This is a genomic window from Pseudomonas sp. SDI (genome assembly GCF_003105155.1).
Classification (GTDB): domain Bacteria; phylum Pseudomonadota; class Gammaproteobacteria; order Pseudomonadales; family Pseudomonadaceae; genus Aquipseudomonas.
The window spans coordinates 1-55,635 of the sequence record NZ_QETK01000006.1; the positions used below are offsets into that span (position 1 = coordinate 1).

Consider the following 55,635-nt stretch of genomic DNA (forward strand, 5'->3'; position numbering starts at 1 on the left):
AGTTGGCGCCACGCCGCAGCCTGGCCCCGGCGCCGCTCGCCGCGCCTGTCAGCACGCCTAACGAGCAGGCCGGGCAACTGCTGGCGCAGATCGCCCAGCAGGCCAACGCCGGTCAGCACCAACAAGCGCGGGCCGCGTGCGAGCAGTACCTGCAACGATTCGAACCGGCCGCGCCGGTGTATTACTGGCTCGGCCTGCTCAGCGACACTGCCGGCGACAGCAGCCAGGCACTGATGCACTACCGCAAGGCCCTGTACCTTGACCCGCAGCACGCCGAAGCGTTGCTGCACCTGGCCATGCTCCTCGCCGCCCAAGGCGACGAAGCCGGCGCGCGCCGCCTGCAAGAACGTGCGGCGCGCGCCGGGCGTAGCGAGCGGGAGCCCGAACGATGAACGGACAAGGTGAACTGGACGTGATCGCCAACGATATCGAGGCCATCGACGATTGCTGGAACCGCATCGGGATCCGCGGCGACAAGAGCTGCCCGCTGCTGGAAGCGCATATCCACTGCCGCAACTGCGATGTCTACGCCGCTGCGGCGACGCGCCTGCTCGATCGCTATGCGTTGGCCCAGGATGCGCACGTGCGCGACGACAGCGAGCAGGACGGCGAAGTGCGCGGCGGCCGCTCGCTGCTGCTGTTCCGGCTTGGCGAGGAGTGGTTGGCGCTGGCCACCCGTTGCCTGGTCGAAGTGGCTCCGCTGCAACCGGTGCATTCGTTGCCGCACCAGCGCTCGCGGGTATTGCAGGGCGTGGCCAACGTGCGTGGTGCACTGGTGCCGTGCCTGTCGCTGGGCGACCTGCTGGGCCTGGAAGTGACGGCGCAGCCGGCGACGGCGGCGCGGGTCATGCCGCGTATGCTGATCGTCGCGGCCAGTGGCGGTTCGGTGGTGCTCAAGGTCGACGAGGTCGACGGCATTCATGCCCTGGAGCCCAGGCAGTTGAACGGTGAGGGCGCCAACGAATCGCGCTTCACCGCCGCCGTGCTGCAGTGGCGCGGGCGCAGCGTGCGGGTGCTGGATGAACAAGAGGTGTTGTCTGCCGTGAACCGGAGCCTGTCATGACCCCCGAGCAAATGCGCGACGCTTCGTTGCTCGAACTGTTCAGCCTGGAGGCCGAGGCGCAGACTCAGGTGCTCAGTGCCGGCCTGCTGGCGCTAGAGCGCGATCCGACCCTGGCCGACCAGCTCGAAGCCTGCATGCGCGCCGCGCACTCGCTCAAGGGCGCGGCGCGGATTGTCGGGGTGGATGCCGGGGTCAGTGTGGCGCACGTCATGGAGGATTGCCTGGTAGAGGCGCAGGAGGGCCGCCTGCGCCTGCGCCCGGAACACATCGACGCGCTGCTGCAGGGCACCGACTTGCTGATGCGTATTGCCACACCGGGGGATGCCTCCACCGACGCGGCCGTGCAGGCGTTTCTGGTGCAGATGGCTGGCCTGCTCGACCCTGGCGCGGCACCGGCGGTGGTGCCGCCGGTTGTCGAGCCGCTGCCTGAACTGCTGATCGAGGTGCCGGCGCCGGTTGCCCCGGCGTCGCCGCCGGAGCCCGAGCCGGAAAGCCTTGCCGAGCCAGCGCTCGACGCCCAGGTCAAGCGCAAGAAACAACGCACCGAAGGCGGCGAACGGGTCCTGCGGGTGACCGCCGAGCGGCTCAACAGTCTGCTCGACCTGTCGAGCAAGTCGCTGGTCGAAACCCAGCGGCTCAAGCCGTACCTGGCCACCTTGCAGCGCCTCAAACGCGTGCATGGCCAGAGCATTCGCGCCCTCGACGAGCTGAAATTACAGCTGGACGTTAGCGGCCAGCCCCCCGAACTGCAGGACGCCCTGGCCCTGGCCCAACGCCTGCTCGGCGAAACCCAGCAGATGCTGTTGCAACAGGCCAGCGACCTCGACGAGTTTGGCTGGCAGGCCGCGCAACGGGCACAACTGTTGTATGACACCGCACTGGCCTGCCGGATGCGGCCGTTTGCCGACGTGCTCACCGGGCAGAGCCGGATGGTCCGCGATCTCGGGCGCTCGCTGGGCAAACAGGTGCGCCTGGACATCGAGGGCGACAAGACCCAGGTCGACCGCGACGTGCTGGAAAAACTCGAAGCACCGCTGACCCACCTGCTGCGCAATGCCGTCGACCATGGCATCGAATCCCCCGAACAACGCCTGCTGGCCGGTAAGCCGCTGGAAGGCCAGATCCGCCTGCGCGCTTCGCACCAGGCCGGCCTGCTGGTGCTGGAACTGAGCGACGACGGAGCCGGTGTCGACCTTGAGCGCTTGCGCCAGAGTATCGTCGCCCGCCAGCTGTCGCCGGCGGAAACCGTTGCGCAGATGAGTGACGAAGAACTGCTGACCTTCCTGTTCCTGCCGGGCTTCAGCCTGCGCGACAAGGTCACCGAAGTGTCCGGGCGCGGCGTCGGGCTGGACGCCGTGCAGCACATGGTGCGCCAGTTGCGCGGCTTCATCGAGCTGCGCCAGGTGAGTGGCCAGGGTAGCTGCTTCCATCTCGAAGTGCCGCTGACCCTATCGGTGGTGCGCAGCCTGGTGGTGGAGGTGGGGGGCGAAGCCTACGCCTTCCCGCTGGCACACATCGAACGGACCCTGGCGCTACCGGCCGAGGCCATCGTGCAGATCGAGGGGCGCCAGCACTTCTGGCACGAAGGTCGACATATCGGCCTGGTGGCAGCCAGCCAGTTGCTCAACCGGCCGATCAGCGAGACCGACGGCAAGAGCATCAATGTGGTGGTCATCCGTGAGCGCGAAAGCCTGTACGGGGTGGCTGTCGAACGCTTGATCGGCGAGCGCGTGCTGGTGGTGATGCCGCTGGATGCGCGACTGGGCAAGGTGCAGGACATTTCCGCCGGGGCGCTGCTCGACGACGGTTCGGTGGTGTTGATCGTCGACGTCGAAGACTTGCTGCGGTCGGTGGAGAAACTGCTCAGTACCGGCCGCCTGGAACGCATCGAGCGTGGCCAGCGGGTTTCCCGCGAAGTGGTGCGCAAGCGCGTCCTGGTGGTCGACGACTCGCTGACTGTGCGCGAACTGCAACGCAAGCTGCTGAGCAATCGCGGCTATGAAGTAGCGGTGGCGGTGGACGGCATGGATGGCTGGAATGCCCTGCGCAGCGAGGACTTCGACCTGCTGATCACCGACATCGACATGCCGCGCATGGACGGTATCGAACTGGTCACCCTGTTGCGCCGCGACAGCCGTCTGCAATCGCTACCGGTGATGGTGGTTTCCTACAAGGACCGCGAGGAAGATCGTCGGCGTGGACTGGATGCCGGAGCCGACTACTATTTGGCCAAGGCAAGTTTCCATGACGACGCCTTGCTAGAGGCCGTGGTTGAGTTGATCGGGGGAGCCCAGGGATGAAGATCGCCATCGTCAACGATATGCCCATCGCTGTGGAGGCCTTGCGCCGGGCGCTGGCGTTCGAGCCGGCGCACCAGGTGATCTGGGTCGCGGGCAACGGCGCCGACGCAGTGCAGCGCTGTGCCGAGCACACACCGGACCTGATCCTGATGGACCTGATCATGCCGGTAATGGATGGGGTCGAGGCCACACGGCGAATCATGGCCGATACCCCGTGCGCCATCGTGATTGTCACCGTCGACCGTCAACAGAACGTGCATCGGGTGTTCGAGGCCATGGGCCATGGTGCCCTGGATGTGGTCGACACGCCGGCGCTGGGCGCCGGCGATGCGCGCGAGGCGGCGGCGCCGCTGTTGCGCAAGATCCTCAATATTGGTTGGCTGATCGGCCAGCAGCGCTCGAACAAGGTGCAGCCGGTGGCGACGCCGCTGCGTCAGGCCGCGCAACGCCAGGCGCTGGTGGCCATTGGTTCGTCTGCGGGTGGGCCGGCGGCGCTGGAGGTTCTGCTCAAGGACCTGCCGCGGCAATTTCCGGCGGCCATCGTGCTGGTGCAGCATGTGGATCAGGTGTTTGCCGCCGGTATGGCCGAGTGGCTGAGCAGTGCTTCCGGGTTGTCGGTGCGCCTGGCGTGCCAGGGCGAGCCACCGCAACCGGGGCACGTGTTGCTGGCGGGCACCAATCACCATATTCGTCTGCTCAAGGACGGTACCTTGGCGTATACGGCCGAGCCGGTGAACGAGATCTACCGGCCGTCCATCGACGTGTTTTTCGAAAGTGTGGCGCGTTACTGGCAGGGCGACGCCGTCGGCGTGCTACTGACCGGTATGGGGCGCGATGGCGCGCAGGGGCTCAAGTTGATGCGTCAGCAGGGCTACCTGACCATTGCCCAGGATCAGCAGAGCAGTGCGGTGTATGGCATGCCCAAGGCGGCAGCGGCAATCGATGCTGCGGTGGAAATCCGCGCGTTGGAGCGGATCGCGCCACGACTCATGGAAATTTTCCCGAAATGACGATATGTATTGAGCCATGCCGGCTGGCCGGCAGTGACCAGGTGACAGCGCATGAATGATTTACCGATCGACGGATTTCCCGCGACCAATGAAAACTCGGCGATGGTGCTGCTGGTCGACGACCAGGCCATGATCGGCGAGGCGGTGCGGCGTGGCCTGGCCCTGGAAGAGAATATCGACTTCCACTTCTGTGCCGACCCGCACCAGGCGGTGGCGCAGGCCATTCGGATCAAGCCGACGGTGATTCTCCAGGACCTGATCATGCCTGGCCTCGATGGCCTGAGCCTGGTGCGCGAGTACCGGGCCAACCCGGCGACCCAGGATATTCCGATCATCGTGCTGTCGACCAAGGAAGACCCGCTGGTCAAGAGTGCGGCGTTTGCCGCCGGGGCCAACGATTATCTGGTCAAGCTGCCGGACAACATCGAGCTGGTGGCGCGGATCCGCTATCACTCGCGCTCCTACCTCACCTTGTTGCAGCGCGACGAGGCGTACCGGGCATTACGGGTCAGCCAGCAGCAGTTGCTCGATACCAATCTGGTGTTGCAGCGCTTGATGAACTCCGATGGTTTGACCGGGTTGTCCAACCGCCGGCACTTCGACGAGTACCTGGAACTGGAATGGCGGCGGGCGATGCGCGATCAGACGCAGGTGTCGTTGTTGATGATCGATGTGGATTACTTCAAAGCCTACAACGACAGCTTCGGTCATCTGGAGGGCGATGAGGCACTGCGCAAGGTGGCCGAGGCGATTCGCGGGTGCTGCAGCCGGCCGAGCGATCTGCCGGCGCGCTATGGTGGCGAGGAGTTTGCGCTGGTGCTGCCGAATACGTCGCCGGGTGGGGCGCGGCTGGTGGCAGAAAAGCTGCGCCAGACCGTGGCCGCGATGAAGATCCCGCACTGCACGCCGGGCGAGGGCGCGCACCTGACCGTGAGCATTGGCCTGGCGACGCAGACGCCGGCGATTGGCAGCCATTGTCGGAACTTGATTTCGGCGGCCGACAAGGGCCTGTACCAGGCCAAGGACAATGGTCGGAACCAGGTCGGGATTGCCTGATCGAAGGGCCTTACGGCCGAGCCCGCCGCCACGGCAGTGCCACTGCGCGCTGCTGTGGCGGCGGGTGCCTCCGGCGATAGCTTCACACTGGTCCGACAGACTCCCCGCACCCAGCACACTCGGTTATACTCTCCGGCTTTTCACAGAATACGCACGAGAGCTGCCCGACCATGGAAATCAACCCGATCCTGAATACCATCAAGGACCTGACCGAGCGTTCCGAATCTATTCGGGGGTATCTTTGACTACGATCAAAAGCATGAGCGCCTGATCGAAGTCAACCGCGAGCTGGAAGACCCGGCTGTCTGGAACAAACCCGAATACGCCCAGGAACTGGGTCGCGAACGCGCCGCCCTGGCGCAGATCGTCGACACCCTGGACGAACTGAGCAGCGGCCTGACCGACGCCCGCGAACTGCTTGACATGGCCGTCGAAGAACATGACGAAAGCGCCGTCAACGACGTGGTCGAAATGCTCCAGGGCCTGGAAGCGTCCCTCGGCCAGCTCGAATTCCGTCGCATGTTCAGCGGCGAAATGGACATGAACAACGCTTACCTGGATATCCAGGCCGGCTCCGGCGGCACCGAAGCCCAGGACTGGGCCAACATCCTCCTGCGCATGTACCTGCGCTGGGCCGACAAGCGCGGCTTCGACGCCACCATCATGGAACTGTCGGCCGGCGAAGTCGCCGGGATCAAAGGCGCCACCGTGCACATCAAGGGCGAATACGCCTTCGGCTGGCTGCGCACCGAGATCGGCGTCCACCGCCTGGTCCGCAAGAGCCCGTTCGACTCCGGCAACCGTCGCCACACCTCGTTCTCGGCGGTGTTCGTGTCCCCCGAGATCGACGACAAGGTCGAAATCGAGATCAACCCGTCCGACCTGCGGATCGATACCTATCGTTCCTCCGGTGCCGGCGGTCAGCACGTCAACACCACCGACTCGGCCGTACGGATCACTCACGTACCGACCAACACCGTGGTCAGCTGCCAGAACGAACGCTCCCAGCACGCGAACAAGGACACCGCCATGAAAATGCTGCGGGCCAAGTTGTACGAGCTGGAAATGCAGAAGCGCAATGCCGCTTCGCAGGCGCTGGAAGACAGCAAGTCCGATATCGGCTGGGGTCACCAGATCCGTTCCTACGTGCTCGACGCCTCGCGGATCAAGGACCTGCGCACCAACATCGAACGCAGCGATTGCGACAAGGTGCTCGACGGCGATATCGACGAATACCTCGAAGCCAGCCTCAAGCAGGGGCTGTAACGCAACACCCGGCGGCGGCAACGGCGCGCTCCTGAGGGAGCGGGCCTTGCCCGCGATCCCTTGCCGACGGCAAGGGGGCAATGAACCCCTGATGGAAAATCTGACGACATGAGCGACCTCAAACTCGACCCGCAAGACCTGCAACAGGAAGAAAACACCCTGATCGCCCTGCGCAAGGAGAAACTTGCCGCCGAGCGCGCCAAGGGTCAGGCCTTCCCCAACGACTTCCGCCGCGACGCCTTCTGCAACGACCTGCAGAAACAGTACGTCGACAAGACCAAGGAAGAGCTGGAAGCTGCAGCGATCCCGGTCAAGGTTGCCGGTCGCATCATGCTCAACCGTGGCTCGTTCATGGTGATCCAGGACATGACCGGGCGCATCCAGGTCTACGTCAACCGTAAAACCCTGCCGGAAGAAACCCTGGCCGCAGTGAAAACCTGGGACCTGGGCGACATCATTGCCGCCGAAGGCACCCTGGCCCGTTCCGGCAAAGGCGACCTGTACGTCGAAATGACCAACGTGCGCCTGCTGACCAAGTCGCTGCGCCCACTGCCGGACAAGCACCACGGCCTGACCGACACCGAACAGCGCTACCGCCAGCGCTACGTCGACCTGATGGTCAACGAAGACGTGCGCGAAACCTTCCGCGTGCGTTCGCAAGTCATCGCCCATATCCGCAGCTTCCTGATGAAGCGTGACTTCCTCGAAGTGGAAACGCCGATGCTGCAGACCATTCCGGGCGGTGCTGCGGCCAAGCCGTTCGAAACCCACCACAATGCGCTGGACATGCAGATGTACCTGCGTATCGCCCCGGAGCTGTACCTCAAGCGCCTGGTGGTCGGTGGTTTCGAGAAGGTCTTCGAGATCAACCGCAACTTCCGTAACGAAGGTGTTTCGACCCGGCACAACCCCGAGTTCACCATGCTCGAGTTCTACCAGGCCTACGCCGACTACGAAGACAACATGGACCTCACCGAAGAGCTGTTCCGCGAGCTGGCGCAGCTGGTCCTGGGCAGCACCGACGTGCCGTACGGCGACAAGGTGTTCCACTTCGGCGAGCCGTTCATCCGGCTGTCGGTGTTCGACTCGATTCTCAAGTACAACCCGCACATCACTGCCGCCGATCTGCAGGACATCGACAAGGCCCGCGACATCGCCAAGCAGGCCGGTGCCAAGGTGCTCGGCTTCGAAGGCTTGGGCAAGCTGCAGGTGATGATTTTCGAAGAGCTGGTCGAGCACAAGCTGGAGCAGCCGCACTTCATCACCCAGTACCCGTTCGAAGTGTCGCCGCTGGCGCGCCGCAACGACGACAACCCGAACGTCACCGACCGCTTCGAGCTGTTCATCGGCGGCCGCGAAATCGCCAACGCCTACTCCGAGCTCAACGATGCCGAAGACCAGGCCGAGCGCTTCATGGCCCAGGTGGCCGACAAGGACGCCGGTGACGACGAAGCCATGCACTACGACGCCGACTTCGTTCGCGCACTGGAGTACGGCATGCCGCCAACCGCCGGTGAAGGCATCGGCATCGACCGTCTGGTGATGCTGCTGACCAACTCCCCGTCGATCCGCGACGTGATCCTGTTCCCGCACATGCGCCCACAAGCCTGAGTGCATTGAACAAGCCGCCTTTCGGGGCGGCTTTTTCATGCCTGCGCCCCGTGTTTTCCCGTTTTGACCCGATTTCTGGAGTAGATGCGTAGTGACCCCTGCAATGGCTCAACAAGGTGCTGCCGGCGTAGCCACAGCGGTAGCGGAAAGTGTTCAGTATCAGGGCCGCAAGGCCAGTCGACAGGGTAGCGAGCAACGCCGTCAGGACATTCTCGATGCCGCCATGCGCATCATCGTCCGCGATGGCGTGCGCGGCGTGCGCCACCGTGCGGTGGCCGCCGAGGCCGGGGTGCCGCTGTCGGCCACCACCTATTATTTCAACGATATCCAGGACCTGCTCAGCGACACCTTCGCCCAGTACGTCGAACGCAGCGCCGCCTACATGGCCCGGCTGTGGGAGAACAGCGAGGTGATCCTGCGCCAGTTGCTGGCGCAGGACGATGGCACCCCGCAATCGCGCGCCTGGCTGGCCGACGAGGTGGCGAAGATGACCGCCGACTATGTGCGTCGTCAGTTGAGCAACCGCCGCGACTTCCTCATGGCCGAGCAGGCCTTCCGTCAAGAGGCATTGCTGTGCCCACGGCTGGCCGAACTGGTGCGCCTGCACGAGCAGATTCTCATGCGTGGCACCTGCCAACTGCTGCAGGTCGTTGGTTCGCGCCAGCCGCAGCAAGATGCCATAGTGTTGACGGCCATTATCGAGCAGATGGAATATCAGGGCCTGCTAGAGGCTGCGGCGCCGCAGACCGATGCGCAGATGCTCGCTATCCTTACCCGTTACCTGCATCTGGTGCTGGCTTCGGTGTAGGTCGCGACTCACTTTCCAAGGAGAACCGGATGAACGCCTGGCGTGTGCTGTTGGCCCTGACCTTCCTGCTGTTGGGCGGTTGCCTGGTGACCTTCAATGAGCCGATCCCAGCCAACGAGGCGGCGCCCAAGGCCCTGCTCGGCAAATGGAGCAGCAAGGACGCCTGGGGCGAGCCGCTGACCCTGCAGATCAGCCGCAGTGGTGGCAATGCCTACAAGGCCGTGGCCAGCGGCAAGCACCGCAAGGCCGAAGACTATGCCTTTACCGTCGCCCGCCACGGCAACCGCTGGTACCTGTCGGCCGGGGTGCCGAAGCGCCTGGGCGGCAATTTCCTGATTGGCGGCTTCGAAGTGATCGATGGCAAGGAACTGGTGGTCTACAACCTCGACGTCGAGCAGATCAACCAGGCCTTGAAGAACAAGGAACTGAGCGGGCGCAGCATCGAGGTGCCCGAGGACAACGGCAGCGGCGTGCTGATCGACAGCCCGTCGGCGCGCGTGCTGGCCTACCTCGACGACCCGGCCAATTCCGACCTGTTCGTCGAAGTCGCGCGATTCCAGCGCGCCGGCAAATAACTGCAACTTACCGAACCCGTAGAACAAGGAGCTTGGGGTGGACGAGTACCAGCAGACGATCCGTACCCTGTCAGATCGCATAGTCCTGGCACAAACACCCATCCGCGTGCTCGATGCGGTGAAGTGGGACGACTCGATTCGCCAGGGTTTCCTCAAGGCCAAGGGCAAGGAAATGCCGGCGGTGGACCGCAGCTACTACCAGCGACGGCCGCTGTCGTTCGATTCCAGCGCGGTCAAGCTCGAGTTCCAGAACATCGAGCGCGACATCACCCGCCAACTCGGCCAGTTCAACCCGGTTGGACAGATCATGCGGCGCATGTGCAAGGAGTACCGCATGGTCGTGCGCATGCTCGAAGCGCGCGGCACCGAGGACTTCGGGCTGATTTCGCAGGAGCTCTACGGCGCCGCCTCCGACGCCTTCCATGCCGGCGACCCAACCCTGGCCGACCTTGGCCTGATGCTTTCCGACTACCTGAACAACATCGACGGCCGTGGCGACCTCAAGGACGAACCGAAGAACCTCACCGCCAAACAGGCCGTGGAGCTGCTCCAGGGCCGGCTGAACAAGGTGTTCGGCGAGGCCGAGGAAACCATCCGGGTGTTCGAGTCCGACGGCATCGTTGCCGATGCGGCGGCCGGCGCCGACTACATCAAGATCCGCGCCGATGCCATGTTCAACAGCCGCGATGTGCGCGCGCTGGAGGTGCATGAAGGGCTGGTGCATGTCGGTACTACCCTGAACGGCCTCAATCAGCCGATCTGCACCTTCCTGGCCAAGGGCCCGCCGTCGTCGACGGTGACCCAGGAAGGCCTGGCGATCCTGATGGAAGTGATTGCCTTCGCCTCTTACCCGAGCCGCCTGCGCAAGCTCACCAACCGCACGCGGGCGATCCACATGGTCGAGGAGGGCGCCGACTTCATGCAGGTCTACGAATTCTTCCGCGCCCAGGGCTTCGAGATGGCCGAGAGCTACGGCAACGCCAGTCGGGTATTCCGTGGCTCGGTGCCCAATGGCCTGCCGTTTACCAAAGACTTGTCCTACCTCAAGGGCTTCATCATGGTTTACAACTACATTCAGTTGGCCGTGAGAAAGGGCAAGCTTGAACAGATTCCCTTGCTGTTCTGCGGCAAGACCACCCTGGAAGACATGCGTACCCTGCGTCAACTGGTCGACGAAGGCCTGGTGGAGCCACCCAAATACCTGCCGGAGCAGTTCCGCGACCTGAACGCGCTGTCGGCCTGGATGTGTTTCTCCAACTTCCTCAATCACCTGAGCCTGGACCGGATTGAAGCCGACTATTCGAACATTCTCTGAGCACGGGCGGCGCTGGCTGGGCCTTGGCCTGTTGCTGGCGAGCCTGGGCGGCTGCAGTTCGCTGTTGTTCTACCCCGAGCCTGGGCAGCCGTTCACCCCAGAGAAAGCCAAGCTTGCCTACCGCGACGTGACCCTCACGGCCGCCGACGGCACCCGCCTGCATGGTTGGTGGTTGCCAGCCAAGGACGGCGTTGAGGTCAAGGGTACGGTGCTGCACCTGCATGGCAATGGCGGCAACCTGGCCTGGCACCTGGGCGCTAGCTGGTGGTTGCCAGAGCAGGGCTACCAGGTGTTGTTGCTCGACTATCGCGGTTACGGCCTGTCGCAAGGCAAGCCGTCGTTGCCGGCGGTGTACCAGGACATCGACGCCGCCATGGGCTGGCTGCAGCAGGCCCCGGAGGTTGCCGGCAAACCGCTGGTGCTGCTGGGGCAGAGCCTGGGTGGGGCGTTGGCGATTCATTACCTGGGCGAGCACCCCGAGCAGCGTCGGCGCTTCCAGGCGCTGGTGTTCGATGGGGTACCGGCCAGCTACCGCGAGGTTGGGCAGTTTGCCCTGAGCACGTCGTGGTTGCTGTGGGCGTTTCAGGTGCCGCTGTCATGGCTGGTGCCGGATGGCGACAGTGCCATACGTTCAATTGATCAATTGAACACGCCACCGAAGCTGTTCTTTCATAGCATCGACGACCCGATCGTGCCGCTGGTCAATGGCCTGCAGCTGTATCAGGCGGCGCCGCCGCCACGGGTGCTGCAACTGACCCGAGGTGGGCATGTGCAGACGTTTGCCGACCCGACCTGGCGCCAGGTGATGCTGCGGTTCCTGGATGACCCCGAACATTTCAACGGGCTGCGGCGTTTGGCCGAGGTCCCTAATTACCCTGACGAGAAGTCGCAATGAGTGAAGAACGCAACGCCATCCCGCTGATCATTACCGGCATCTGCAGCATCATCGGCACGGTGGGCTGCCTGTGGTACTACGGTTACCTGCATTTCGCCAAGCCCGAGGATGCCTTGCTGCTGTCGGACTTCACCATGCTCAAGACCATTCCGGGGGAAGACTACAAGGTCTCGCTGAGCCCGGCGCCGCAGGTGGCGCAGTGCATCGATGGCGTGCTGGTGTTGTTCGACACCTCGCAGAAGGGCTTGACCGGTGTGCTGGTGGACAACAAGAAGCAGGCGGTACGTTGCATGGGCCAGGAAACCCCGCAGCAGGTTCAGTAAGCCTTCATAAAAGCATCGCGGGACGAGCCCGCTCCCACGCAAAAGCGACTGTGCTCTTCTGTGGGAGCGGGCTCGTCCCGCGATGAGGCCCTTCAGTCAATCAGTTCAATTGACTAACTGAACGCGGCGCCACCGGCTGGTTGTCGTTGGAAATGGTCACTTCCACCCGACGGTTCTGCGCGCGACCCGAGTTGCTGCTGTTGTCGGCAACCGGATACTCCTTGCCATAGCCTTGCGCCACGATCCGTGCCGGATCTACCCCAGCCCGTACCAGGGCAGCACGCACCGAGTTGGCCCGCCGCTCGGACAGCGACTGGTTGTAGTTCGCCGAGCCCTTGCTGTCGGTGTAGCCCTCGACGATCACCTTGCGGTCAGGATTCTCGTTGAGGAACTGCGCCAGCTTGGTGATGTTCGGGAAGGCGCTGCTTTTCAGGTTGGCCTTGTCGAAATCGAACAGTACATCGCCAAAGGTCACCAGGGTGCCGCGTTCGGTCTGCTTGGCGTTGAGGCTGTCCTGCAGTTGTTTGATCTGCGCGTCGCGGGCGTCCAGGCGGGCCTGGGCGCGTTGCGCAGCGGCATTTTTCAGGTTGTTTTCAGCGGTACGCAGGGCGATGGTCTGTTTCGCCACCTCGACACGCTGGTTGGTCAGGTAGGCCAGTTGGTCGATCTTCTTCTCGTTTTCCTTGTCCATGTAGGCCTTGTCGGCCTTGTTCAGCCAGTCCTGGGCATCCTTGGTTTCAAGGGCCGCCACTTTGCTCGACTGCGGGTCGCTTTGCAGGGCGGAGAAGTTGCTCCGGGCCGATTCCAGGTTGGCGTTCGGTTGCGAAGAGCAAGCGGCCAGGCCAACGCTCAGGGCCAGGAGGGCGGGGATCATCACGTGTTTACGCATAGTGGTTCATCCTTTGATCGATTACGAATGCACGGTGGGCGGGCGGCGGCTTACTGCACGCTGCGCATGCCTTCCTCACGCAGGTCCTGAACCCCCTGGCGGGCGTCCTGCACGGCTTTCTGGGCTTTGGCGGCCTGGGCCGTGCGTTCGGCGACGCGGGCATCCCATTCGGCTTGTTCGGCCAGGGTACGGGCTTCGTCATACTTCTTGTCGTGCATGGCAATTTCGGCCTGCTTGAACTTGTCCTGAGCCGATTTCATCTGCACGGCGGCAAACTCGGTACCGCCCGCAGTGACGGCGGAATTCACTGCCGATTGCGCCAGGGCGTATTGCTCGCTGGGCGGGTTGCCGGCACAGCCGGCCAGAACCAGGCTGCTGCCCAGTGCCAGCGCGGCCAGCTTGAGCCCGCGCAGGTGGCTGAACGAGGTGTGTGCGGTGCGGGTCTTCATAGTGGTCAACTCCATTGGATCACTCCTGATGAACGACGAATGCCGTAGCAGTCCATCGGCGGGCCCGACCGCCACGAGGAAGACAGTTACCCGTGGCGGAAGGGTTTTGCCGTAATGGCTATTGGCTGTGACCGAAGCGATTTTTGAATAGTTCAGAAAAAATTCGTGCGGGGTGGAGCTTTTTACTGACTGATCGGTCAGTGAGTTTTTTCGGGAACTATCGGGTGCGCGCAGGTGTATCGGGGAGGCTCCCTCAGGGGGGAATTCAGCGGGGTTTTACTGGCTGACAGGTCAGTGCGTGGATTCATCCTTGCGCGTACTCATGTCGCGCAAGTAGCGCCGGGAAAGCGCGAGAAAGCGCGGCGTCGCGCCAATGTCCTCATACAGCGGATCGCCTTCCTCGTCGGTGGCGATCACCTGCTGGCCCTTGATGTACGGAAAGCTTGCCTCCAGCTCTTCCAGCGCCGCCCCGAGCAGCTCCCCGAGCAGTTCTTCCGGCTGGCGTTTCGGATACATCTCCGCCAGTGCGGCAAGGCGCGCCGCGGCTTCCACGTCCAGATGCAGCACATGGCCGGTCGCCGTCAGGCGGCCTTTGGCGCTGTGCTCCCAGTGTTCGGCCAGTTCGCGAATTTTCATGATGACCTCGTTCAAAGCCCACGGGCATGTCTTGAGCTTAGCCCGCCTGCTCGCCGTGGTCTGCCTTGAAAGCACCAGCGGTAGTGGGGCACTCTGGACCCAGAGCGGTTTTCCCGAATGCTGGAGATAAGGCTGATGACCGATATCGATGTGCGCTTGCGTGAAGATGTTCATCTGTTGGGCGAGTTGTTGGGCGATACCGTGCGCGAACAGCACGGCGAAGCATTTTTGCAGAAGATCGAAGCCATCCGCCGCAGTGCCAAGGCCGATCGCAGCGGCAGCGCCGAGCAACTGAGCTCCAGCCTCGCCGACCTCGACGAGAACGAACTGCTGCCGGTGGCACGAGCGTTCAACCAGTTTCTCAACCTGGCGAACATCGCCGAGCAGTACCAGCTGATTCGCCGTCGCGAGGCCGGCCAGCCGGAACCCTTCGAATCGCGGGTGCTGCCCGAACTGCTGGCCCGGCTCAAGGCCGCCGGCCACAGCGACGACGCTCTGGCCCGGCAACTGGGCAAGCTGAGCATCGAGCTGGTGCTCACCGCCCACCCCACCGAGGTGGCGCGGCGCACCCTGATCCAGAAGTACGACGCCATCGCCGAACAGCTCGCCGCCCAGGATCACCGCGACCTGATCCCGGCCGAGCGCGAACAGATCCGCGAACGCCTGCAACGGCTGATCGCCGAAGCCTGGCACACCGAAGAAATCCGCCGCACCCGGCCGACCCCGGTCGACGAAGCCAAGTGGGGCTTCGCGGTGATCGAACATTCGCTGTGGCAGGCCATCCCGCATCACCTGCGCAAGGTCGACAAGGCCCTGCACGCCGCCACCGGCCTGCGCCTGCCGCTGGAGGCCGCGCCGATCCGCTTCGCTTCATGGATGGGCGGCGACCGTGACGGCAACCCGAACGTCACCGCCAAGGTCACCCGCGAAGTGCTGCTGCTGGCGCGCTGGATGGCCGCCGACCTGTTCCTGCGCGACATCGATGCGCTGGCCGCCGAGCTGTCCATGCAGCAGGCCAGCGAGGCCTTGCGGGCCAAGGTCGGTGGGTCTGCCGAGCCGTATCGGGCGCTGCTCAAGGCACTGCGCGAGCGCCTGCGCGTTACCCGCGCCTGGGCCCAGGCATCCCTGGCCAGCGCCCAGGCGCCTGGCGCCGAGGTGCTGCAGGACAACCGCGAGCTGTTCGAGCCGCTGCTGCTCTGTTTCGAATCGCTGCACGCCTGTGGCATGGGCGTGATTGCCGACGGGCCGTTGCTCGACTGCCTGCGCCGGGCGGTGACCTTCGGCCTGTTCCTGGTCCGCCTGGACGTGCGCCAGGACGCCGCCCGGCACGCCGCCGCGCTCGGCGAAATCACCGAGTACCTCGGCCTCGGGCGCTATGAGGACTGGGACGAAGAGGCGCGCATCGCGTTCCTCCAACGCGAACTGAACAACCGTCGTCCGCTGTTGCCGAGTCACTTCCAGCCACAGGCCGACACCGCCGAGGTGCTGGCCACCTGCCGCGAAATCGCCGCCGCACCGGCCGCCTCGCTGGGCTCCTACGTGATCTCCATGGCCGGCGCCGCTTCCGACGTGCTGGCGGTACAATTGCTGCTCAAAGAGGCCGGGGTGTTGCGGCCGATGCGCGTGGTGCCGCTGTTCGAAACCCTTGCCGACCTCGACAACGCCGGCCCGGTGATGGCGCGCCTGCTCGGCCTGCCGGGCTATCGCGCCGGGCTGCATGGCCCGCAGGAAGTGATGATTGACTATTCCGACTCGGCCAAGGACGCCGGCACCACGGCGGCAGCCTGGGCCCAGTACCGCGCGCAGGAAACCCTGGTGCGCATCTGTCGTGAGCAGCAGGTTGAGCTGTTGTTGTTCCATGGCCGTGGCGGCACCGTCGGCCGTGGCGGCGGCCCGGCCCACGCGGCGATCCTCTCGCAGCCGCCGGGCTCGGTGGCCGGGCGGTTCCGCACCACCGAACAGGGCGAGATGATCCGCTTCAAGTTCGGCCTGCCGGACATCGCCGAGCAGAACCTCAACCTGTACCTGGCCGCAGTGCTCGAAGCGACCCTGCTGCCACCACCGCCACCGCAGCCGGCCTGGCGTGCGCTGATGGACCAGTTGGCGGCCGACGGGGTCAAGGCCTACCGTGGCGTGGTGCGCGAGAATCCCGCGTTCGTCGAGTACTTCCGCCAGTCCACTCCGGAACAGGAACTGGGCCGTCTGCCGCTGGGCAGCCGCCCGGCCAAGCGGCGTGCCGGTGGCATCGAAAGCCTGCGGGCGATCCCGTGGATCTTCGGCTGGACCCAGACCCGCCTGATGCTGCCGGCCTGGCTCGGTTGGGAAGCCGCGTTGAACAATGCGCTGGCGCGCGGGCAGGGGCCATTGCTGGCCGAGATGCGTGAGCAGTGGCCGTTCTTCCGGACCCGCATCGACATGCTTGAGATGGTGTTGGCCAAGGCCGACGCGGAGATCGCCCGCTCCTACGACGAACGTCTAGTGCAACCGCAACTGCGACCTTTAGGTGCGCATCTGCGCGACCTATTGTCGCAGGCGTGCCAGGTGGTGCTGGGGCTGACCGGGCAGCCGGTGCTACTCGCGCACAGCCCCGAGACCCTCGAATTCATCCGCTTGCGCAACACCTACCTCGATCCGCTACATCTATTGCAGGCCGAACTGCTGGCCCGCTCGCGCGGCCGCGAAGCCGCTCTGGACAGCCCTCTGGAGCAAGCATTGCTGGTGACTGTGGCCGGTATCGCGGCCGGGTTGCGCAACACCGGTTGAGGTCGGCAAGGGCGGGGCGGTGCGGGTTGGCTCCGCCTCCAGCAACGCTGGGCGAAGGTCTCCACGAATAGGGTTGCGCCCGGCGCAACCCTGTCCCCAAAGCAGCCCCGACCATGGCTTTTTCCAACTTTCGCCCGCTTGTGTGGTCTGGGGCGGCTGTGTATCTTGAGCAGCCTTTTGACCAATTTATGGTCATAACCCGATTTTTGGGATTGGCCCGACGTGGCGAATCCATTGATTTGCTTACAAAAAAATGAGGAGCACAAGATGCGCGTAATTCTGCTGGGAGCTCCCGGGGCCGGTAAAGGTACTCAGGCAAAGTTCATCACCGAGAAATTCGGTATTCCGCAGATCTCCACTGGCGACATGCTGCGTGCTGCGGTCAAGGCTGGCACCCCGCTGGGTCTGGAAGCCAAGGCGATCATGGATGCCGGCAAGCTGGTCTCCGACGAACTGATCATCAACCTGGTCAAGGACCGCATCGCCCAGGCCGACTGCGCGAACGGCTTCCTGTTCGACGGTTTCCCACGCACCATTCCTCAGGCCGAAGCCCTGGTGACGGCCGGCGTCGAGCTGGACGCCGTGGTTGAAATCGCCGTTGCCGACGAAGAAATCGTGCAGCGTATCGCCGGCCGCCGCGTTCACGAAGCCTCGGGCCGCGTCTACCACGTGGTCTACAACCCGCCGAAGGTTGAAGGTAAAGACGACCTCACCGGTGAAGACCTGGTGCAGCGTAAAGACGACACCGAAGAAACCGTGCGTCATCGTCTGTCGGTCTACCACGAGCAGACCAAGCCGCTGGTGGACTTCTACCAGAAGCTGTCGGCTGCCAACGGCGGCAAGCCGAAGTACAGCCACATCGAAGGTGTCGGTTCGGTTGATGCGATCACCACCAAGGTGCTTGCCGCGCTGAGCTGATCCGTCCCTCGGGATGTGCAGAACAACGGCCCGCTTGCGGGCCGTTGTTGTTTATAATGGCGCTCTTTTTTCTCTCGCCTGGAAGCCCCGATGACCACCTTGCTGGCCCTCGATACCGCCACCGAAGCCTGCTCCGTTGCCTTGCTCCATGATGGCAAGGTGCTTAGCCATTACGAGGTGATCCCGCGCCTGCATGCGCAGAAGCTGTTGCCGATGATCCAGACCCTGCTCGGCGACGCTGGCATCGCCCTGTCGGCGCTCGATGCCATCGCCTTCGGTCGTGGTCCCGGGGCGTTCACCGGCGTGCGGATCGCCATCGGCGTGGTCCAGGGCCTGGCCTTTGCGCTGGAGCGGCCGGTGCTGCCGGTGTCGAACCTGGCCGTGCTGGCCCAGCGCGCCTTGCGCGAGCACGGCGCGCGGCAGGTGGCCGCGGCCATCGATGCGCGGATGGACGAGGTGTACTGGGGCTGCTACCAGGAAAGCGCCGGCGAGATGCGCCTGCTCGGTAGCGAAGTGGTACTGCCGCCGGAGCAGGTGATTGTCCCCGCCCAAATCAGTGGCGAGCTGTTTGGCGCGGGCACCGGCTGGGCCTATGCCGAGCGCCTGCCGGTGAACGTCGCCGGCATCGATGCTGGCATGCTGCCGCACGCCCTCGACCTGCTGAACCTGGCCCAGTTCGCCTGGGCTCGCGGTGAAGCCATCGCGGCCGATCAGGCCCAGCCTGTCTACCTGCGCGACAACGTTGCGACGCCAAAAAGCCGCTGATTGCCTTTGGTCGGTTATCGCCAATCAAAGTAAAACGTTTTGCCCGATCTGTGGTCCAGTTATCAGTCGGGCATTTGCGAAAGGCCTCAGGTGCCGCTAAATTGCCATCATTGGTTCCGAGTACCTTTCCATGCGTATCGACGGCTTTTCTTCCCAGTCCTATCCGATCAAGCGCCCCCTGCGTAAGCCGGCGGTGCGTGACGAGGCGGTGGACGACGAAGACGCGCTGCCGGGCGAGTACGAGGTCCAGGGGCAACCGGCCGGCGCCAGCCGCACAGGCGGCCTGCCAGCCCGACCGCAAGACATGATCTTCCCCCGCGCCCGCGACAAGCGCACCAAGCATGCGCTTACCGCCTACCTGACCACGGCCGGCTTTGTCGACTGGGACATGGAAGTACTGGGGCTAGACCTGTACATTTGAGGGATGAGTTTTCCATCCCTTCCATATTTTGTAGGTTGTCCGTCCTGGAGTGAGAACGCCTGGCGCGATTACCTGTATCCCTCCGACGCCAAAACCAGCGATTTCCTCGGCCTCTACAGCCAGGTGTTCAACGCCGTGGAAGGTAACACCACCTTCTATGCGCGCCCGGCGCCGGCCACCCTCGAACGCTGGGCCCAACTGATGCCGGCGCATTTTCGCTTTACCGCCAAGTTCCCCGGCGACATCAGCCACGCTGGCGACCTACGCGAGCAGCTCACGGCGGCCCACACCTTTGTCGAACTGCTCAAACCGCTGGGCGCACGCGTGGCGCCGTTCTGGTTGCAGTTGCCGGCAATGTTCGGCCCGGCGCGGCTCGGCGAGTTGCTGAGCTTTATCGATGAGATCGGTGTGCCAGTGGCGGTCGAGGTGCGCAATCAGGCGTTCTTTGCCAAAGGCGAGGAAGAGCGCTTGCTCAACCGGCTGTTGCACGAACGCTGCATCGAGCGTATCTGTCTCGACCCGCGCGCGCTGTTCAGTTGCACCTCGCGTGACCCCGGGGTGCTTCACGCACAGTCGAAAAAACCGCGGGTACCGCCGCGACCGACAGCCTTCAGCCAGCACCCGCAGGTGCGTTTCATCGGCCACCCGGAACTTGAAGCCAACGAGCCGTTTCTACAGCCATGGCTGGACAAGGTGGCGGGCTGGATCGAGGAAGGTCGCAGCCCCTATGTTTTTCTGCACACTGCCGACAACCGCCTGGCGGCGGCTCTGGCGCAGCGTTTTCATCAGCGCTTGATGGAGCGTTTGCCGGGGTTGCCGGCCTTGCCTGAACTGGACAGGGCACCACCGGCCGAACAACTCGGCCTGCTCTGAGCGCGTGTTGCCAGATGCCCTGCTGCGCTGACCATGGATGTGCAAACCCTGCCCGCCGAAGCCTATGCCGAAGTCGGCGCCGACGAGCTGTTCGCGTCAGGGCTGCGCAGTGTCGAAATCATCTCAAGCGGGCAGGGGTTTCTGGCCAGTTCTGCCGTCAGGCGGCGATGCGTACGTTGTTCAGGACCACCGGGCGCGCCCATTGCAGGTCGAACTCCAGCGCGGTCTGCTGCTTGACCAGGGTCTGCTGGTCGAACGGCTCCGGCTTGGGGTCGAGCAGGTCGGTTTCGAACTCGGCAATCGGCAAGTGCAGCGCATACGGGGTGGGCGCGGCCCCCGGCGTTGGCAGCGGCTGGCCCTGGTTCATCACCACTGGGCGCACCCAGGTGTTGCTGATGTCCAGTTGGCGTTGTTGCTCGATCAGTTCGGCGGCGCTGAACGGCGGGGCCGGTTTGTCCAGCAGTTCCAGCTCGAACTCGGCGATTGGCAGGAACAGTGGCTCGGGTGGCGCGACTTCGGTGTCGTGCACCTCGCAGACGCGCTGGTGGTGGATCTGCGCCAGGGCCTGGCTGCCACCGATCGGTTCCCCGCTGGGGGCAACGTCGGCCAGTGCCGGGAACATCATCTCGGACGCTACGGCTTCGCCTTGCTGCTCCGCCAACGCCTGGGCGTAGAACGCCTGCCACAGGTGGCTGGCGCCGCCGTGGGTCTGCACGTTGTGCCGGCTGAAGTCGCCGACAGGCGACAGGTAACCGGTGGAGAGTTGAAGAATGTCAGTCATAACCGTCGAATGCTGTCCGGGTCTGGCAAAATGGCGATCACTTCGGTTATCGGCAGCCGCCGACGATCATTTAATTTTTTTGAGCGTGGACAGCCATGGTGGAACAAGAGGCGCAAGGCGGAATTCGGATCGAGGCGCTGACTGCCGATTTTCAGGCACAGGCCGAGCACTGGGCGGTGCGCCTGGGCCTGCCGTTGCAGGACGAGACGGCGGCCTTTGCCGTGCAACTGGGGGCCGACGGTTTGCAGATCCAGCAGCTCGGGCCGCAGGCGCCGGGGCCGGTGCGGGTCGACTTTGTCGAAGGCGCGGCAGCGCATCGGCGAGTGTTCGGCGGCGGCAGCGGGCAGATGATCGCCAAGGCTGTGGGCATCGCCCAGGGCGTGCGGCCACGGGTGCTGGATGCCACGGCCGGGCTCGGCAAAGACGCCTTTGTACTGGCCAGCCTGGGCTGCGAGATGCAGTTGATCGAGCGCCAACCGCTGGTTGCCGCGCTGCTTGAAGACGGCCTGGCGCGGGCGGCCCGCGATGCCGAGGTGGGCCCGATCGTGGCCCGCATGCACCTGCTCAGCGGCAATTCGATCGAGCGCATGCGCCACTGGGACGGCGAGGCGCCGCAGGTGATCTACCTCGACCCGATGTTCCCGCACCGCGACAAGAGTGCGCTGGTGAAGAAGGAAATGCGCGTGTTCCGCCCGCTGGTGGGCGATGACCTCGACGCCCCGGCGCTGCTCGAAGCGGCGCTGGCACTGGCCAGCCACCGGGTGGTGGTCAAGCGCCCGCGCAAGGCGCCGATTATCGATGGGCCCAAGCCCAGCCACAGCCTCGAAGGCAAGTCGAGCCGCTACGACATCTACCCGAAAAAGGCCCTGAAGGCCTGATCAGCGGCGGTAGGCGCTGAGGAACATGGCGACCACCTCGCGCACATGGGCCTCGGCGGCTTCGGCGTCCAGCGCGGGCGCGTAGCCGAGCAGCAGGCGATAGTTCGGCGCGCCCTTGAGCAGGCAGAAGAAATGCTCGGCGGCTTTCGCCGGCTGTTCGATACGCAGCAGGCCGTGCTGGTCAACCCGGGTCAGCAGGGTTTCCATTTCGCGCAGGACCCGCAACGGGCCCGCTTCGAAGAAAATCTGGCTGAGCTTGGGGTCCTGGCTGCCGAGGGTCATGATCAGCCGGGTCAGTTTCACCGACTGGTCGTTGCTGATCAGCGCCTGGAAGCCCAGGCCGATGTTCAGCAGCACCTGTTCCAGCGGTACGCCATCGGGCAACTCGAAGATCAGCTCTGGTAACTGCGCGGTGCAGGTGGCCGACACGGCGGCGGTGAACAGCGTCTCCTTGTCGGTGAAGTGGCTGTAGACCGTGAGCTTTGAAACACCGGCCGCTGTCGCGACTGCATCCATGCTGGTGCTGGCATAGCCATGGGTCAGGAACAGGGCCTTGGCGGCGTCGAGGATGGCCTGGCGCTTGGCCAGATCCTTTGGCCGGCCGGGGCCAGTGGAAACAGCAGGATCGTTGGGCATGGGATCAGGGGTGGTTGGTAATGGGGTATAGGGTACACCCATGGGGCAGCGTGGGGGAGACTCGGTGTCGGACAGATCAGCCCGCCGTGCTTCACCAAGCGCCAGGCTGCATGAGGTCATTACAGGATGGTCGAAGGGGGGGAAGACGCTGCAATCGTTCTACAGTTTTTTGTAGGAGGTTTCCGAGCAGGCTGGTTAGTTGAAGCGCGTCACATTTTTCTAGAGACGGTAGTGATTACATCGCAAAAGCTTCCGCAGCGCACCAGCGAATAAATGCGCTGCGTAAGCCTCATACGTTGGATCTCGTACTGTATATAGAATGGAGCACAACTAATGATAACGGCTGACTATGTAAGAGCCACCCTCACCAAACAGTGGGATGGCAATGTCATTCAGAACCCGAATATGGTGAGCAACGAGTTCAGTTATACAGATCAGAGCAAGGATGATGCTGCGCTAACACTCCGGCTTGTGGACAGTCAGAGGATCAATGATTTGAAAGAGTATTTGAGTGCGTACGACTTCACTAATGTCAGTACAAATGACTTGAGGAACATTGGAGATCGTCTCTATGAAAATGGACTCATTGACGACCACGTGCGCGGGATGCTCGCGAGCGGTAGAGGTGCGTTCGATATCAATGGTCATCAGACGCACATGGATGAAAAATTCAATGCGATTGCGCTGTTTTATGAGGACCTGCAGGGGACGATGGAAAGCTTGAGTGATGATCCTACAACCTGTGGAGATGTATTGAATATTTCGAAAAAAACCAATCAGGTCCTTAACGCGATGGCCTATTTTTCGAAGTCGACGCGAAGTGATCTGTCTGTCAGGGAGACAGCGTAACTTGAATGGCACCCGCCGCGGTGCCGCGCGGCGGGGCATTTGGTTATCAGTGGCCGTAGGTGACGGTACCGGTATAGAGCGATGCAGCGTTCGAACTGCCACGTTGACGAATTCGGTAAGTGCCGAGCTCACCGACTTTGTAGTAAGAGGTGGCGGTGTTGGTTGGGCCTGCTACCCTTTTCCAGTGTCCTTCAGCTAACTGATCGATATACATATCGGGTGGCGATCCTGCGCCCGACGCCTTGACAGTTAGTTCGATCAGCGTATTCAAACATGTCGAGCCTATTGTGAATGGGCCATACGCTGTGGTATCGGCTACCTGGGTCGATCCACTGTAGGTATTCCTGATGTTCGTACAGGCCGAGGCCTGGGCCGACAGCAGCAGCGAAGCCACGATCGACGACAGCAGCCAGTGAGTGCGCCGACGGGCGCGGGGACAGGTGGTTTGGCTGACAATACGGGTCATAGGGAGCTTTCCTTTTAAGGTTTCAGGGATGCCTCCATGGCACCCTGGACCTTACTGAAACCCACCCCCCCTGTATGTCGGAGCTTTCCGAGCGTGAGAAAAATCTCCCCATGAATTGGTCGGCCCGCCGTTCTCCCTCGCTGCGATCCTCCCGTTTCCCATCAGGCCAAGAACCCTTCTCATCGCCCGTCTTCCCGCCACCGCTTCGCTGATTTAATATACCCATCAGTATAAATATTCGAAGTGCCATTCGCGAAAGGTCATTCATCATGTTGCGCCATGCCTTGCCCCTCGCTTTGCCCCTCACCCTGGGCCTGTTGCTGACTGCCTGCGGGCAGGAAAGCGCCGCCCCCGTCGCCATCCGCCCGGCCATGGTGGTGCAGCCGCAACCGGCTACCGCCGCCGTCGACAGCTACCCCGGCGAGGTGCGTGCGCGCTTCGAGCCGGAGCTGGCGTTCCGTATCGGCGGCAAAGTCAGCCGGCGGCTGGTCGAGGAGGGGCAGCGGGTCAAGGCCAACCAGGCCCTGGCCGAGCTGGACCCGCAAGACGTGCGTCTGCAACTGGAGGCCAGCCGTGCCCAGGTGGCCGCTGCCGAAGCCAACCTGAGCCTGGTGAAGGCCGAACGCGATCGCTACAAGACCCTGCTCGACAAGCAGATGGTCAGCCACTCCGCCTACGACAACGCCGAGAACCTCTATCGCGCCGGCCTCGCGCGCCTCAAGCAGGTGCGCGCCGAGTTCGACGTGGCCGGCAACCAGACCGAATACGCGGTGCTGCGGGCCACCCAGGACGGTGTCGTGGCCAAGCGCCAGGTGGAAGTCGGCCAGGTGGTCGCCGCCGGGCAGACGGTGTTCACCGTGGCCACCGACGGCGAGCGCGAAGTGCTGATCAGCCTGCCAGAGCAGAACTTCGGTCGCTTCAAGGTCGGCCAGCCGGTGCAGGTCGAGCTGTGGTCGCAGCCCGATGCGCGCTTCGCCGGGCGCATCCGCGAACTGTCGCCGGCCGCCGACCCGCGCTCGCGCACCTTCGCAGCGCGCATTGCCTTCAACGCTGGCAAGGTGCCGGCGGAGCTGGGGCAAAGCGCGCGGGTGTTCATTGCCCACGCCGAGCAGGTGCCCCTGGCGGTGCCGCTGTCGGCGCTCAGCGCCGAGAACGGCCAGACCTACGTCTGGCGGGTCGATGCCAACAACACCCTCAAGCGCACCCCGGTGCGGGTGGGTGCCTACGGCGAAAAAACCGTGCCGGTACTCGAAGGGCTGAATGCGTCGGACTGGGTAGTGGCTGCTGGCGGCCATGTGCTGCACGAAGGCGAACAGGTACGGCCGGTGGACCAGTCCAATCGCGTGGTGAATCTGGCGGCTAACAAGGAGTAAGTCCCGATGGGTTTCAACCTTTCCGCCTGGGCGCTGCGCAATCGCCAGATCGTACTGTTCCTGATGATCCTGCTGGCCGTGGTCGGCGCACTGTCCTACACCAAACTGGGCCAGAGCGAAGACCCGCCATTCACCTTCAAGGCCATGGTTATCCGCGTGAACTGGCCGGGCGCCAGTGCCGAGGAAGTCTCGCGGCAGGTCACCGAGCGCATCGAAAAAAAGCTGATGGAGACCGGCGAGTACGAACGGATCGTCTCGTTTTCCCGGCCGGGTGAATCCCAGGTCACCTTCATGGCCCGCGATTCGCTGCATTCCAAGGACATTCCCGAGCTCTGGTACCAGATCCGCAAGAAGGTCGCGGACATCCGCCACACCCTACCGCCGGGGGTTCAGGGGCCATTCTTCAATGACGAGTTCGGCACTACCTTCGGCAATATCTATGCGCTGACCGGCGCCGGCTTCGATTACGCGGTGCTCAAGGACTACGCCGACCGCATCCAGATCCAGTTGCAGCGGGTCAAGGATGTCGGCAAGGTCGAGCTGATCGGCCTGCAGGACGAAAAGATCTGGATCGAGCTGTCCAACCTCAAGCTGGCGACCCTCGGCCTGCCCCTGGCCGCAGTCCAGAAGGCCCTGGAAGAGCAGAACGCGGTGAGCACCGCAGGCTTCTTCGAAACCCCCAGCGAACGCCTGCAACTGCGGGTGAGCGGGCGCTTCGAAACGGTCGAGCAGATCGAGCAGTTCCCGATCCGGGTTGGCGACCGTACCTTCCACATCGGCGATGTGGCCAAGGTGTACCGTGGCTTCAACGATCCACCGGCACCGCGCATGCGCTTCATGGGCGAAGATGCCATCGGCCTGGCCGTGTCTATGAAGCCGGGCGGCGACATCCTGGTGCTGGGCAAGGCCCTGGAGACCGAGTTCGCCCGGGTCGGGCATAACCTGCCAGCGGGCATGGAACTGCGCAAGGTGTCCGACCAGCCGGCCGCGGTGAAGACCGGTGTCGGCGAGTTCGTCCAGGTGCTGGTCGAGGCGCTGGCTATCGTCCTGCTGGTGAGTTTCTTCTCGCTGGGCATGCGCACCGGGCTGGTGGTCGCCCTGGCGATTCCGCTGGTGCTGGCGATGACCTTCGCCACCATGTATTACCTGGGCATCGGCCTGCACAAGATTTCCCTCGGTGCCCTGGTACTGGCGCTGGGCCTGCTGGTGGACGACGCGATCATTGCCGTGGAAATGATGGCGATCAAGATGGAGCAGGGTTTCGACCGCTTCAAGGCGGCCAGCTACGCCTGGACCAGCACGGCCTTCCCGATGCTCACCGGTACCCTGATTACTGCGGCCGGCTTCCTGCCGATTGCCACTGCGCAGTCGGGTACCGGTGAGTACACCCGCTCGATCTTCCAGGTGGTGACCATCGCCTTGCTCGCCTCGTGGATTGCCGCGGTGGTGTTCGTGCCGTACCTGGGCGAGCGGCTGCTACCCGACCTGGCCAAGCTGCACGCGCAAAAGCACGGCAGCCACGACGGTGCGCCGGACCCTTACAGCACGCCGTTCTACCAGCGCGTGCGGCGTCTGGTGGGCTGGTGCGTGGAGCGACGCAAGACCGTGATCGTGCTGACCCTGGCGCTGTTCATCGGCAGCATCGCGCTGTTCCGCTTTGTGCCGCAGCAGTTCTTCCCGGCCTCCGGACGGCTGGAACTGATGGTCGACCTGAAGCTGGCCGAAGGTGCGTCGCTGAGCAACACCGCCGAGCAGGTCAAGCGCCTCGAAGCACTGCTCAAGGAGCGCGCCGGCATCGACAACTATGTGGCATACGTCGGCACCGGTTCACCGCGTTTCTACCTGCCGCTGGACCAGCAGTTGCCGGCGGCGAGCTTTGCCCAGTTCGTGGTGCTGGCCAAGAGCATCGAGGAGCGCGAAGCGCTGCGCAGTTGGCTGATCGGCACGCTCAACGAGCAGTTCCCCACGCTGCGCTCGCGGGTCACGCGTCTGGAGAACGGCCCGCCGGTCGGCTACCCGGTGCAGTTCCGGGTCACCGGCGAGCACATCGAGCAGGTGCGGGCGTTGGCGCGCAAGGTCGCCGCCAAGGTGCGCGAGAACCCGCATGTGGCCAACGTGCACCTGGACTGGGAAGAGCCGAGCAAGGTGGTCTACTTGAATATCGACCAGGAGCGCGCACGAGCCCTTGGGGTAAGTACGGCGAACCTGTCGAGCTTCCTGCAAAGCTCGCTGACCGGGTCGAGTGTCAGCCAGTACCGCGAGGACAACGAACTGATCGAGATCCTCCTGCGTGGCACGCCGAAGGAGCGCACCGAGCTGTCGGCGCTGCCGAGCCTGGCGGTGCCGACTGACAATGGCCAGAGCGTGGCCTTGGCGCAGATCGCGACACTGGAATATGGCTTCGAGGAAGGCATTATCTGGCACCGCAACCGTCTGCCGAACGTGACCGTGCGTGCGGACATCTACGGCAAGGAGCAACCGGCGACCCTGGTGCAGCAGATCCTGCCGACGCTGGAGCCGGTGCGTGCCGAGTTGCCGGAGGGTTACCTGCTGGAGGTGGGCGGGACGGTGGAGGATGCCACGCGCGGACAGAAGTCGGTGAATGCCGGGGTGCCACTGTTCATCGTGGTGGTGCTGACCTTGCTGATGCTGCAGTTGCGCAGCTTCTCGCGCACGGTGATGGTGTTCCTCACGGCGCCGCTGGGGTTGATCGGGGTGACTTTGTTCCTGCTGGTGTTCCGCCAGCCATTCGGCTTTGTGGCGATGCTGGGGACGATTGCTCTGTCGGGGATGATCATGCGCAACTCGGTGATCCTGGTCGATCAGATCGAGCAGGATATCGCCGCCGGGCTGGACCGTTGGCAGGCGATCATCGAGGCCACGGTACGGCGCTTCCGGCCGATCGTGCTGACTGCGTTGGCGGCGGTGCTGGCAATGATTCCGCTGTCGCGCAGTGTGTTCTTCGGGCCAATGGCGGTGGCGATCATGGGCGGCTTGATCGTGGCGACGGCGCTGACGCTGCTGTTCTTGCCGGCGCTGTATGCGGCCTGGTTCAGGGTGAAGAAAGAGTGAGATGGGTTTGCCGGCCTCATTGCGCAATGAGGTCGGCAGGCGCGTGACCTGTCATTTATGCCAGTAGCGCTATCCGATCAGCTCGATACAGTGCTTGGCAAACCCCGTCGCCATGAGGTGAGCCAGCATGAGCAAACGATTCTGTTCCTACACCTATGATTCGATCGATCGCGTGGCAGAACAAACGTTGCCCTTGAACTCGCCACTGCTGAAGTTCTATCAGGATGCGCGCTTGGGCACTGAGTTAGAAGCGGGGCGGCAGCGTCGCTTTTTCCATGGCGAAGGGCTGACCCTGGCGCACCGCGAGCAATATGGCGAACGTCTGGATACAGCCTTGCTGGCCGCCGTCACGCACGGTACGCCGACGGTGTTGCTGACGAAAACCGGCCTGTATCCACAGGTCTTTTCCCCGTATGGCGTGCCCGGCCCACTGTTCAGTCGCGCGGGTTTCAACGGCGAGCAGCCCGACCCGGTAACTGGCCATTATCCGCTGGGTAATGGCTACCGGTGTTTCAATCCGATGCTTATGCGCTTCAACAGCCCGGACAGCTGGAGCCCCTTTGGCAAGGGGGGGATGAATGCCTATGCGTATGGGCGCGGCGATCCGGTCAATTACGCTGACCCGTCAGGGCACTCGCCGGTTGGCAAATTTGTTGGCAAGTACCTTAGGGAAATTGTTTCTAGAACAATAAAAAAGTCAGGTTCAGGCAAGGTAAAAAAACAGGAAGTCAGATGGCGCAAGCTCAATGAGCCAGCTTCTTTGAAAGTGCAGAGTGCACAGAAGTTGCAGGGCACACAGTTCGAGGAACTGCGTAATGATTTCCCGGCGCTTTCTTCTTCTGCCAGAAAGCTGGTGCCGAGCGAGAGAGTTTATCCATTCCTCACCGGCCCGCAGGTCAACAATTATCCGCGATCCCTGCCGTCCATTCCGCCCCACGAGCTGGTTAAGCTGGCGGCGGATCAGCCGTTCGACATAACGGACTTTGCTTCGTTTCACGCCGCTTCGAAAAACTACAAGTCCGAGATCTTCTTCGATGGGGTTTTCGGTGTGGACACGTTCTCACGGCTAAAAGCAGGAACGAATCTCACGCTTGCCCAGCGAAATACCCGGCTGCAAATGCAGATGGATATCGAGAGTGCCCGGATCCGCGATGCACTGCCCCCGCCGGCGATGCCATAGCATCAATGATTACATTGCGCAGGGTTTGCCGGACGCCTCGCGGGACAAGCCCCGCGAGGCGTCATCAGGCGTTTACAGTGCGCCAAATACCTTCTTGGCCAGGCTGGTAGCTGCCGCAGCCGGGTTCTCGCGAATTGCCGCTTCCTGCTTGCCGATCATCTCGAACAGGCCATTGAGCGCCTGCTCGGTCACGTAACCCTCGACGTTGGCATTCTTCGCATCCAGCACCCCGAGGCTCGCCGCTTGACCGGCAAAGCTGTTGTACTGCTGGGCCAGGCCGACCTTGTCGGTGGCCTGCTTGACGATCGGCAGGAACTTCGCCCGAATCTGCTCACGGCTGGACTTGCTCAGGTACGCCGTCGCCGACTCGTTGCCGCCGCTGAGAATGCCCTTGGCATCTTCCACCGTCATCTTTTTCACCGCATCCACCAGCAACGCCTGCGCCTGCGGCACTGCCGCCTCCGCCGCCTGGTTCATGCTGGCTTCAAGCTGCTCGACCTGAGCGCCCATGCCGAACTTCTTCATGGCCTTGGCCGCCTTGCCGAGGTTACCTGGCAACTCGATCCGCACATCCGGGTTGGCACTGAAACCACCTGGCACACCCAATTGCTTAACGGCAATTTGCGCGCCTTGGGTCAGCGCGTCTTTCAAACCGCCGGTGGCATCTTTTTGCGACAAATCGCTGAGCGACAGTGCCAGGGCGCTGGCCGACAGCAGCAGGCCGGCACACAGGCCGGTGAAGGTTAGAGCGGGACGAAACATGGCAGCTTCCTTATCGGGAGTGAAGGCAAACAATCAACGAACGGCGTCGACCTTGATCCGCAGCGGTTGAACATCGCTGCCATCGAGCTGTACACCGTGGTGTTCGGTGTTGATGAACAGCAGTTTGCCGTCCAGCTCGATGCGCGCGCTCACCGCATAACGGTGGCCCGGCTTGATTTGCGCCGGGTCGTAGGCAAGGTGGAAGGCCAGCGGCACCTGGCCTTTGACCGGGCCGTTCTGGCTGGCCAGGGTCACCGCCGGGGCGTCCATCAGCGAGACGTCCTGCAGGCTTACGCTGAGCGTCGCCGACGGCGGCAGGGCAATGCGTTGCAGGTAGAACACTTCACCGTCGAGGCTGGCCTTGGGCGGAGCAGCGGTGGTGCAGGCAGCCAGCAGGGCGCCCAGCACGGAACCGCAAATGGCCAGGGTCAATTTCTTCATTACGTTCTCCTTAACACGAGCGCCGCCAGGACGACGCCCGTTTTCACATGAGCAGTGGGTAGTGGGTAAAGGCCAGTATGGCCTATGCGGGCGTATCGCCATGCTCGTCGTTGCGGTGCAGCGCCACCTGCCGGATCGACAGGCGCACCTCCGCCGAGAGCACGCGCTTGGCCGCGCCTTCGGCCAGCTCGCTGAGCTTTTCATGGTAGCCGAGCTTGCCGGCCGCATCCGGGCGCAGGACGCCCTGCTCGATCTGGGTCTGGATGAAATGACGGAACAGGCTCTTGTCGAAGAATTCCGGTGCATTCAGCCCATGCAGGATCGACAGGCGCTGGGCCATGACCACGCAGAGGTCTTCCAGCTCTTCGGCGCTCAGCGTGTGCTGGCCGCTGTTGAGCAGCAAGGCAGTGGCCATGTAGAAACGCTGCAGGGTCTGGGTAATGGCGCGGGCCAGCAGGGTCAGCAGCACGAACTGCCGCGAGCTCGGTGCCGGGCGCAGGTACACGCCGTTCTCGAAACGCAGCAGGCCTTGTTCGACGAAGGCCTCCAGCCACTGGTCGATGACCCCGTCGAGGTCTTCCGGCGCCCAACGCAGGAACAGCTCCGATTGCAGGTACGGGTACAGCGCGCGGGTGTATTGCAGGATCTGTTCGCGGCTCATCCGCGAGCTGCTCTGGAAGAAGCTCGCCAGCAACGCCGGCAGGGCGAAGATGTGCAGGACGTTGTTGCGGTAATAGGTCATCAGGACCGCATTCTGCTCGTCCAGGTAGAGGATCCGCCCGAGGGCGTCCTGTTGCTCGGCGAGCAGGTCCATGCCGCGCACGTGGCTGATCAGCGCCAGGCCGTCGCCCTCGGGCAGGGTGGTGTGCGGCGAGTACGGCACCTTGCGCAGCAGCGCCAGGTACAGGTTCAGCACCCGCGCCAGGGCGCGTTCGTCGAGGGCCAGGCGGGTGGTCGAGAGCAGCGCCAGGGCCACCAGGTTGACCGGGTTGATCGCGGCCGCCTCGTTGAGGTGCTGGGCCACCTTTTCGCCCAGGCGCGAGGTGGTTTCGTTGAGCCAGGCCGGGCGGTACTGCGCGCCATGCTCCTGCTCGCGCCAGCCAGGTTGCTGCTGGTCGAGGAACTGGCCGAGACGGATCGGCTCGCCGAAGTTCACCGCGACCTGGCCGAAGCGCTGCTTGAGCGCACCGATGACCTTGAAGATGTCGAAGATCGACTCCTTCTTCTTGCTGGCGCCGCGCAGTTCGCCGAGGTAGGTACGGCCTTCGAGCACGCGCTCATAGCCGATGTACACCGGCACGAAGACGATCGGCGTACGCGAGGAGCGCAGGTAGCTGCGCAGGGTGATCGCGAGCATGCCGGTTTTCGGTTGCAGCATGCGCCCGGTGCGCGAACGCCCGCCCTCGACGAAGTACTCCACCGGGAAACCCTTGGTGAACAGCGTGTGCAGGTATTCGTTGAACACCGCGGTGTACAGCGGGTTGCCCTTGAACGTGCGGCGCATGAAAAACGCCCCGCCACGGCGCAGCAGGCCGCCGATCACCGGCATGTTGAGGTTGATCCCGGCGGCGATGTGCGGCGGGGTCAGGCCGTTGCGGAACAGCAGGTAGGACAGCAGCAGGTAATCGATGTGGCTGCGGTGGCACGGCACATAGATCACCTCGTGCCCGGGGGCGATGGCCTGCACGTGCTCGATGTGGTTGACCTTGATGCCGTCGTAGATCTTGTTCCAGAACCAGCTCAGCACCACTTCGAGGAAGCGGATGGCGGTGTAGGTGTAGTCCGAGGCGATCTCGTTGCCATAGCGCAGCGCGGTGGCTTCGGCCTTGGCCAGCGGGATCTTCTCGCGTTCGGCCTCGTCGGCAATCGCCTGGCGCACCAGTGGGTCGTGGACCAGGCCCTTGACCAGGTTGCGTCGGTGCGAGATGTCCGGGCCGATCACGGCGGTTTTCAGGTTGCGAAAGTGTACCCGCAGCAGGCGCTGGGCCATGCGCACGGTGCGTTCATGCCCCTTGTTGTGATCGACCAGCTCGCGCAGGTGAATCGGCGCCGAGAACTGCACGCGGGTCTTGCGCCCCAGCATCAGGATGGTCAGCAGCCGACGCAGGCGCCCGGTGACCGCCCAACTGTCGGCAAACAGCAGCTTCCACGGGCTCGATTCGCTGGCTGGCGACTGGCCCCAGAACACGCTCACGGGGATGATCTGCGCATCCTGCTCCGGGTGCTGGCTGACTGCGTTGACCAGCCGCGCCAGGCTTGGCGGTGCGCCGCGCTTGTCCTGGCGGCCGAACCAGTCGGGTTCGGGGGTCAGGTAGAAGAACGCGGCCGGCTCCATCAGTGTGCCGACGGAAACGGGCAGTACCGGACGTGGCAGCCCTGCCTTGGTGCACTCACGGTCGAGGACTGCCAGGTCGGTGAGCGACGGCGATTGCAGGGCGTAGAACACCGGCCGGCTACGGTCCAGGTTCAGGGTGAAGGACGACTGGTTAATGGTCTCGGAGCGAACCCACAGGTACAACAGGCGGCGCAGGCCGCCGAAAATCAGGCGGCGCAGAGGTGAACGGGTCATACAGTGTGTGCTCTGGATAATAAATTCGAGTACTTGCTCGGTAGGTTAGTGTGCCGTATCCGCGCAAGTTCAGCAAAAACCGGCCCGGTCATAAAAAATATTTCCTGGCTGTCTTATACTCGGTCCGCCACTTGCAGGCGTATTCGGCAAGCGGCGTAAACGGAGGGCCGGAGTGCCCTGCGTGAACAAGGCGATTCCAAAATAAAAACCCGGAGTAGTTCAGATGTCGTCTCGTGAGACTGGAAGTGTTAAGTGGTTCAATGACGCCAAAGGTTATGGCTTCATTCAACGTGAAGGCGGGGCGGATGTCTTCGTTCACTACCGCGCGATCCGCGGTGAGGGGCATCGCACCCTGATCGAAGGGCAACAGGTCGAATACAACCTCACCCAGGGCCAAAAAGGCCTGCAGGCTGAAGACGTTGTAGGGCTCTAAAGCTGCAAGCTTGAAGCTTCAAGCTGCAAGAAGACCGTGCGCTCTTGCAGTTTGAAGCTAGCAACCTCCTTGTAGCTTGCAGCGGCTTAGTGCGTACGCCAGGTGATTTCTTCCTCACCGTCGGCGCTGATGCGGATCCAGCGATCGGCATCGTCTTCACCTTCTTCCTCGACCCAGGTGCCTGGTGCGCAACGCACTTCGACGTTGAGCGCAGCAAAGGCCGCGCGGGCGCAGGCGATGTCGTCGTCCCACGGGGTCTTGTCACTTTCCAGGTACAGGCTGTTCCATTTCCCTACAGCTTTCGGTAACCAGGTAACAGCAATGCCGCCGGCAAGGCACTTCCAGGTCTGGCCCTTCTGTGTCCATTCGCTGCACGGACCGAGGGCGGCACCGAGCCAGGTGGCGATCTGCTTATGATCGACGTCGGCGTCCTTCAGGTAGATCTCGATATCGGGTTGGCGCATGGGGTTCTCCAGGTGCGGCTCAGTCTTGCAGCACAAAATAATCGTAACGCATCGATACGGTCACCTCGAAAGGCTCCGCCTGTTCGATGACGCACCTGCGTTTTTCCGCACTGGCGCGCCAGCCGTGCGGGGTCATCGCCAGCAGGTTGGCGCGGTCGACCGGGGAGGCCAGGCTCAGGGCGAAGCTCAGGGTTTCGCTGTGCGCGTGGAGCATGCCCGCCGGGACCAGGGCCAGGTGTTTGTCGTCGGCGTAGTCGCGCACTTCGTCGTAGAGCTGCTCGCGCAGTTCCATCAGATGGCCGCTGGTCGGTCCGACGCGCATCAGGCCGCCGCCGGTGCTGAGCAGGCGCTTGGCTTCCTGCCAGTCGAGCGGGCTGAAGACGCTGGCGAGGAACTGGCAACTGGCGTCGGCCAGCGGCACGCGGGCCATGCTCGCCACCAGCCAGCTCAGTGCCGGGTTGCGCCGGCAGGCACGCTTGACCGCCTCGCGGGAGATGTCCAGGGCATAGCCGTCGGCCTGCGGCAGGGCCTCGGCGATCTGCGCGGTGTAGTAACCCTCGCCGCAGCCAATGTCGAGCCAGCGGCCCGGCGCGCGCTCGGCCGCCAGTTCCGCCAGGCGCCGGGCCACCGGGGCATAATGCCCGGCATTGAGGAAGTCGCGGCGGGCCTCGACCATGGCCTGGTTGTCGCCGGGGTCGCGGCTGTTCTTGTGTTGCACTGGCAGCAGGTTCAGGTAACCCTGGCGGGCACGGTCGAAACGGTGCCCGGCGAGGCAGGCGACACCGTTATCGGCCGCGCTCAGCGCGGCGCTGCAGATCGGGCAGATGAGCATCAGGCAAGCAGCCGGGTCAGGGTCTGGTAGTAGATCTCGGTCAGCACGTCGAGGTCGCTGGCCAGGATCCGCTCGTTGACCTGGTGAATGGTCGCGTTCACCGGGCCCAGCTCGACGACCTGGGTGCCGAGGGTGGCGATGAAGCGCCCGTCCGAGGTGCCACCACTGGTCGAGGCCTGGGTTTCGCGGCCGGTGACGGCTTTGATGCTGGCCGAGACGGCGTCCAGCAGGGCGCCCGGCTCGGTCAGGAACGGCAGGCCGGACAGCGCCCAGTCGATGCTCCAGTCCAACTGGTGCTTGTCGAGGATCGCCGCGACGCGGGCTTGCAGGCCTTCGACGGTGGATTCGGTGGAGAAGCGGAAGTTGAACAGCGCGGTCAGCTCGCCGGGTACCACGTTGGTGGCGCCGGTGCCGGCGTTCAGGTTGGAGATCTGGAAGCTGGTGGGCGGGAAGAACGCATTGCCTTCGTCCCAGTGTTCGGCTGCCAGCTCCGCCAGGGCCGGCGCGGCCAGGTGGATCGGGTTTTTCGCCAGGTGCGGGTAGGCCACGTGGCCTTGCTTGCCGCGAACCGTCAGCTTGGCGCCGAGCGAGCCGCGGCGGCCGTTCTTGACCACATCGCCGACCAGGGTGGTGCTCGACGGCTCACCGACGATGCACCAGTCCAGGCGCTCCTTGCGCGCTGCCAGGCGTTCGACCACGGCCTTGGTGCCGTGGTGGGCCGGGCCTTCTTCGTCGCTGGTGATCAGGAAGGCGACCTTGCCCTTGTGGTGCGGGTAGTCGGCGACGAAGCGCTCGGTGGCGACCACCATGGCCGCCAGACTGCCTTTCATGTCGGCGGCACCACGCCCGCAGAGCATGCCGTCGGCGTCGATCAGCGCGTCGAACGGGTCGTTCTGCCAGGCGTGCACCGGGCCGGTGGGCACCACGTCGGTGTGCCCGGCGAAGCACAGTACCGGACCGTCCTGGGTACCGTGGGTGGCCCAGAAGTTGTCGACGTCTTCGATGCGCATCGGTTCGAGGCTGAAGCCAGCATCGCCCAGGCGCTGCATCATCTGTTTCTGGCAGTCGAAGTCGAGCGGGGTCACCGAAGGGCGGCGGATCAGGTCGCAGGCCAGTTCAAGGGTAGGCGAGAGGTCGGCTGGGGCCGTCATGAAAGACTCCGGGGGACAAGGCTGGGGTACGGGTGAGGGGGCGTTATCTTATAGCAAAAAGTACCCTGTAGGCGCTGGCTTGCCTGCGATCTGCTGCGAAGCAGCAGCAAAAACAGCCAATTGGCAGTGCCAGAAACAACGTGGTTGCAGCTTTTACGAGCGCTTCGCACTCGCTCGCAGGCAAGCCAGCTACAGGGGCCAGCTTGCCTGCAACGGGGCTCAGGCGGCAGGTGTCTCTTCAGGTGCCGGCTGAGGCTTGGGCAGCGACGACAGCAGTGCCATCACCAGCGCCGCCAGGTACGGCAACGACTGCACCAGCAGCATGGCCACCCAGAAGCGCATGTCGTTGCTCGGCAGACCCTGTACCAGGTAGATCCCGGCCGCAGCGCCCCACAGCAGCAGCATGATGAACAGCTCCTCCCGCGCTTCCGACAGGGCCACCAGCACGCCGTGGCTGTCGGCATTCTTCGGGGTGCGGAAGAACGGAATGCTGCTGGTGAAGAAGCCGTACAGCACGGCCTTGGCAATCGTGTGCGACAGCGCCAGCCCGGCCAGCGCCGCGGCAAACGCGTCCTTCATGTTCACCCCCACCGCGCGCCGGTAGAGGAAGACGATCTTGCCGACCTTGAACACGAACAGCGCCAGTGGCGGGATGGCGAAGATCAGCAGCGGCGGGTCGACCCGCTGCGGCACGATGATCATCGCCGCCGACCACAACAGCGCACCGACGGTGAAGAAGATGTTCATGCCATCGGCAATCCACGGCAGCCAGCCGGCCAGGAAGTGGTAGCGCTGGCCACGGGTCAGCTCCGAATCCTTGCCGCGCAACAGGCTGGCGGCATGCCGCTTGATGATCTGGATCGCGCCATAGGCCCAGCGGAAGCGCTGCTTCTTGAAGTCGATGAAGGTATCGGGCATCAGGCCCTTGCCGTAGCTCTCATGCGAGTAGGCCGCCGAGTAACCTTTCTCGAATACCCGCAGGCCCAGCTCGGCGTCTTCGCAGATACACCAGTCGGCCCAGCCCAGCTCTTCGAGCACCGAACGGCGGGTCATGGTCATGGTGCCGTGCTGGATGATCGCGTCGCGGTCGTTGCGGGTAACCATGCCGATATGGAAGAAGCCCTTGTACTCCGAGTAGCAGAGCTTCTTGAAGGTGCTTTCGTGCTGGTCGCGGTAATCCTGCGGCGACTGCACCACGGCGATTTTCGGGTCGGCGAAGTGCGGCACCATGTGCTTGAGCCAGTTGCGGTCGACGCAGTAGTCCGAGTCGATCACCGCAATCACCTCGGCATCCTTGGCCGTGTGCGGAATCAGGTAGTTCAGCGCGCCGCCCTTGAAACCGGCCAGGGGCGAGACGTGGAAGAACTTGAAGCGCTCGCCGAGCATCTCGCAATGCGCCTTGATCGGCTCCCAGACGGCCGGGTCCTTGGTGTTGTTGTCGATGATCAGGACTTCGTAGTCCGGATAATCCAGGGCAGCTAGGGCGTTGAGGGTCTGTTTGACCATCTCCGGCGGCTCGTTGTAGCACGGCACATGCACCGAGACTTTCGGTCGGTAGGCGCTGTCGGCCTGTACCGGCAGGAACAGCCGTCGACGCTTGTGCGTCCACACCGCCTCGGCCAGTTCGTGGGCCTCGGTAAGCAAGACGATGAACACCCCGAGTGCACCGAGGGCGAGCAAAAAGCCCACGGTCAGGCTGAACCAGGTGCTGTATTGCTGGCTGTAGTCGTAGCCGATCCAGACCAGCACCGAACCGCAGAGGAACGCGGTGAAGGTCAGGAAGGTCCGCCCGCGCTGACGCAGCGCCGAGCCGTCGATCAGCAGCAGGGTCAGCGAGAGCATCGCCAGCACCACCGAGCCGACTGCCAGCACCCGCCATTGCGGGATCGCCACCACCGGGCCTTCGAAGTTGAACTTCTGCTGCCGGGCCGCGTTGAACACGCCCCAGTAAGCGCCCACCGAGCCTTCGTCGCTGGCCTTCCACGGCTGGTCGTAGGCTTCGATCACGAAGTAGTTGTAGCCCTGGCGGTTGAGCTTGTTGACCAGCGTGCGCAGGTAGATTGCCTGGTCCGCCTGGGTGGCGTCGGCACCGCCGCGCATGCGGCCGTTGCTCGGCCAGCCGACCTCGGACAGCAGCAGCGGTTTACGCGGGAACAGGTGTTTCATGTCGCGGGCGCGGTCGAGCACGAACTGCCCGGCATCCTTCATCGGGATGAACTCCCAGTACGGCAGGATGTGCGCGGCGATCAGGTCGACGTGCTTGCCCAGTTCCGGGTGTTCCTTCCAGATGTGCCACTGCTCACTGGTGGTGACCGGCACCTTGACCGCCGCGCGCACGCGGTCGAGGTACTGGATCAGCGCCTCGGGGGTGATTTCCTTGCGGAACAGCGCTTCGTTACCGACCATCACCCGCACCACGCTGCGCGAGGTGTTGGCCAGTTCGATGGCTTTCTGGATTTCGCGCTCGTTGCGCTCCTGGTCGGGGCTGATCCACACGCCCAGGGTGACGCGCAGGCCGAACTCTTCGGCCAGCCTTGGAATCTCCGCCTGGGTGCCTTCGACGGTATAGATGCGGATGCTGTCGGTCAGTTTGCTCAACTGCTCGAGGTCCTGGCGGATCTCGTCCTCGGTTGGGTACTGGCCCTTTTGTGGGCTCTCGCCGAGGCGGAACGGCGAATAGGAGAAACCGGAGATCTGTTCCGGCCAGTTGGGGGCGGAGACCGGGCGGTTGATGAGCGCCCAGAACCCGGTGAATAGCGCGGCAATTGCCATGACTATCACCAGGTTGATACCAAATTTACGCGATGACATAGACGTTTCGGGTTCCGAAAGGGTTGCTCGGGACATTAAAGCAGGATTACAACGGCCATTACTAATGTGGATAGACCGCGCGCGGTCTGTTACGTGCTGTCATCGGGCGCCGAGCGGCCTATAATGCGCGCCGGTTTTTTAGGGTTGCGTCATGAGTACAGAAGATCCACGCTTTGCCGGCGTTGCCCGGTTGTATGGCCAGGAAGGCCTGCAGCGCTTGCGCGCGGCCCATGTGGCCATCGTCGGGATCGGCGGTGTCGGCTCGTGGGCGGCTGAAGCCATTGCTCGCAGCGGGGTTGGCGAAATCTCGTTGTTCGACCTCGACGACGTCTGCGTGAGCAACACCAATCGTCAGTTGCACGCGCTGGAAGGTAATGTCGGCCGGGCCAAGGTCGAAGTGACCGCCGAGCGCCTGCGCGCGATCAACCCGGATTGCACGGTGCATGCGGTAAGCGATTTCGTTACCCGCGAGACCATGGCCGAGTACATCAGCGAAGACCTCGACTTCGTCATCGACTGCATCGACAGCGTGATGGCCAAGGCCGCGCTGATCGCCTGGTGCAAGCGCCGCAAGATCGGCATCATCACCACCGGCGGTGCCGGCGGGCAGATCGACCCGACGCAGATCCAGGTGGTCGACCTCAACCGCACGGTCAACGACCCGCTGGCTTCGCGGGTGCGTTCGACCCTGCGTCGCGACTACAACTTCTCGCGCACCGTTACCCGTAACTACGGCGTGCCCTGCGTGTATTCCACCGAGCAGCTGCGCTATCCGAAGCCGGATGGCGGGGTGTGCCTGCAGAAGCGTTTTGTCGGCGAGGGGGTGAAGCTGGACTGTGCCGGCGGGTTTGGCGCGGTGATGATGGTAACGGCGACCTTCGGCATGGTCGCCGCCACCAAGGCCGTCGACAAGCTGGTGGCCGGCACCCGCCGGCCTTCGGAACGGCAGAAGCCTCAGTCGCCGGCGGCGAGCTGAGCCATCCGTTGCAGTACTGCATTCAGGCCGTTGCTGCGCGACGGTGAGAGCTGCCGGCCAAGGCCGAGCTGCTCGAACCAGGCTGCCAGGTCGAGCTGCAACAGCTCGGCGCTGGACAGGTCCTCGACCCGCACCAGCAACAGCGCCAGCAGGCCGCGTAGCAGGCGGGCGTCGCTGCTGGCGCGGAACTGCCAGCGGCCGTCGTGCTGTTCGGCCAGCAACCAGACCTTGCTTTCGCAGCCGTGTACCCGGTGCGGCTCGGTTTTTTCCGCTTCGCTCAAGGGCGCCAGGCGCTCGCCCCATTGCATCAGCAGGCGCGCACGTTGTTCCCAGCCGGCGCTGCCGGTGAACTGATCGAGGGCCTCGGCGGCGCCGTCCGGCAGGCTCATCGCAACAGCTCCAGGGCTTGGTCGAGTGCGCCAAAGAAGCGCTGCAGGTCGTCCGAGTCGTTGTACAGCGCCAGCGATACCCGTACCGCGCCGTCCAGACCGAGGCTGCCGAGCAGCGGCATGGCGCAGTGATGGCCGGCCCGCACGGCAATGCCCTGTTCGGTGAGCAGGTGGGCGAGGTCGGCGTTGTGCACGTCGTCGACCACGAAGCTGGCCAGGGCCAGCTCCGGTTCGCCGAGCACGCGGATACCGTCGCGATCGTGCAGGCCGCGCAGCAGATGGCGGTGCAGCGCGGCTTCATGTTCCAGCAGCGCGCACGGGTCGAGGCTGGCCAGGTAGTCGAGGCTGGCGCCCAGGCCGATCACGCTGGCAATCGGCGGCGTGCCGGCTTCGAAGCCGAGCGGGGCAGGGCGGAAGCTTGCTTGCTGGTAACCGGCCAGCTGGACCATTTCGCCGCCGAACTGCCAATGGCGCAGGCGGGCCAGCGCTTCGCTGCGGCCGTAGAGCACGCCGAGGCCGTCCGGGCCGTACAGCTTGTGGCTGGAAAACACGTAGAAGTCGCAGCCAAGTTGGTGCACATCGTGGCGGCCGTGGACGATGCCCTGGGCGCCGTCGACCACGCTAAGTGCGCCCTGGGCGCGGGCATGGTCGAGCAGCGCGTGCAGCGGTTGCCAGGTGCCGAGCACGTTGGACAGCTGACTGACCGCCAGCAGGCGGGTGCGCGGGCCGATCAGTTGCAGGGCAGCGTCGAGGTCGATATGTCCGCGACCGTCGAGCGGCAGGATCACCAACTTGAGGCCCTTGCGCTGGGCCAGTTGCTGCCAGGGCAACAGGTTGGCGTGGTGCTCCAGGGCACTGACAGCGATTTCCTCGCCGGCTTCGAACAGGTGTTCAAGGCCATAGGCCAGGAGGTTCAGCGCCGAAGTGGCACCGTGGCTGAAGACGATCTGCTGGGCGTCGCTGGCGTTCAGCCAGCCGGCGACCTTCTCGCGGGTGGCTTCGAAGGCCTGGGTGGCCAGCGCACCGGGCAAATGCTGGGCGCGGTGCACATTGGCGGCACCGTGACCGTAATAGTGGCTCAAGGCATCGAGCAGGGCTTGCGGTTTTTGCGTGGTGGCAGCGTTGTCCAGGTAGGTCTGGTGCTGGCGTTGCAGAGCGGCGATGGCCGGAAAGTCGGCGCGCCACGGAGAGGGCTGGAACATGATGTCGGGACCTGAGTATCGGGTCTGGCGATGTGCCAGACCCGATCGTACCACTTAGTTGTGGGCGTGCAGAGCTTCGTTCAGCTCGATGGCCGACTTGTGGGTTTTGCATTCCACTGCGCCGGTCACCGAGTTGCGGCGGAACAGCAGGTCTGGCTGGCCAGCCAGGTCGCGCGCCTTGACCACTTTGACCAGTTGGTTCTGCTCGTCGAGCAGGGCCACCTTGGTGCCGGCGGTCACGTACAGGCCGGACTCGACGGTGTTGCGGTCGCCCAGGGGGATACCGATACCGGCGTTGGCGCCGATCAGGCAGCCTTCGCCGACCTTGATCACGATGTTGCCGCCACCGGACAGGGTGCCCATGGTCGAGCAGCCGCCGCCCAGGTCCGAACCCTTGCCGACGAAGACGCCGGCGGAAACGCGGCCTTCGATCATGCCTGGGCCTTCGGTGCCGGCGTTAAAGTTGACGAAGCCTTCGTGCATGATCGTGGTGCCTTCGCCGATGTAGGCGCCCAGGCGGACACGGGCGCTGTCGGCGATACGCACGCCGGCTGGCACGACGTAGTCGGTCATTTTCGGGAACTTGTCCACCGAAAACACTTCCAGCAGCTCGCCTTTGAGGCGGGCTTCCAGTTGCTGGCCGGCCAGTTCGTTCAGGTCGACTGCACCCTGGCTGGTCCAGGCCACGTTCGGCAGCAGCGGGAAGATCCCGGCCAGGTTCAGGCCGTGCGGCTTGACCAGGCGGTGCGAGAGCAGGTGCAGCTTGAGGTAGGCTTCCGGGGTGGAGGTCAGGGCGGCGTCTTCGGCCAGCAGGGTGACCACCAGCGGCTTGTTGCTTTCGGCCAGGCGGGTCAGCAGGGCGTTCTGTACGGCATCGATGCCCTTGACCGCGTCGGCCAGCTGCGCGGCTTGCGCGTTGCTGAAGGCGATGGCCTGGTTGCCGCCTTCATAACCGAGGATCGGCGCGATGGCGGCGACCAGCTCGGCAGACGGCTTGAGCAGTGGCTGAGCGTAGAAGACTTCCAGCCAGGCGCCTTGGCGGTTCTGGGTGCCGACACCGAAGGCCAGGCTGAACAGGGAAGTGGACATGCAGTTACCTCTTGCGAAATTGAGTGAATTCGTCGGGCTCAGCGCAGGGCTGCCGCGTACAGGTCCGGCTTGAAGCCGACCAGGGTCTTGTCGCCAAGGTCGAGTACCGGACGCTTGATCATCGACGGCTGGGCCAGCATCAGCTCGACGGCCTTGGCCTGGTCGAGGTCGGCCTTCTGGGTGTCGTCGAGTTTGCGGAAGGTGGTGCCGGCACGGTTCAGGATGACCTGCCAGCCGTGCTCGTCGCACCAGCGGTTGAGGCTGTCGCGGTCGATGCCCTGGGCCTTGTAGTCGTGGAAATCGTAGCCAATGGCCTGCTCTTCAAGCCAGGTCCGGGCCTTTTTCATCGTGTCACAGGCTTTGATGCCGTAAAGAGTGTAAGCCATTGAACGTTAAGGGCTGCCGGACATTGCCAGAACGGCCCCGAGACTCCTCGAAGAATGGGTGGGCTGGATTATGCGGTATCCCCGGACCCGGCGCCACGGTTGTGGCAGCCCGGCCGACCCGAGGGGCATACGCGCCAGGGTAGCGCAGGCATGTGACGGTGCGGTGTGGGCGAATCTGTGTAGCATGGTGTTACATAATCCCCGGTGGTCTGCGACTTTTGTGCAGCGGCCTGCTCGGCGCCAGAGCCGCTAACATGTGCCGTCAATGGCAATGCTCTGGCCATCCGGTGGGCGCTGTCGTTGCGCGCTTTCGACATTGAACAGGAAACCCGCCGTATGCAGTCAGCCTATACCGTCCTCATTCTGCTGATGCTGGTGAGTGTCTCGAAACTGCTCGGGCGCCTGATCCCGTTGCCCCTGCCGCTGGTGCAGATCGCTGCCGGGGCCTTGCTGGCCTGGCCGACCCTGGGGCTGCACGTGGCCCTCGACCCCGAGTTGTTCCTCTTCCTGTTTCTGCCGCCGCTGCTGTTCTCCGATGGCTGGCGCATGCCCAAGCGCGAGCTGTGGCGCATGCGTGGGCCGATCCTGACCATGGCGGTCGGGCTGGTGCTGTTTACCGTGGTTGGCGCCGGCTACTTCATTCACTGGATTTTGCCGAGCATTCCGCTGCCGGTGGCCTTCGCCCTGGCTGCCGTGCTGTCGCCGACCGACGCCGTGGCCGTGTCGGCGATTGCCCAGGACCGCCTGCCAACGCCGATCATGCGCATGCTGCAGGGGGAGGCGCTGATGAACGACGCCTCGGGCCTGGTGACCTTCAAGTTCGCCCTGGCGGCGGCGATCACCGGGGTGTTCTCGCTGGCTGAGGCCAGCCTGGCCTTTGTCCTGGTGGCGCTCGGCGGCCTGGCCATTGGCGTGGCCCTGAGCTGGCTGGTCGGGCGGTTGCGGGCGTGGATGATCGCCCGCGGCTGGGACGACCCGGCCACCCATGTGGTGTTCATGTTGCTGCTGCCGTTCGCTGCCTACGTTCTGGCCGAACGCCTGGGTGCCTCGGGCATTCTCTCGGCGGTCGCGGCGGGGATGATGCAGAGCTGGCTCGACCTGCTGCCGCGGCAGACCAGCACGCGGATTCTCAACCGCAGCGTCTGGTCGCTGCTGGAGTTTGCCTTCAATGGGCTGATCTTCCTGCTACTGGGCTTGCAGTTGCCGGACATCATCAAAGCCGTCACCAGCCACGAAGCCTCGTTGTGGCCGACTCTGGCCTGGCGTTGCCTGGAGGTGCTGGCGATCTTCCTGGTGCTGGTGGCCTTGCGCTTTATCTGGGTGCAGAGCATCTGGCGGCTGATCGGCGTGCTGCGCCGCTGGCGCGGCAAGGGTGAGCTGGTGCTATTGCCGAATGCGCGCTCGGCCTGGTTGCTGACCGTGGGCGGGGTGCGCGGGGCGGTGACCCTGGCCGGTGTGATGTCGATTCCGCTGTTGATCGGCGTGGGCAAGGATTTCCCCGAGCGGGATCTGCTGATCTTCATCGCGGCGGGAGTGATTCTGTTGTCGCTGGTGGCGGCGTGCCTGACCTTGCCGTTGCTGTTGCGCGGGGTGCTGAAAAGCCCGGACGATGCCTTGCGCCATGAGGTGCAGCAGGCCTGGAAGCTGACGGCCGAAGCGGCGATCCGGGCGCTGGAGGCCGAGGAGGTGATGGAGCCGACGCCCGCTCAGGATGCGGCTCAGGTGGCGGCGCAGGCGTCCTTGGCGACTGAATTGAAAGCACGCTTGATGGCCGAGTATCGGCATCAGTTGGAGGTGTTCAACGATAGCGAAGAGGCCCAGGCACTGGCCGAACAGATGGACCTGCTGGAGCGTCGCTTGCGTTTGCGCGCACTCAAGGCGCAACGGTTGGAGCTGTATAACCTGCGGCGGCGCGATCAGATTGGCGATGATGTGTTGCGCGAGGTGCTGGGGGAGCTGGACCTGAGTGAGGCGAACCTGGGGCAGGTGAAATAGGGCTGCGGTGCAGCCCGTCACCGGCAAGGCCGGCTCCCACAGTGGCGGGTGGATGCTGGTTCTGTGGGAGCGGGCTTCGCAGTGTTATTAAAAAATGTTTAATCGAAGAGCGTTTAGGTATTCTTCCGCCGAGATGTTGTCGTCTTTGTTCACATTGATGAAGCGCACGACCATTTCCACGGCAGCTTCCGTAAAGTCTTGTTTTGTCATGTAGTCTGTAAATTCGCTGAGTGACGTTTTCCCGTCATTATTCGCGTCCATTTTTTTCAGGATCGCTTTTACATCGTCCAGTGTCACTTCCTGATTAGCCATGATGCATCTCCTGGGAAATCGGCATCGTCGATGCCGCTGCCAGAACAGAATTACTCAGTCATCTGGCAGTGACAACTGATAGAAATGTCAGTTGCGCCAAGCGAAATAGTGCTGTTGTACTTGGGAATGGCAAGGCCGGCACACATGGGATCGGTGGCGACTATTCCCTGTGAGTCGGCCTTGCCGGCGATGCTTTTAGCGTTCTACAAAGGCCCGAATCCGCTGCGCAGCTTCAACGCACTCCGCCAGCGGCGCAACCAGCGCCAGGCGCACGCGACCAGCACCCGGGTTGACCCCGTCGACGTCCCGTGACAGGTACGAGCCCGGCACCACGGTGACATGCTGTTGCGCGAACAGGTCACGGCAGAACGCCGCGTCGTCGCCCTTCACCTTGGGCCACAGGTAGAAGCCGCCGTCCGGCTTCTTCACCTCCAGCACCGGGCCGAGAATCTCCAGCACCGCGTCGAACTTCTCACGGTACAGGTCGCGGTTGGCCAGCACGTGCGCCTCATCGTCCCATGCGGCAATACTGGCCAGCTGGGTTTGCACCGGCATCGCGCAGCCGTGGTAGGTGCGGTACAGCAGGAACGCCTTGAGGATCTCGGCGTCACCCGCGACAAAGCCCGAACGCAGGCCCGGCAGGTTGGAACGCTTGGACAGGCTATGGAACACCACGCAACGCTTGAAGTCGCTACGGCCCAGCTCGACGCAGGCGCTCAGTAGCCCGGGGGGTGGGGTTTGTTCGTCGAAGTACAGCTCGCTGTAACATTCGTCGGCGGCAATCACGAAGTCGTGCTCGTCGGCCAGCGCGATCAGCTTCTTCAGGGTTTCCACCGGCACCAGGGCCCCGGTCGGGTTGCCCGGCGAGCACAGGAACAGGATCTGGCAGCGCTGCCAGATCTCGGCCGGCACCGCGTCGAAGTCCGGGTTGAAGCCGTTCTGGTCCAGGCAGGGCAGGTAGTGCGGTTGCGCCCCGGCGAGGAACGCCGCGCCTTCGTAGATCTGGTAGAACGGGTTCGGGCTGACGATCAGCGCGTCCTCGCCCCGGTTGACCACTGCCTGGGTGAACGAGAACAGCGCCTCGCGGGTGCCATTCACCGGCAGCACGTGGCGCGCCGCGTCCAGCCAGCCGGCCGGTACGCCAAAGCGCCGTTCGCACCAGTGCACGATCGATTCGCGCAGGGCCGGCAGGCCGAGGGTGGTCGGGTACACCGCCATCTTGTCCAGGTTGTCGCTCAAGGCCTTGGCCACAAAGGCTGGCGAGGCATGCTTCGGCTCACCGATCGACAGGGCGATGGCGCGTTTGTCCGCCGCCGGGGTCACGCTGCCGAGCAGCGCGCGCAGTTTCTCGAATGGGTAGGGCTGAAGCTGGTTCAAAGCGTTGTTCATCGGCGCAAGGTCTCTTCAAACGGTCAAATGGTCAGGCGGGTCATCTCGACCCCGGAGGCCTGGTCGACACGCAACTGCTCGACGATCGCATCCTGCAAGCGACTGCACAGCTGAGGGTCGGAAAGCGGCTGGTTGTCGGCATCGGTGATGAAGAACACGTCTTCCACGCGCTCGCCAAGGGTCGCAATCTTGGCGTTCTGCAACGACAGGTCGAATTCCAGGAAAATCTTGCCGATCCGCGCCAGCAGGCCCGGACGGTCCGGTGCACTGAGCTCAAGGATGGTCACCGGACGCTGGGCGTCGTTGAGGATGGTCACCTGCGGGGCAAAGTTGAAGTGCTTGAGCTGGCGTGGCACCCGGCGCTGGATGATCGTCGGGTAGTCGTCCGGATTGCGCAGGGCCTCGGTCAGGCCGTCGCGGATCTGCTTGACCCGCTGCGGGTTGTTGCCGATCGAACCACCGTCGTTGTCGAGCACGATGTAGGTGTCGAGGGTGAACTGGCTGCTTGAGGTGATGATCCGCGCATCGTGAATGTTCAGGTTCAGCTGGTCCATCGCCGCCACGGTCACGGCAAAGAAGTCGTGCTGGTCGGGGGCATAGATGAAGATCTGCGTGCCACCCTCGAACTCGCGCTGGGTCGTCTCCTTGATCAGCACCAGCGGCCCGCCGTCGGCCGGCTGCTGGAGGATCGCATCGGAGTGCCAGGCCACGTCGGCGGCGGTATGACGCAGGAAGTAGTCATCGCCCAGTTGCGCCCAGAGCTGTTCGACGTCGTCCGGGTCGGTGCCTTCGCGCACGAGGATGTCGAGTGCCGCGCTCTGCGTCTGGCGGATCTGTTCTTCACGGTCCAGCGGGTTTTCCAGGCCGCGGCGCAGGGCACGCTTGGTCTCGGTGAACAGCTGGCGCAGCAGGCTGGCCCGCCAGGAGTTCCACAGGCTGGGGTTGGTGGCGTTGATGTCGGCCACGGTCAGCACATAGAGGTAGTCCAGGTGCACCTGGTCGCCGACCCGTTGGGCGAAGTCGTGGATCACCTGCGGGTCGGAGAGGTCCTTGCGCTGGGCGGTGGTCGACATCACCAGGTGGTTCTCCACCAGCCAGACGATCAGCCGGCTGTCCCAGGCGGGCAACTGGTGGCGCGCGCAGAATGCTTGCGCGTCGATGGCGCCAAGCTCCGAGTGGTCGCCCTGACGGCCCTTGCCGATATCGTGGTAGAGCCCGGCCAGGTAGATCAGCTCGGGCTTGGGCAGGCGGCCCATGAGCTTGCTGGCCAGCGGGAATTTTTCCGATACCGGGGTGTACTGCAGTTTGCGCAGGTGCTTGATCAGGTTCAGCGTGTGCGCGTCGACCGTATAGATGTGGAACAGGTCGTGCTGCATCTGCCCGACGATCAGGCCGAACTCCGGCAGGTAGCGGCCGAGAATGCCGTAGCGGTTCATCCGTCGCAGGTTGCGGTGGATGCCGATTTCGCACTTGAACAGCTCGATGAACAGGCTGGTGTTGCGAATATCGTTGCGGAAGTTGTCGTCGATCAGGTGCCGGTGCTCGCGCAGCAGGCGGATGGTGTCGGCGCGCACGCCCTTGATTTCAGGGTGCTGGGCCATCAGCACGAAAATTTCGAGCATGGCGAACGGGGTGCGCTTGAACACGTTGGTGCGCACCGCTTCGATGTAGCCGTCATGCAGCTGGAAACGCGGGTTCAGCGGCTGCGTGCTGCTGGCGCTGTCATCGGCGAGGATCAACTCCTCGAAGTGCTGGACGATCAGGTCGCTGAGCTCGGCAATGCTCATCACCACCCGGTAGTACTGCTGCATGAACTGCTCGATGGCGCGCTTGGGGTTGTCGTCGGCGAACCCCAGCAGCGCAGCGATACTGCGCTGGTGATCGAACAGTAGACGGTCTTCGGCGCGGCCGGCGAGCATGTGCAGGGCGTAGCGGACCTTCCAGAGGAACTCCTGCGAGGCCGCCAGCAGGTTGTTTTCGCTTTCCAGCAGGAAGCCTTCGTCGGCCAGGGCGTGCAGGTTCAGCGTGCCGTACTGGCGGCGGGCGATCCACAGCACGGTCTGGATGTCGCGCAGGCCGCCTGGGGAACCCTTGACGTTGGGTTCCAGGTTGTATTCGGTGTCGTTGTACTTGTGGTGCCGGGCCTTTTGCTCGGCACGCTTGGCCAGGAAGAATTCCTTGCTCGGCCACATCTGCGCGGTGCTGGTGACGTCGAGCATGCGCTGGCGCAGGCTTTCCGGGCCGCAGATGGTACGGCTTTCCATCAGGTTGGTGACCACCGTCAGGTCGGCGCGGGCCTGCTCGGCGCATTCGTCCACCGAGCGCACGCTCTGCCCGACTTCCAGGCCGATGTCCCAGAGCAGGGTGAGGAAGCGCTCGATCGACTCGCGAAACACTTCGTGGTCGGCGTTGTCGAGCAGGATCAGCAGGTCGATGTCGGAGTAGGGGTGCAGCTCGCCGCGCCCATAGCCGCCAACCGCGACCAGGGCGATGCTGGCCTGGCCGCTCCAGTTGAACTGGTTCCAGGCTTGTTGCAGGATGTTATCGACGAACCAGGCGCGATCCTCGATCAGGCGGCGGATCTCGCGACCGCCGCGAAACCGTGCATCAAGCACTTCCCGGGCCTGGCGAATGGCTTTCTTGAAGGCCGCGATAGGGCTTGCCTTGAGCGCCAGTTCCGCCTGGAACTGGCCGCGGTCGAACAGCTCGGGATCCACTTGGGGCATCGAAAACGTTCCTGGTCAGGTCAGGCCGAGGTGCGCGGGATAGTGTCGTCCTTGCGCAGGGTGAAGATCTCGTAGCCGGTCGCGGTCACCACCAGGGTGTGCTCCCATTGTGCCGAGAGCTTGCGGTCCTTGGTGATGGCGGTCCAGCCGTCGCCCAGCACCTTGGTGTCGGCCCGGCCCTGGTTGATCATCGGCTCGATGGTGAAGGTCATGCCTTCCTTGAGCTCCATGCCGGTGCCGGCGCGGCCGTAGTGGAGGATCTGCGGCTCTTCGTGGAACACCTTGCCGATACCGTGACCGCAGAACTCGCGGACCACCGAGAAACCGTTCTTTTCCGCATGCTTCTGGATCACTTCGCCGATGTCGCCCAGGCGGCAGCCCGGCTTGACCAGCTCGATGGCCTTGTACATGCACTCCTGGGTGACCTGCGACAGGCGCTCGGCCCAGACCGGCACGTTGCCGACATGGAACATGCGGCTGGTGTCGCCGTGGTAGCCATCCTTGATCACGGTGACGTCGATGTTCAGCGTGTCACCGTCCTTGAGCGGCTTGTCGCCCGGGATGCCGTGGCAGACCACGTGGTTGACCGACGTGCAGATCGACTTGGGGAAGCCTTTGTAGTTCAGCGGTGCCGGAATGGCCTGCTGGACGTTGACGATGTAGTCGTGGCACAGGCGGTCGAGTTCCTCGGTGGTCACGCCAGGCTTGACATGCTCTTCGATCATCTCGAGGACTTCGGCGGCCAGGCGGCCGGCGACGCGCATCTTTTCGATGTCTTCGGCGGTTTTGATGGTGACGGTCATTGCGGGCTCTCTACGGCGCGCACGGGGCGCGAGTAATCGGGAAAGGGGCGATTCTAACAGAGCGCGGGGCGCTGCTGGCGGGCTTGCCTTTATATAGGGGGCATTCTGGCGCGATTGCAGCCCCGGCGCAAAAGCCTGTGTGCCAATTGGTAATTCGGGTTTCGCTGGGCGCGCTTGTGTGGTATAAAATGCGCCGCTTTCCGGGGATAGCCCCGTGAGCATTAACCCACACACGTGTCGACACGATGGCCTGGGTGCCTTTGATTCTCGAATCGGGGGTTGGTCATTGGGATACGTGGAGGCCCAACCCGACTTATCAAGGAACTATCATGTCCCAAGTCAACATGCGCGATATGCTGAAGGCCGGTGTGCACTTCGGTCACCAAACCCGTTACTGGAACCCGAAAATGGGTAAGTACATTTTCGGCGCGCGCAACAAGATTCACATCATCAACCTTGAAAAAACCCTGCCAATGTTCAACGAAGCACTGACCTTCGTCGAGCGCCTGGCTCAGGGCAAAAACAAGATTCTGTTCGTCGGCACCAAGCGTTCCGCTGGCAAGATCGTTGCTGAAGAAGCAGCACGTTGCGGTTCGCCGTACGTCGATCACCGCTGGTTGGGCGGCATGCTGACCAACTACAAAACCATCCGTGCTTCCATCAAGCGCCTGCGCGACCTGGAAACTCAGGCTGAAGACGGTACCTTCACCAAGCTGACCAAAAAGGAAGCGCTGATGCGCTCCCGTGATCTGGAAAAACTGGATCGCAGCCTGGGCGGTATCAAGGACATGGGCGGCCTGCCTGATGCCCTGTTCGTGATCGACGTTGACCACGAGCGCATCGCTATCACCGAAGCCAACAAGCTGGGCATCCCGGTAATCGGCGTTGTCGATACCAACAGCAGCCCGGAAGGCGTTGACTACATCATCCCAGGTAACGATGACGCCATCCGCGCCATCCAGCTGTACATGGGTTCGATGGCTGATGCCGTTATCCGTGGCCGCAACAACGTTGCTGGCGGCACCGAAGTATACGTAGAAGAAGCAGCTGCACCGGCAGCTGAAGCCTGAGTAACTGACGCTTAGCGTCTACTCGGCACGCAAAAAGGGGGCTTGGCCCCCTTTTTGCCACCTTGAAATCCTCCTGTCAGCTGTTGTGCCGCATCATCGCTTTGCAGGTGCATTGACAGTGGATTTCCAGAATTGAGCGCCCGTTCAATCGGGTGGAATGGTTGAAAACCTATCCAAGAGGATTTTGAAATGGCAGCAATTACTGCAGCGCTGGTTAAAGAACTGCGCGAGCGTACCGGCGAAGGCATGATGGATTGCAAAAAGGCCCTGGAAAAGGCTGGCGGCGACATCGAAAAAGCCATCGACGACATGCGTGCTTCGGGCGCCATCAAGGCCGCCAAGAAGGCTGGCAACGTTGCCGCTGAAGGCGCTATCGCCATCAAGGCCGACGACAAGTCCGCCGTCCTGGTGGAAGTGAACTCGCAGACCGACTTCCTGGCCCTGCAAGATGACTTCAAGACCTTCGTCGCCGACAGCGTAGAACAGGCTTTCGCCGAGAAACTGACCGACGCCGCGCCGCTGATCGCTGCTCGTGAAGCTGCTCGCGAAGCGCTGGTTGCCAAGGTCGGTGAGAACGTCAACATCCGTCGCCTGGTGCGCGTTGAGGGTGACGTTGTCGGCACCTACCTGCACGGCAACAAAATCGGTGTTGCGGTTGTCCTGAAGGGCGGCGACGTCCAACTGGCCAAAGAAATCGCCATGCACGTGGCAGCCAGCAACCCAGAGTTCCTGAACCCATCGGAAGTCTCCGCCGAAGCTATCGAGCGTGAAAAAGCTGTGTTCATGCAGCTGAACGAAGAGAAGATGAAGGGCAAGCCTGAGAACATCGTCGCCAACATGATCGACGGTCGTATCAAGAAGTTCCTGGCCGAAGCCAGCCTGGTTGAACAGGCGTTCGTCATGAACCCGGAAATCAAGGTCGGCGAACTGGCCAAGAAAGCCGGCGCTGAAATCGTTTCCTTCACCTACTTCAAAGTCGGCGAAGGCATCGAGAAACCAGTTGATAACTTCGCTGAAGAAGTTGCTGCTCAACTGGCTGCTGCCAAGCAATAAGACGGATTCATATCTGTCGCCCCAAAGAGGCTGCCCGCTCACGCGCGCAGCCTCTTTGTCAAAGCGGGGGTGGTTTACAAGACCGCCTTTCGCTGGCGCAGTCGCTGCGCCACGCTAGAGTTAGCGCAGGCTGAAAACAGCCCGCCCAGAATTATATACAAACGCCGCAGGAGAGATTCGCAATGGCTCAGCAGGGCAGTATTCATCAAGCTCGCTATAAACGCATTCTACTCAAGCTTAGCGGCGAGGCCCTGATGGGCTCGGAAGAGTTCGGCATCGACCCCAAGGTGCTGGACCGCATGGCACTGGAAGTCGGCCAGCTGGTTGGCATCGGTGTCCAGGTGGGCCTGGTGATCGGTGGTGGCAACCTGTTCCGTGGTGCCGCGCTGAGCGCCGCTGGTATGGACCGCGTCACCGGTGACCACATGGGCATGCTGGCGACCGTGATGAACGGTCTGGCGATGCGCGACGCGCTGGAGCGTGCCAATATCCCGGCCATCGTGATGTCGGCCATCTCCATGGTTGGCGTGACCGACCACTACGACCGCCGCAAAGCTATGCGTCACCTGAACAGCAAAGAGGTTGTGATCTTCGCGGCCGGTACTGGCAACCCGTTCTTCACCACCGACTCCGCCGCTTGCCTGCGCGCCATCGAAATCGATGCCGACGTGGTATTGAAGGCAACCAAGGTCGATGGTGTATACACTGCTGATCCATTCAAAGACCCGCATGCCGAGAAGTTCGATCATCTGACCTACGATGAAGTGCTGGATCGCAAGCTGGGGGTAATGGATCTGACGGCCATCTGCCTGTGCCGTGATCACAAGATGCCACTGCGCGTCTTCAACATGAACAAGCCCGGCGCCCTGCTCAACATTGTGCACGGTGGCGCTGAGGGAACCCTGGTCGAGGAAGTTCAACAATGATCAACGAAATCAAGAAAGACGCTCAAGAGCGCATGGGCAAGTCCTTGGAATCCCTGCAGCACGCCTTCAGCCGTATCCGTACCGGTGCTGCCAACCCGCAGATCCTGGCTGGCGTGCAAGTGCCTTACTACGGCGCCGACACCCCGATCAACCAGGTCGCCAACGTTACCGTTAAAGATGCCCGTACCCTGCAGGTCGTCGCCTTCGAGCGCAACATGCTGGCTGCGGTAGAGAAGGCCATCCTCAACTCCGGTCTGGGCTTCAACCCGACCAACCTCGGCGAGCTGCTGTTGATCTCGATGCCGGCCCTGACCGAAGAAACCCGCAAGGGCTTCACCAAGCAGGCGCGTGATGCTGCCGAAGACGGCCGCGTTGCCGTGCGCAACATCCGTCGCGACGCCCTGAGCCAGCTCAAGGATCTGGTCAAGGAGAAGGAAATCAGCGAAGACGAAGAGCGTCGTGCTGCTGACGACATCCAGAAGCTGACCGACAAGTTTGTTGCTGAGATCGAAGTTGCTGTGAAGGCAAAAGAAAAGGACCTGATGGCCGTTTAAGGTCGGGACTTTTTTAATGGAAAAGACCAAGCAGGGTGTGCCTCCTTCGGTGCCGCGCCATGTCGCGATCATCATGGACGGAAATAATCGCTGGGCGAAGAAACGCCTGTTGCCCGGCGTCGCCGGGCACAAGGCTGGTGTGGGCGCGGTGCGCGCCGTGATCGAGGTGTGCGCCGAGGCCAAGGTCGAGGTGCTGACCCTGTTTGCCTTCTCCAGCGAAAACTGGCAGCGTCCGGCCGAAGAGGTCGGGGCGCTGATGGAGCTGTTCTTCTCGGCCTTGCGCCGGGAAGCCAAACGGCTCAACGAGAACAACATCAGCTTGCGGATCATCGGTGATCGCTCCCGCTTCCATCCGGAACTGCAAGCCGCCATGCGCGAGGCCGAAGCGCTGACCGCCGGCAACAACCGCTTTATCCTGCAGATTGCCGCCAACTACGGTGGCCAGTGGGATATCGCCCAGGCTGCGCAGCGCCTTGCGCGCGAAGTGCAGGCTGGGCACCTGCGTGCGGAAGACATCACCCCGGAGCTGCTGCAAACCTGTCTGGCTACAGGCGATCTGCCATTGCCCGACCTGTGCATCCGCACCGGTGGCGAACACCGCATCAGCAACTTCCTGTTGTGGCAGCTGGCTTATGCCGAGCTGTATTTCTCCGACCTGTTCTGGCCGGACTTCAAACACGAGGCCATGCGCAAAGCGCTGGCCGATTTCGCTTCGCGCCAGCGCCGCTTCGGTAAAACCAGTGAGCAGGTCGAAGCCGGAGCCCGTGCTTAATGCTTAAACAACGCATCATCACCGCGCTGATCCTGCTGCCGATCGCCCTGGGCGGTTTCTTCCTGCTCGATGGCGGCGACTTCGCCCTGTTCATCGGTCTGGTGGTTACGCTCGGCGCCTGGGAATGGGCCCGCCTGGCGGGCCTGGAGGCCCAGTTGCTGCGCGTGGCGTATGCCGTCGTCGTTGCTGGTCTGCTGATGCTGTTGCACCTGATGCCGGAGCTGGCACCGTGGATCCTCGGTGCCTCGGTACTGTGGTGGGGGTTGGCGACCTGGCTGGTCTTGACCTATCCGCGCAGTAGCGAGCTGTGGGCCAGCGTGGCCTGCCGGCTGCTGATTGGTCTGCTGATCCTGCTGCCAGCCTGGCAGGGCCTGGTGCTGCTCAAGCACTGGCCGCTCGGTAACTGGCTGATCATGGCGGTGATGGTGCTGGTCTGGGGGGCGGACATCGGTGCGTATTTCTCCGGTCGCGCGTTCGGCAAGCGCAAGCTGGCCCCGCAGGTCAGCCCGGGCAAGAGCTGGGAGGGTGTCTATGGGGGGTTACTGGTCACGCTGGTGATTACCTTGGTCGTCGGCATCAACCGTGGCTGGAGCGCCGGCGAGCTGCTGCTCGGCGTGCTCGGTGCGGCATTGATCGTAATGGCCTCGGTGGTCGGTGACCTGACCGAAAGCATGTTCAAGCGCCGCACCGGTATCAAGGACAGCAGCAGCCTGCTGCCTGGTCATGGTGGCGTCCTTGACCGTATCGACAGCCTGACAGCGGCCATTCCGCTGTTCGCCGTGCTGCTCTGGGCAGCTAATTGGGGCGTCCTGTGAGCAGTGTTCAACGGATTACCGTGCTCGGCGCCACGGGCTCCATCGGCCTGAGTACGCTGGACGTCATCGCTCGCCACCCCGAGCGCTACGAGGTCTTTGCCCTGAGCGGTTACTCGCGGCTGAGCGAGCTGTTGGCCTTGTGCGTCAAGCATGTGCCGGCGTTTGCCGTGGTGCCGAGCGACGCCGCCGCCCAGCTGCTGCGCGAAGGCCTCAAGGCGGCCGGCTTGCGCACCGAGGTGCTGGTGGGCGAGGAGGGCTTGGCCCACGTCGCTGCCGCGCCGCAGGTCGATGCCGTCATGGCGGCGATTGTTGGTGCGGCCGGGCTGCGGCCGACGCTGGCGGCGGTCAAGGCCGGCAAGAAAGTGCTGTTGGCCAATAAAGAAGCGCTGGTGATGTCCGGCGCACTGTTCATGCAGGCTGTGCGCGAGAGTGGTGCGGTGTTGCTGCCCATCGACAGCGAGCACAATGCAATCTTCCAGTGTCTGCCGGGTGACTTTTCCCGGGGCCTGGCCCAGGTCGGCGTGCGCCGTATCCTGTTGACCGC

53 protein-coding genes (1 of these 53 only partly in view) are annotated in these 55,635 nt (G+C 63.4%); 32 read left to right on the forward strand and 21 right to left on the reverse strand.

What is annotated here, in order from left to right; all coding sequences use genetic code 11:
* The 12 genes from DCO48_RS05150 to DCO48_RS05205 all read left to right on the forward strand — a co-directional run.
* Positions 1 to 392: tetratricopeptide repeat protein (locus tag DCO48_RS05150; RefSeq protein ID WP_133247589.1), on the forward strand; the 392-nt coding region annotated here is incomplete at its 5' end.
* Positions 389 to 1,063 carry a chemotaxis protein CheW gene (locus DCO48_RS05155; RefSeq protein ID WP_116549542.1) on the forward strand — a complete coding sequence of 225 codons (675 nt, stop codon included), beginning with the start codon at positions 389 to 391 and terminating at the stop codon, positions 1,061 to 1,063. The genes DCO48_RS05150 and DCO48_RS05155, both read left to right, overlap by 4 nt.
* The gene (locus DCO48_RS05160) at positions 1,060 to 3,363 is read left to right on the forward strand and encodes a hybrid sensor histidine kinase/response regulator (RefSeq protein WP_116549543.1); all 2,304 of its coding nucleotides are present in this window, start codon (positions 1,060 to 1,062) and stop codon (positions 3,361 to 3,363) included. Before DCO48_RS05155 ends, DCO48_RS05160 begins: the two co-directional genes overlap by 4 nt.
* Complete coding sequence (locus DCO48_RS05165; RefSeq protein WP_116549544.1) at positions 3,360 to 4,373, forward strand: chemotaxis response regulator protein-glutamate methylesterase; 1,014 nt, start codon at positions 3,360 to 3,362, stop codon at positions 4,371 to 4,373. Before DCO48_RS05160 ends, DCO48_RS05165 begins: the two co-directional genes overlap by 4 nt.
* A 51-nt stretch (positions 4,374 to 4,424) precedes the next feature.
* On the forward strand, positions 4,425 to 5,429 hold the full coding sequence (locus DCO48_RS05170) for a PleD family two-component system response regulator (protein WP_116549545.1): 1,005 nt from the start codon (positions 4,425 to 4,427) through the stop codon (positions 5,427 to 5,429).
* A gap of 170 nt (positions 5,430 to 5,599) precedes the next feature.
* Positions 5,600 to 6,695, forward strand: a protein-coding gene (prfB, locus tag DCO48_RS05175; protein WP_116549546.1) for a peptide chain release factor 2 whose coding sequence is annotated in 2 segments (ribosomal slippage) — positions 5,600 to 5,671 and positions 5,673 to 6,695 — 1,095 coding nt in all. Because the reading frame shifts where the segments join, the coding sequence is not laid out codon by codon here.
* A 108-nt stretch (positions 6,696 to 6,803) separates the two neighbouring features.
* On the forward strand, positions 6,804 to 8,306 hold the full coding sequence (gene lysS / locus DCO48_RS05180) for a lysine--tRNA ligase (protein WP_116549547.1): 1,503 nt from the start codon (positions 6,804 to 6,806) through the stop codon (positions 8,304 to 8,306).
* A 103-nt stretch (positions 8,307 to 8,409) separates the two neighbouring features.
* Positions 8,410 to 9,114, forward strand: a complete 705-nt coding sequence (locus DCO48_RS05185) for a TetR/AcrR family transcriptional regulator (protein ID WP_116549548.1) — start codon at positions 8,410 to 8,412, stop codon at positions 9,112 to 9,114.
* Positions 9,115 to 9,143: 29 nt separating this feature from the next.
* Positions 9,144 to 9,689: a hypothetical protein gene (locus DCO48_RS05190; RefSeq protein ID WP_116549549.1), complete on the forward strand. Its 546-nt coding sequence runs from the start codon at positions 9,144 to 9,146 to the stop codon at positions 9,687 to 9,689.
* Positions 9,690 to 9,726: 37 nt separating this feature from the next.
* On the forward strand, positions 9,727 to 11,004 hold the full coding sequence (locus DCO48_RS05195; protein ID WP_116549550.1) for a flavohemoglobin expression-modulating QEGLA motif protein: 1,278 nt from the start codon (positions 9,727 to 9,729) through the stop codon (positions 11,002 to 11,004).
* Positions 10,976 to 11,899: an alpha/beta hydrolase gene (locus tag DCO48_RS05200; protein WP_116549551.1), complete on the forward strand. Its 924-nt coding sequence runs from the start codon at positions 10,976 to 10,978 to the stop codon at positions 11,897 to 11,899. The genes DCO48_RS05195 and DCO48_RS05200 overlap by 29 nt, the downstream gene beginning before the upstream one ends.
* The gene (locus DCO48_RS05205) at positions 11,896 to 12,222 is read left to right on the forward strand and encodes a hypothetical protein (protein ID WP_116549552.1); all 327 of its coding nucleotides are present in this window, start codon (positions 11,896 to 11,898) and stop codon (positions 12,220 to 12,222) included. The genes DCO48_RS05200 and DCO48_RS05205 overlap by 4 nt, the downstream gene beginning before the upstream one ends.
* A 100-nt stretch (positions 12,223 to 12,322) precedes the next feature.
* Here DCO48_RS05205 and DCO48_RS05210 read toward each other — a convergent pair whose 3' ends face one another.
* The 3 genes from DCO48_RS05210 to DCO48_RS05220 form a co-directional block, all read right to left on the reverse strand.
* The gene (locus DCO48_RS05210) at positions 12,323 to 13,111 is read right to left on the reverse strand and encodes an OmpA family protein (protein ID WP_116549553.1); all 789 of its coding nucleotides are present in this window, start codon (positions 13,109 to 13,111) and stop codon (positions 12,323 to 12,325) included.
* Between the two features lie 50 nt (positions 13,112 to 13,161).
* A complete protein-coding gene (locus tag DCO48_RS05215; RefSeq protein ID WP_116549554.1) occupies positions 13,162 to 13,575 on the reverse strand; it encodes a DUF4398 domain-containing protein in 414 nt (137 codons plus the stop codon).
* 276 nt (positions 13,576 to 13,851) lie between these two features.
* Entirely contained in the window at positions 13,852 to 14,196 is a 345-nt protein-coding gene (locus DCO48_RS05220; protein WP_116549555.1) for a pilin assembly protein, read from the reverse strand.
* Positions 14,197 to 14,331: 135 nt separating this feature from the next.
* On the opposite strand from DCO48_RS05220, the gene ppc reads away from it, so the two are divergent.
* The 5 genes from ppc to DCO48_RS05245 all read left to right on the forward strand — a co-directional run bounded on the left by ppc (position 14,332) and on the right by DCO48_RS05245 (position 19,936).
* Entirely contained in the window at positions 14,332 to 16,959 is a 2,628-nt protein-coding gene (gene ppc / locus DCO48_RS05225) for a phosphoenolpyruvate carboxylase (protein ID WP_116549556.1), read from the forward strand.
* Between the two features lie 267 nt (positions 16,960 to 17,226).
* The gene (gene adk, locus DCO48_RS05230; protein ID WP_116549557.1) at positions 17,227 to 17,877 is read left to right on the forward strand and encodes an adenylate kinase; all 651 of its coding nucleotides are present in this window, start codon (positions 17,227 to 17,229) and stop codon (positions 17,875 to 17,877) included.
* A gap of 90 nt (positions 17,878 to 17,967) precedes the next feature.
* On the forward strand, positions 17,968 to 18,642 hold the full coding sequence (tsaB, locus tag DCO48_RS05235; RefSeq protein ID WP_116549558.1) for a tRNA (adenosine(37)-N6)-threonylcarbamoyltransferase complex dimerization subunit type 1 TsaB: 675 nt from the start codon (positions 17,968 to 17,970) through the stop codon (positions 18,640 to 18,642).
* A 130-nt stretch (positions 18,643 to 18,772) separates the two neighbouring features.
* The gene (locus tag DCO48_RS05240) at positions 18,773 to 19,063 is read left to right on the forward strand and encodes a hypothetical protein (protein ID WP_116549559.1); all 291 of its coding nucleotides are present in this window, start codon (positions 18,773 to 18,775) and stop codon (positions 19,061 to 19,063) included.
* A gap of 3 nt (positions 19,064 to 19,066) precedes the next feature.
* Positions 19,067 to 19,936 (forward strand): DUF72 domain-containing protein, encoded by an 870-nt coding sequence (locus DCO48_RS05245; RefSeq protein ID WP_116549560.1) that lies wholly within the window; start codon positions 19,067 to 19,069, stop codon positions 19,934 to 19,936.
* 157 nt (positions 19,937 to 20,093) lie between these two features.
* On the opposite strand, the gene DCO48_RS05250 is transcribed toward DCO48_RS05245, so the two are convergent.
* On the reverse strand, positions 20,094 to 20,717 hold the full coding sequence (locus tag DCO48_RS05250) for an energy transducer TonB (RefSeq protein WP_116549561.1): 624 nt from the start codon (positions 20,715 to 20,717) through the stop codon (positions 20,094 to 20,096).
* Between the two features lie 95 nt (positions 20,718 to 20,812).
* On the opposite strand from DCO48_RS05250, the gene DCO48_RS05255 reads away from it, so the two are divergent.
* A complete protein-coding gene (locus tag DCO48_RS05255; RefSeq protein WP_116549562.1) occupies positions 20,813 to 21,595 on the forward strand; it encodes a class I SAM-dependent methyltransferase in 783 nt (260 codons plus the stop codon).
* On the opposite strand, the gene DCO48_RS05260 is transcribed toward DCO48_RS05255, so the two are convergent.
* Positions 21,596 to 22,231 (reverse strand): TetR/AcrR family transcriptional regulator, encoded by a 636-nt coding sequence (locus DCO48_RS05260; protein ID WP_116549563.1) that lies wholly within the window; start codon positions 22,229 to 22,231, stop codon positions 21,596 to 21,598.
* A 333-nt stretch (positions 22,232 to 22,564) separates the two neighbouring features.
* Here DCO48_RS05260 and DCO48_RS05265 point away from each other — a divergent pair, with 333 nt between their 5' ends.
* Positions 22,565 to 23,080, forward strand: a complete 516-nt coding sequence (locus DCO48_RS05265) for a hypothetical protein (RefSeq protein ID WP_116549564.1) — start codon at positions 22,565 to 22,567, stop codon at positions 23,078 to 23,080.
* Positions 23,081 to 23,126: 46 nt separating this feature from the next.
* Here the strand turns inward: DCO48_RS05265 and DCO48_RS22555 are convergent, their stop codons facing one another.
* The gene (locus tag DCO48_RS22555; protein WP_133247590.1) at positions 23,127 to 23,546 is read right to left on the reverse strand and encodes a hypothetical protein; all 420 of its coding nucleotides are present in this window, start codon (positions 23,544 to 23,546) and stop codon (positions 23,127 to 23,129) included.
* Between the two features lie 269 nt (positions 23,547 to 23,815).
* Here DCO48_RS22555 and DCO48_RS05270 point away from each other — a divergent pair, with 269 nt between their 5' ends.
* From DCO48_RS05270 to DCO48_RS22915, 3 genes are all read left to right on the forward strand, one after another.
* Positions 23,816 to 24,919, forward strand: a complete 1,104-nt coding sequence (locus DCO48_RS05270; protein ID WP_116549565.1) for an efflux RND transporter periplasmic adaptor subunit — start codon at positions 23,816 to 23,818, stop codon at positions 24,917 to 24,919.
* Positions 24,920 to 24,925: 6 nt separating this feature from the next.
* Positions 24,926 to 27,991: an efflux RND transporter permease subunit gene (locus DCO48_RS05275; RefSeq protein ID WP_116549566.1), complete on the forward strand. Its 3,066-nt coding sequence runs from the start codon at positions 24,926 to 24,928 to the stop codon at positions 27,989 to 27,991.
* 127 nt (positions 27,992 to 28,118) lie between these two features.
* Positions 28,119 to 29,171, forward strand: coding sequence for an RHS repeat-associated core domain-containing protein (locus tag DCO48_RS22915; protein WP_256583971.1), 1,053 nt, complete (start codon positions 28,119 to 28,121; stop codon positions 29,169 to 29,171).
* Between the two features lie 72 nt (positions 29,172 to 29,243).
* On the opposite strand, the gene DCO48_RS05285 is transcribed toward DCO48_RS22915, so the two are convergent.
* The 3 genes from DCO48_RS05285 to plsB all read right to left on the reverse strand — a co-directional run bounded on the left by DCO48_RS05285 (position 29,244) and on the right by plsB (position 32,943).
* The gene (locus DCO48_RS05285) at positions 29,244 to 29,933 is read right to left on the reverse strand and encodes a DUF4197 domain-containing protein (protein ID WP_116549567.1); all 690 of its coding nucleotides are present in this window, start codon (positions 29,931 to 29,933) and stop codon (positions 29,244 to 29,246) included.
* Positions 29,934 to 29,966: 33 nt separating this feature from the next.
* Positions 29,967 to 30,374 carry a YbaY family lipoprotein gene (locus tag DCO48_RS05290; protein ID WP_116549568.1) on the reverse strand — a complete coding sequence of 136 codons (408 nt, stop codon included), beginning with the start codon at positions 30,372 to 30,374 and terminating at the stop codon, positions 29,967 to 29,969.
* An 82-nt stretch (positions 30,375 to 30,456) separates the two neighbouring features.
* A complete protein-coding gene (gene plsB, locus DCO48_RS05295) occupies positions 30,457 to 32,943 on the reverse strand; it encodes a glycerol-3-phosphate 1-O-acyltransferase PlsB (protein WP_116549569.1) in 2,487 nt (828 codons plus the stop codon).
* Positions 32,944 to 33,166: 223 nt separating this feature from the next.
* Here plsB and DCO48_RS05300 point away from each other — a divergent pair, with 223 nt between their 5' ends.
* Positions 33,167 to 33,376 (forward strand): cold-shock protein, encoded by a 210-nt coding sequence (locus DCO48_RS05300; protein ID WP_116549570.1) that lies wholly within the window; start codon positions 33,167 to 33,169, stop codon positions 33,374 to 33,376.
* Between the two features lie 86 nt (positions 33,377 to 33,462).
* On the opposite strand, the gene DCO48_RS05305 is transcribed toward DCO48_RS05300, so the two are convergent.
* From DCO48_RS05305 to DCO48_RS05320, 4 genes are all read right to left on the reverse strand, one after another.
* A complete protein-coding gene (locus tag DCO48_RS05305) occupies positions 33,463 to 33,840 on the reverse strand; it encodes a hypothetical protein (RefSeq protein ID WP_116549571.1) in 378 nt (125 codons plus the stop codon).
* A gap of 19 nt (positions 33,841 to 33,859) precedes the next feature.
* Entirely contained in the window at positions 33,860 to 34,672 is an 813-nt protein-coding gene (locus tag DCO48_RS05310) for a putative RNA methyltransferase (RefSeq protein ID WP_116549572.1), read from the reverse strand.
* A complete protein-coding gene (gene dapE, locus DCO48_RS05315; RefSeq protein WP_116549573.1) occupies positions 34,672 to 35,823 on the reverse strand; it encodes a succinyl-diaminopimelate desuccinylase in 1,152 nt (383 codons plus the stop codon). The genes DCO48_RS05310 and dapE overlap by 1 nt, the downstream gene beginning before the upstream one ends.
* 219 nt (positions 35,824 to 36,042) lie before the next feature.
* A complete protein-coding gene (locus DCO48_RS05320) occupies positions 36,043 to 38,634 on the reverse strand; it encodes a glycosyltransferase (RefSeq protein WP_116549574.1) in 2,592 nt (863 codons plus the stop codon).
* A 151-nt stretch (positions 38,635 to 38,785) separates the two neighbouring features.
* On the opposite strand from DCO48_RS05320, the gene tcdA reads away from it, so the two are divergent.
* Positions 38,786 to 39,610, forward strand: a complete 825-nt coding sequence (gene tcdA / locus DCO48_RS05325; RefSeq protein ID WP_116549575.1) for a tRNA cyclic N6-threonylcarbamoyladenosine(37) synthase TcdA — start codon at positions 38,786 to 38,788, stop codon at positions 39,608 to 39,610.
* Here the strand turns inward: tcdA and DCO48_RS05330 are convergent.
* Genes DCO48_RS05330 through DCO48_RS05345 form a run of 4 tightly spaced genes read right to left on the reverse strand, consistent with a single transcriptional unit; the run spans position 39,589 to position 42,676 of the window.
* A complete protein-coding gene (locus DCO48_RS05330; protein WP_116549576.1) occupies positions 39,589 to 39,999 on the reverse strand; it encodes a SufE family protein in 411 nt (136 codons plus the stop codon). The genes tcdA and DCO48_RS05330 overlap by 22 nt on opposite strands.
* Positions 39,996 to 41,201, reverse strand: coding sequence for an aminotransferase class V-fold PLP-dependent enzyme (locus tag DCO48_RS05335; protein ID WP_116549577.1), 1,206 nt, complete (start codon positions 41,199 to 41,201; stop codon positions 39,996 to 39,998). The genes DCO48_RS05330 and DCO48_RS05335 overlap by 4 nt, the downstream gene beginning before the upstream one ends.
* A 54-nt stretch (positions 41,202 to 41,255) precedes the next feature.
* Positions 41,256 to 42,290: a 2,3,4,5-tetrahydropyridine-2,6-dicarboxylate N-succinyltransferase gene (gene dapD / locus DCO48_RS05340; RefSeq protein ID WP_116549578.1), complete on the reverse strand. Its 1,035-nt coding sequence runs from the start codon at positions 42,288 to 42,290 to the stop codon at positions 41,256 to 41,258.
* Positions 42,291 to 42,328: 38 nt separating this feature from the next.
* Complete coding sequence (locus tag DCO48_RS05345) at positions 42,329 to 42,676, reverse strand: ArsC family reductase (protein ID WP_116549579.1); 348 nt, start codon at positions 42,674 to 42,676, stop codon at positions 42,329 to 42,331.
* Positions 42,677 to 43,012: 336 nt separating this feature from the next.
* Between DCO48_RS05345 and DCO48_RS05350 the strand changes: the two genes are divergently transcribed.
* Positions 43,013 to 44,671 carry a Na+/H+ antiporter gene (locus DCO48_RS05350; RefSeq protein ID WP_116549580.1) on the forward strand — a complete coding sequence of 553 codons (1,659 nt, stop codon included), beginning with the start codon at positions 43,013 to 43,015 and terminating at the stop codon, positions 44,669 to 44,671.
* Positions 44,672 to 44,758: 87 nt separating this feature from the next.
* On the opposite strand, the gene DCO48_RS05355 is transcribed toward DCO48_RS05350, so the two are convergent.
* From DCO48_RS05355 to map, 4 genes are all read right to left on the reverse strand, one after another.
* Positions 44,759 to 44,983 carry an EF-hand domain-containing protein gene (locus tag DCO48_RS05355; RefSeq protein WP_116549581.1) on the reverse strand — a complete coding sequence of 75 codons (225 nt, stop codon included), beginning with the start codon at positions 44,981 to 44,983 and terminating at the stop codon, positions 44,759 to 44,761.
* Between the two features lie 195 nt (positions 44,984 to 45,178).
* On the reverse strand, positions 45,179 to 46,372 hold the full coding sequence (gene dapC / locus DCO48_RS05360) for a succinyldiaminopimelate transaminase (RefSeq protein ID WP_116549582.1): 1,194 nt from the start codon (positions 46,370 to 46,372) through the stop codon (positions 45,179 to 45,181).
* 23 nt (positions 46,373 to 46,395) lie between these two features.
* Positions 46,396 to 49,098, reverse strand: a complete 2,703-nt coding sequence (locus DCO48_RS05365; protein WP_116549583.1) for a [protein-PII] uridylyltransferase — start codon at positions 49,096 to 49,098, stop codon at positions 46,396 to 46,398.
* Positions 49,099 to 49,118: 20 nt separating this feature from the next.
* On the reverse strand, positions 49,119 to 49,901 hold the full coding sequence (map, locus tag DCO48_RS05370) for a type I methionyl aminopeptidase (RefSeq protein ID WP_116549584.1): 783 nt from the start codon (positions 49,899 to 49,901) through the stop codon (positions 49,119 to 49,121).
* Positions 49,902 to 50,230: 329 nt separating this feature from the next.
* Here map and rpsB point away from each other — a divergent pair, with 329 nt between their 5' ends.
* From rpsB to ispC, 7 genes are all read left to right on the forward strand, one after another.
* On the forward strand, positions 50,231 to 50,971 hold the full coding sequence (gene rpsB, locus DCO48_RS05375) for a 30S ribosomal protein S2 (protein WP_116549585.1): 741 nt from the start codon (positions 50,231 to 50,233) through the stop codon (positions 50,969 to 50,971).
* A 189-nt stretch (positions 50,972 to 51,160) separates the two neighbouring features.
* Positions 51,161 to 52,024 (forward strand): translation elongation factor Ts, encoded by an 864-nt coding sequence (tsf, locus tag DCO48_RS05380; protein ID WP_116549586.1) that lies wholly within the window; start codon positions 51,161 to 51,163, stop codon positions 52,022 to 52,024.
* Positions 52,025 to 52,206: 182 nt separating this feature from the next.
* Complete coding sequence (pyrH, locus tag DCO48_RS05385; protein ID WP_116549587.1) at positions 52,207 to 52,950, forward strand: UMP kinase; 744 nt, start codon at positions 52,207 to 52,209, stop codon at positions 52,948 to 52,950.
* The gene (frr, locus tag DCO48_RS05390; protein ID WP_116549588.1) at positions 52,947 to 53,504 is read left to right on the forward strand and encodes a ribosome recycling factor; all 558 of its coding nucleotides are present in this window, start codon (positions 52,947 to 52,949) and stop codon (positions 53,502 to 53,504) included. The genes pyrH and frr overlap by 4 nt, the downstream gene beginning before the upstream one ends.
* 16 nt (positions 53,505 to 53,520) lie before the next feature.
* A complete protein-coding gene (uppS, locus tag DCO48_RS05395; protein ID WP_116549589.1) occupies positions 53,521 to 54,276 on the forward strand; it encodes a polyprenyl diphosphate synthase in 756 nt (251 codons plus the stop codon).
* Positions 54,276 to 55,091, forward strand: a complete 816-nt coding sequence (locus tag DCO48_RS05400; protein WP_116549590.1) for a phosphatidate cytidylyltransferase — start codon at positions 54,276 to 54,278, stop codon at positions 55,089 to 55,091. The genes uppS and DCO48_RS05400 overlap by 1 nt, the downstream gene beginning before the upstream one ends.
* Positions 55,088 to 55,635, forward strand: partial view of a 1-deoxy-D-xylulose-5-phosphate reductoisomerase gene (gene ispC, locus DCO48_RS05405; protein ID WP_116549591.1) — the beginning only. The gene runs 643 nt beyond the window's last position; the window shows 548 of its 1,191 coding nt (coding positions 1-548); its start codon is at positions 55,088 to 55,090; its stop codon lies off the right edge, out of view. The genes DCO48_RS05400 and ispC overlap by 4 nt, the downstream gene beginning before the upstream one ends.

Excerpts from the sequence above, each read along its gene's own strand:
- DCO48_RS05155 (WP_116549542.1), top strand. The coding sequence starts at position 389 with ATGAACGGACAAGGTGAACTGGACGTGATCGCCAACGATATCGAGGCC.
- DCO48_RS05160 (WP_116549543.1), top strand. The coding sequence starts at position 1,060 with ATGACCCCCGAGCAAATGCGCGACGCTTCGTTGCTCGAACTGTTCAGC.
- DCO48_RS05165 (WP_116549544.1), top strand. The coding sequence starts at position 3,360 with ATGAAGATCGCCATCGTCAACGATATGCCCATCGCTGTGGAGGCCTTG.
- DCO48_RS05170 (WP_116549545.1), top strand. The coding sequence starts at position 4,425 with ATGAATGATTTACCGATCGACGGATTTCCCGCGACCAATGAAAACTCG.
- lysS (WP_116549547.1), top strand. The coding sequence starts at position 6,804 with ATGAGCGACCTCAAACTCGACCCGCAAGACCTGCAACAGGAAGAAAAC.
- DCO48_RS05185 (WP_116549548.1), top strand. The coding sequence starts at position 8,410 with ATGGCTCAACAAGGTGCTGCCGGCGTAGCCACAGCGGTAGCGGAAAGT.
- DCO48_RS05190 (WP_116549549.1), top strand. The coding sequence starts at position 9,144 with ATGAACGCCTGGCGTGTGCTGTTGGCCCTGACCTTCCTGCTGTTGGGC.
- DCO48_RS05205 (WP_116549552.1), top strand. The coding sequence starts at position 11,896 with ATGAGTGAAGAACGCAACGCCATCCCGCTGATCATTACCGGCATCTGC.
- DCO48_RS05210 (WP_116549553.1), bottom strand. The coding sequence starts at position 13,111 with ATGCGTAAACACGTGATGATCCCCGCCCTCCTGGCCCTGAGCGTTGGC.
- DCO48_RS05215 (WP_116549554.1), bottom strand. The coding sequence starts at position 13,575 with ATGGAGTTGACCACTATGAAGACCCGCACCGCACACACCTCGTTCAGC.
- DCO48_RS05220 (WP_116549555.1), bottom strand. The coding sequence starts at position 14,196 with ATGAAAATTCGCGAACTGGCCGAACACTGGGAGCACAGCGCCAAAGGC.
- ppc (WP_116549556.1), top strand. The coding sequence starts at position 14,332 with ATGACCGATATCGATGTGCGCTTGCGTGAAGATGTTCATCTGTTGGGC.
- adk (WP_116549557.1), top strand. The coding sequence starts at position 17,227 with ATGCGCGTAATTCTGCTGGGAGCTCCCGGGGCCGGTAAAGGTACTCAG.
- tsaB (WP_116549558.1), top strand. The coding sequence starts at position 17,968 with ATGACCACCTTGCTGGCCCTCGATACCGCCACCGAAGCCTGCTCCGTT.
- DCO48_RS05240 (WP_116549559.1), top strand. The coding sequence starts at position 18,773 with ATGCGTATCGACGGCTTTTCTTCCCAGTCCTATCCGATCAAGCGCCCC.
- DCO48_RS05245 (WP_116549560.1), top strand. The coding sequence starts at position 19,067 with ATGAGTTTTCCATCCCTTCCATATTTTGTAGGTTGTCCGTCCTGGAGT.
- DCO48_RS05250 (WP_116549561.1), bottom strand. The coding sequence starts at position 20,717 with ATGACTGACATTCTTCAACTCTCCACCGGTTACCTGTCGCCTGTCGGC.
- DCO48_RS05255 (WP_116549562.1), top strand. The coding sequence starts at position 20,813 with ATGGTGGAACAAGAGGCGCAAGGCGGAATTCGGATCGAGGCGCTGACT.
- DCO48_RS05260 (WP_116549563.1), bottom strand. The coding sequence starts at position 22,231 with ATGCCCAACGATCCTGCTGTTTCCACTGGCCCCGGCCGGCCAAAGGAT.
- DCO48_RS05265 (WP_116549564.1), top strand. The coding sequence starts at position 22,565 with ATGATAACGGCTGACTATGTAAGAGCCACCCTCACCAAACAGTGGGAT.
- DCO48_RS22555 (WP_133247590.1), bottom strand. The coding sequence starts at position 23,546 with ATGACCCGTATTGTCAGCCAAACCACCTGTCCCCGCGCCCGTCGGCGC.
- DCO48_RS05270 (WP_116549565.1), top strand. The coding sequence starts at position 23,816 with ATGTTGCGCCATGCCTTGCCCCTCGCTTTGCCCCTCACCCTGGGCCTG.
- DCO48_RS05275 (WP_116549566.1), top strand. The coding sequence starts at position 24,926 with ATGGGTTTCAACCTTTCCGCCTGGGCGCTGCGCAATCGCCAGATCGTA.
- DCO48_RS22915 (WP_256583971.1), top strand. The coding sequence starts at position 28,119 with ATGAGCAAACGATTCTGTTCCTACACCTATGATTCGATCGATCGCGTG.
- DCO48_RS05285 (WP_116549567.1), bottom strand. The coding sequence starts at position 29,933 with ATGTTTCGTCCCGCTCTAACCTTCACCGGCCTGTGTGCCGGCCTGCTG.
- DCO48_RS05290 (WP_116549568.1), bottom strand. The coding sequence starts at position 30,374 with ATGAAGAAATTGACCCTGGCCATTTGCGGTTCCGTGCTGGGCGCCCTG.
- plsB (WP_116549569.1), bottom strand. The coding sequence starts at position 32,943 with ATGACCCGTTCACCTCTGCGCCGCCTGATTTTCGGCGGCCTGCGCCGC.
- DCO48_RS05300 (WP_116549570.1), top strand. The coding sequence starts at position 33,167 with ATGTCGTCTCGTGAGACTGGAAGTGTTAAGTGGTTCAATGACGCCAAA.
- DCO48_RS05305 (WP_116549571.1), bottom strand. The coding sequence starts at position 33,840 with ATGCGCCAACCCGATATCGAGATCTACCTGAAGGACGCCGACGTCGAT.
- DCO48_RS05310 (WP_116549572.1), bottom strand. The coding sequence starts at position 34,672 with ATGCTCATCTGCCCGATCTGCAGCGCCGCGCTGAGCGCGGCCGATAAC.
- dapE (WP_116549573.1), bottom strand. The coding sequence starts at position 35,823 with ATGACGGCCCCAGCCGACCTCTCGCCTACCCTTGAACTGGCCTGCGAC.
- DCO48_RS05320 (WP_116549574.1), bottom strand. The coding sequence starts at position 38,634 with ATGTCATCGCGTAAATTTGGTATCAACCTGGTGATAGTCATGGCAATT.
- tcdA (WP_116549575.1), top strand. The coding sequence starts at position 38,786 with ATGAGTACAGAAGATCCACGCTTTGCCGGCGTTGCCCGGTTGTATGGC.
- DCO48_RS05330 (WP_116549576.1), bottom strand. The coding sequence starts at position 39,999 with ATGAGCCTGCCGGACGGCGCCGCCGAGGCCCTCGATCAGTTCACCGGC.
- DCO48_RS05335 (WP_116549577.1), bottom strand. The coding sequence starts at position 41,201 with ATGTTCCAGCCCTCTCCGTGGCGCGCCGACTTTCCGGCCATCGCCGCT.
- dapD (WP_116549578.1), bottom strand. The coding sequence starts at position 42,290 with ATGTCCACTTCCCTGTTCAGCCTGGCCTTCGGTGTCGGCACCCAGAAC.
- DCO48_RS05345 (WP_116549579.1), bottom strand. The coding sequence starts at position 42,676 with ATGGCTTACACTCTTTACGGCATCAAAGCCTGTGACACGATGAAAAAG.
- DCO48_RS05350 (WP_116549580.1), top strand. The coding sequence starts at position 43,013 with ATGCAGTCAGCCTATACCGTCCTCATTCTGCTGATGCTGGTGAGTGTC.
- DCO48_RS05355 (WP_116549581.1), bottom strand. The coding sequence starts at position 44,983 with ATGGCTAATCAGGAAGTGACACTGGACGATGTAAAAGCGATCCTGAAA.
- dapC (WP_116549582.1), bottom strand. The coding sequence starts at position 46,372 with ATGAACAACGCTTTGAACCAGCTTCAGCCCTACCCATTCGAGAAACTG.
- DCO48_RS05365 (WP_116549583.1), bottom strand. The coding sequence starts at position 49,098 with ATGCCCCAAGTGGATCCCGAGCTGTTCGACCGCGGCCAGTTCCAGGCG.
- map (WP_116549584.1), bottom strand. The coding sequence starts at position 49,901 with ATGACCGTCACCATCAAAACCGCCGAAGACATCGAAAAGATGCGCGTC.
- rpsB (WP_116549585.1), top strand. The coding sequence starts at position 50,231 with ATGTCCCAAGTCAACATGCGCGATATGCTGAAGGCCGGTGTGCACTTC.
- tsf (WP_116549586.1), top strand. The coding sequence starts at position 51,161 with ATGGCAGCAATTACTGCAGCGCTGGTTAAAGAACTGCGCGAGCGTACC.
- pyrH (WP_116549587.1), top strand. The coding sequence starts at position 52,207 with ATGGCTCAGCAGGGCAGTATTCATCAAGCTCGCTATAAACGCATTCTA.
- frr (WP_116549588.1), top strand. The coding sequence starts at position 52,947 with ATGATCAACGAAATCAAGAAAGACGCTCAAGAGCGCATGGGCAAGTCC.
- uppS (WP_116549589.1), top strand. The coding sequence starts at position 53,521 with ATGGAAAAGACCAAGCAGGGTGTGCCTCCTTCGGTGCCGCGCCATGTC.
- DCO48_RS05400 (WP_116549590.1), top strand. The coding sequence starts at position 54,276 with ATGCTTAAACAACGCATCATCACCGCGCTGATCCTGCTGCCGATCGCC.